Annotated in this window: 54 protein-coding genes, 1 tRNA gene and 1 riboswitch (2 of these 56 running past the window's edge); of the genes, 25 read left to right on the top strand and 30 right to left on the bottom strand. The window is 72.1% G+C overall.

Translation table 11 applies throughout. From position 1 onward, the window contains the following. The 3 genes in view from ACWH95_RS10860 to ACWH95_RS10850 are tightly spaced (each overlapping or abutting the next) and all read left to right on the top strand, a layout consistent with a single transcriptional unit that may run on beyond the window. On the top strand, positions 1-73 hold the 3' end of the coding sequence (locus tag ACWH95_RS10860) for a DUF4245 family protein (RefSeq protein ID WP_454120640.1). Its footprint begins 572 nt before the window's first position; 73 of the gene's 645 nt are visible here — the last part of the coding sequence; its start codon lies beyond the left edge, outside the window; its stop codon occupies positions 71-73. After that, positions 70-744, top strand: a complete 675-nt coding sequence (locus ACWH95_RS10855; RefSeq protein ID WP_136033470.1) for a carbonic anhydrase — start codon at positions 70-72, stop codon at positions 742-744. Before ACWH95_RS10860 ends, ACWH95_RS10855 begins: the two co-directional genes overlap by 4 nt. Continuing rightward, the gene (locus tag ACWH95_RS10850; RefSeq protein WP_136033468.1) at positions 741-2162 is read left to right on the top strand and encodes a class II fumarate hydratase; all 1422 of its coding nucleotides are present in this window, start codon (positions 741-743) and stop codon (positions 2160-2162) included. The genes ACWH95_RS10855 and ACWH95_RS10850 overlap by 4 nt, the downstream gene beginning before the upstream one ends. A 70-nt stretch (positions 2163-2232) precedes the next feature. On the opposite strand, the gene ACWH95_RS10845 is transcribed toward ACWH95_RS10850, so the two are convergent. The 3 genes from ACWH95_RS10845 to ACWH95_RS10835 all read right to left on the bottom strand — a co-directional run bounded on the left by ACWH95_RS10845 (position 2233) and on the right by ACWH95_RS10835 (position 5717). Further along, positions 2233-3615, bottom strand: a complete 1383-nt coding sequence (locus tag ACWH95_RS10845; protein WP_454120639.1) for a PhoH family protein — start codon at positions 3613-3615, stop codon at positions 2233-2235. Between the two features lie 158 nt (positions 3616-3773). After that, positions 3774-4904: an aminotransferase class V-fold PLP-dependent enzyme gene (locus tag ACWH95_RS10840; protein ID WP_454120638.1), complete on the bottom strand. Its 1131-nt coding sequence runs from the start codon at positions 4902-4904 to the stop codon at positions 3774-3776. Between the two features lie 33 nt (positions 4905-4937). Beyond that, positions 4938-5717 (bottom strand): isoprenyl transferase, encoded by a 780-nt coding sequence (locus ACWH95_RS10835; protein ID WP_136036906.1) that lies wholly within the window; start codon positions 5715-5717, stop codon positions 4938-4940. Between the two features lie 97 nt (positions 5718-5814). Between ACWH95_RS10835 and trhA the strand changes: the two genes are divergently transcribed. Continuing rightward, entirely contained in the window at positions 5815-6546 is a 732-nt protein-coding gene (trhA, locus tag ACWH95_RS10830) for a PAQR family membrane homeostasis protein TrhA (RefSeq protein WP_136033462.1), read from the top strand. 15 nt (positions 6547-6561) lie between these two features. Here the strand turns inward: trhA and ACWH95_RS10825 are convergent, their stop codons facing one another. Then, positions 6562-6831 (bottom strand): hypothetical protein, encoded by a 270-nt coding sequence (locus ACWH95_RS10825; RefSeq protein WP_308194352.1) that lies wholly within the window; start codon positions 6829-6831, stop codon positions 6562-6564. A gap of 92 nt (positions 6832-6923) precedes the next feature. Between ACWH95_RS10825 and ACWH95_RS10820 the strand changes: the two genes are divergently transcribed. Both ACWH95_RS10820 and greA read left to right on the top strand, forming a co-directional pair. Continuing rightward, entirely contained in the window at positions 6924-7310 is a 387-nt protein-coding gene (locus ACWH95_RS10820; RefSeq protein WP_136033458.1) for a DUF4307 domain-containing protein, read from the top strand. A gap of 96 nt (positions 7311-7406) precedes the next feature. Next, a complete protein-coding gene (gene greA, locus ACWH95_RS10815; RefSeq protein ID WP_136033456.1) occupies positions 7407-7895 on the top strand; it encodes a transcription elongation factor GreA in 489 nt (162 codons plus the stop codon). Positions 7896-7963: 68 nt separating this feature from the next. On the opposite strand, the gene ilvA is transcribed toward greA, so the two are convergent. Then, positions 7964-9193: a threonine ammonia-lyase gene (ilvA, locus tag ACWH95_RS10810; RefSeq protein WP_136036902.1), complete on the bottom strand. Its 1230-nt coding sequence runs from the start codon at positions 9191-9193 to the stop codon at positions 7964-7966. Beyond that, positions 9190-10386: an AI-2E family transporter gene (locus ACWH95_RS10805; RefSeq protein ID WP_136033452.1), complete on the bottom strand. Its 1197-nt coding sequence runs from the start codon at positions 10384-10386 to the stop codon at positions 9190-9192. Before ACWH95_RS10805 ends, ilvA begins: the two co-directional genes overlap by 4 nt. An 85-nt stretch (positions 10387-10471) precedes the next feature. On the opposite strand from ACWH95_RS10805, the gene ACWH95_RS10800 reads away from it, so the two are divergent. After that, a complete protein-coding gene (locus tag ACWH95_RS10800; protein WP_247638550.1) occupies positions 10472-11731 on the top strand; it encodes a winged helix-turn-helix domain-containing protein in 1260 nt (419 codons plus the stop codon). Next, the gene (locus ACWH95_RS10795) at positions 11728-12627 is read left to right on the top strand and encodes a hypothetical protein (RefSeq protein ID WP_247638549.1); all 900 of its coding nucleotides are present in this window, start codon (positions 11728-11730) and stop codon (positions 12625-12627) included. The genes ACWH95_RS10800 and ACWH95_RS10795 overlap by 4 nt, the downstream gene beginning before the upstream one ends. A gap of 9 nt (positions 12628-12636) precedes the next feature. Here ACWH95_RS10795 and ACWH95_RS10790 read toward each other — a convergent pair whose 3' ends face one another. From ACWH95_RS10790 to ACWH95_RS10780, 3 genes are all read right to left on the bottom strand, one after another. Continuing rightward, complete coding sequence (locus tag ACWH95_RS10790) at positions 12637-13203, bottom strand: LemA family protein (protein ID WP_136033446.1); 567 nt, start codon at positions 13201-13203, stop codon at positions 12637-12639. 82 nt (positions 13204-13285) lie between these two features. Further along, positions 13286-14599 carry a D-arabinono-1,4-lactone oxidase gene (locus tag ACWH95_RS10785; RefSeq protein ID WP_247638548.1) on the bottom strand — a complete coding sequence of 438 codons (1314 nt, stop codon included), beginning with the start codon at positions 14597-14599 and terminating at the stop codon, positions 13286-13288. Further along, positions 14596-15843, bottom strand: coding sequence for an alanine racemase (locus ACWH95_RS10780; protein WP_378803549.1), 1248 nt, complete (start codon positions 15841-15843; stop codon positions 14596-14598). The genes ACWH95_RS10785 and ACWH95_RS10780 overlap by 4 nt, the downstream gene beginning before the upstream one ends. Positions 15844-15945: 102 nt before the next feature. On the opposite strand from ACWH95_RS10780, the gene ACWH95_RS10775 reads away from it, so the two are divergent. Beyond that, positions 15946-16018: transfer RNA gene (locus ACWH95_RS10775), tRNA-Leu, on the top strand. 13 nt (positions 16019-16031) lie between these two features. Here ACWH95_RS10775 and ACWH95_RS10770 read toward each other — a convergent pair. The 11 genes from ACWH95_RS10770 to ACWH95_RS10720 form a co-directional block, all read right to left on the bottom strand. Next, positions 16032-16925 (bottom strand): cation-transporting ATPase, encoded by an 894-nt coding sequence (locus ACWH95_RS10770; protein WP_378803548.1) that lies wholly within the window; start codon positions 16923-16925, stop codon positions 16032-16034. Positions 16926-17149: 224 nt separating this feature from the next. Beyond that, positions 17150-18208, bottom strand: coding sequence for a hypothetical protein (locus ACWH95_RS10765; RefSeq protein ID WP_378803547.1), 1059 nt, complete (start codon positions 18206-18208; stop codon positions 17150-17152). Between the two features lie 207 nt (positions 18209-18415). Next, a complete protein-coding gene (locus ACWH95_RS10760; protein ID WP_136036077.1) occupies positions 18416-19909 on the bottom strand; it encodes an NAD(P)/FAD-dependent oxidoreductase in 1494 nt (497 codons plus the stop codon). A gap of 25 nt (positions 19910-19934) precedes the next feature. Further along, positions 19935-21251, bottom strand: a complete 1317-nt coding sequence (locus ACWH95_RS10755; RefSeq protein ID WP_136033435.1) for a S8 family serine peptidase — start codon at positions 21249-21251, stop codon at positions 19935-19937. Further along, entirely contained in the window at positions 21248-21787 is a 540-nt protein-coding gene (locus tag ACWH95_RS10750) for a DUF501 domain-containing protein (RefSeq protein ID WP_136033433.1), read from the bottom strand. The genes ACWH95_RS10755 and ACWH95_RS10750 overlap by 4 nt, the downstream gene beginning before the upstream one ends. A gap of 47 nt (positions 21788-21834) precedes the next feature. Continuing rightward, a complete protein-coding gene (locus ACWH95_RS10745; RefSeq protein WP_454120637.1) occupies positions 21835-22401 on the bottom strand; it encodes an FtsB family cell division protein in 567 nt (188 codons plus the stop codon). Positions 22402-22476: 75 nt separating this feature from the next. Beyond that, positions 22477-23757, bottom strand: coding sequence for a phosphopyruvate hydratase (eno, locus tag ACWH95_RS10740; protein ID WP_454120636.1), 1281 nt, complete (start codon positions 23755-23757; stop codon positions 22477-22479). Between the two features lie 126 nt (positions 23758-23883). Beyond that, complete coding sequence (locus tag ACWH95_RS10735; protein WP_378803545.1) at positions 23884-24543, bottom strand: O-methyltransferase; 660 nt, start codon at positions 24541-24543, stop codon at positions 23884-23886. Positions 24544-24547: 4 nt separating this feature from the next. Continuing rightward, positions 24548-25540 (bottom strand): CPBP family intramembrane glutamic endopeptidase, encoded by a 993-nt coding sequence (locus ACWH95_RS10730; RefSeq protein ID WP_454120635.1) that lies wholly within the window; start codon positions 25538-25540, stop codon positions 24548-24550. Then, complete coding sequence (locus ACWH95_RS10725; RefSeq protein ID WP_454120634.1) at positions 25537-26607, bottom strand: DUF1648 domain-containing protein; 1071 nt, start codon at positions 26605-26607, stop codon at positions 25537-25539. Before ACWH95_RS10725 ends, ACWH95_RS10730 begins: the two co-directional genes overlap by 4 nt. After that, entirely contained in the window at positions 26604-27035 is a 432-nt protein-coding gene (locus tag ACWH95_RS10720; RefSeq protein WP_136036075.1) for a GntR family transcriptional regulator, read from the bottom strand. The genes ACWH95_RS10725 and ACWH95_RS10720 overlap by 4 nt, the downstream gene beginning before the upstream one ends. A gap of 100 nt (positions 27036-27135) precedes the next feature. On the opposite strand from ACWH95_RS10720, the gene ACWH95_RS10715 reads away from it, so the two are divergent. Both ACWH95_RS10715 and ACWH95_RS10710 read left to right on the top strand, forming a co-directional pair. Then, positions 27136-27606, top strand: coding sequence for a PaaI family thioesterase (locus ACWH95_RS10715; RefSeq protein ID WP_136033419.1), 471 nt, complete (start codon positions 27136-27138; stop codon positions 27604-27606). Positions 27607-27647: 41 nt separating this feature from the next. Further along, positions 27648-28904 carry an APC family permease gene (locus ACWH95_RS10710; RefSeq protein WP_454120632.1) on the top strand — a complete coding sequence of 419 codons (1257 nt, stop codon included), beginning with the start codon at positions 27648-27650 and terminating at the stop codon, positions 28902-28904. On the opposite strand, the gene ACWH95_RS10705 is transcribed toward ACWH95_RS10710, so the two are convergent. Next, complete coding sequence (locus tag ACWH95_RS10705; RefSeq protein WP_447652843.1) at positions 28880-29659, bottom strand: helix-turn-helix domain-containing protein; 780 nt, start codon at positions 29657-29659, stop codon at positions 28880-28882. The two genes, ACWH95_RS10710 and ACWH95_RS10705, sit on opposite strands and share 25 nt — an antisense overlap. Before the next feature lie 95 nt (positions 29660-29754). Between ACWH95_RS10705 and ACWH95_RS10700 the strand changes: the two genes are divergently transcribed. Further along, positions 29755-30291 (top strand): VOC family protein, encoded by a 537-nt coding sequence (locus ACWH95_RS10700; protein ID WP_454120631.1) that lies wholly within the window; start codon positions 29755-29757, stop codon positions 30289-30291. On the opposite strand, the gene ACWH95_RS10695 is transcribed toward ACWH95_RS10700, so the two are convergent. The 4 genes from ACWH95_RS10695 to nhaA form a co-directional block, all read right to left on the bottom strand. Further along, positions 30263-31066 carry an SGNH/GDSL hydrolase family protein gene (locus ACWH95_RS10695; protein ID WP_454120630.1) on the bottom strand — a complete coding sequence of 268 codons (804 nt, stop codon included), beginning with the start codon at positions 31064-31066 and terminating at the stop codon, positions 30263-30265. The genes ACWH95_RS10700 and ACWH95_RS10695 overlap by 29 nt on opposite strands. Before the next feature lie 55 nt (positions 31067-31121). Beyond that, positions 31122-32384 (bottom strand): histidine--tRNA ligase, encoded by a 1263-nt coding sequence (gene hisS / locus ACWH95_RS10690; protein ID WP_240744635.1) that lies wholly within the window; start codon positions 32382-32384, stop codon positions 31122-31124. 69 nt (positions 32385-32453) lie between these two features. Next, complete coding sequence (locus tag ACWH95_RS10685; protein WP_136033408.1) at positions 32454-33119, bottom strand: MazG family protein; 666 nt, start codon at positions 33117-33119, stop codon at positions 32454-32456. Next, the gene (gene nhaA, locus ACWH95_RS10680; RefSeq protein WP_454120629.1) at positions 33116-34321 is read right to left on the bottom strand and encodes a Na+/H+ antiporter NhaA; all 1206 of its coding nucleotides are present in this window, start codon (positions 34319-34321) and stop codon (positions 33116-33118) included. The genes ACWH95_RS10685 and nhaA overlap by 4 nt, the downstream gene beginning before the upstream one ends. Before the next feature lie 174 nt (positions 34322-34495). Between nhaA and ACWH95_RS10675 the strand changes: the two genes are divergently transcribed. Further along, positions 34496-37096 (top strand): phosphoenolpyruvate carboxylase, encoded by a 2601-nt coding sequence (locus ACWH95_RS10675; protein WP_454120664.1) that lies wholly within the window; start codon positions 34496-34498, stop codon positions 37094-37096. A gap of 131 nt (positions 37097-37227) precedes the next feature. Beyond that, positions 37228-38598, top strand: coding sequence for an NADP-specific glutamate dehydrogenase (gene gdhA, locus ACWH95_RS10670; RefSeq protein WP_136036015.1), 1371 nt, complete (start codon positions 37228-37230; stop codon positions 38596-38598). Positions 38599-38661: 63 nt separating this feature from the next. Here the strand turns inward: gdhA and ACWH95_RS10665 are convergent, their stop codons facing one another. Beyond that, positions 38662-39264: a gamma carbonic anhydrase family protein gene (locus ACWH95_RS10665; RefSeq protein WP_136036014.1), complete on the bottom strand. Its 603-nt coding sequence runs from the start codon at positions 39262-39264 to the stop codon at positions 38662-38664. Positions 39265-39298: 34 nt separating this feature from the next. After that, positions 39299-42865, bottom strand: a complete 3567-nt coding sequence (gene mfd, locus ACWH95_RS10660) for a transcription-repair coupling factor (RefSeq protein WP_454120628.1) — start codon at positions 42863-42865, stop codon at positions 39299-39301. Between the two features lie 88 nt (positions 42866-42953). Between mfd and ACWH95_RS10655 the strand changes: the two genes are divergently transcribed. The 7 genes from ACWH95_RS10655 to ACWH95_RS10625 all read left to right on the top strand — a co-directional run bounded on the left by ACWH95_RS10655 (position 42954) and on the right by ACWH95_RS10625 (position 48531). Further along, positions 42954-43517 (top strand): GNAT family N-acetyltransferase, encoded by a 564-nt coding sequence (locus ACWH95_RS10655; RefSeq protein ID WP_136029102.1) that lies wholly within the window; start codon positions 42954-42956, stop codon positions 43515-43517. 51 nt (positions 43518-43568) lie between these two features. Next, positions 43569-44432: an Fpg/Nei family DNA glycosylase gene (locus ACWH95_RS10650; RefSeq protein WP_136036013.1), complete on the top strand. Its 864-nt coding sequence runs from the start codon at positions 43569-43571 to the stop codon at positions 44430-44432. Between the two features lie 74 nt (positions 44433-44506). Then, a riboswitch (FMN riboswitch) is annotated at positions 44507-44651 on the top strand. A 65-nt stretch (positions 44652-44716) separates the two neighbouring features. Continuing rightward, the gene (gene ribD / locus ACWH95_RS10645; protein ID WP_136036012.1) at positions 44717-45760 is read left to right on the top strand and encodes a bifunctional diaminohydroxyphosphoribosylaminopyrimidine deaminase/5-amino-6-(5-phosphoribosylamino)uracil reductase RibD; all 1044 of its coding nucleotides are present in this window, start codon (positions 44717-44719) and stop codon (positions 45758-45760) included. Then, complete coding sequence (locus ACWH95_RS10640; protein WP_454120627.1) at positions 45760-46389, top strand: riboflavin synthase; 630 nt, start codon at positions 45760-45762, stop codon at positions 46387-46389. Before ribD ends, ACWH95_RS10640 begins: the two co-directional genes overlap by 1 nt. Then, on the top strand, positions 46386-47654 hold the full coding sequence (gene ribA, locus ACWH95_RS10635; RefSeq protein ID WP_136029095.1) for a GTP cyclohydrolase II: 1269 nt from the start codon (positions 46386-46388) through the stop codon (positions 47652-47654). The genes ACWH95_RS10640 and ribA overlap by 4 nt, the downstream gene beginning before the upstream one ends. Beyond that, positions 47651-48124 (top strand): 6,7-dimethyl-8-ribityllumazine synthase, encoded by a 474-nt coding sequence (gene ribH / locus ACWH95_RS10630; protein ID WP_136044544.1) that lies wholly within the window; start codon positions 47651-47653, stop codon positions 48122-48124. The genes ribA and ribH overlap by 4 nt, the downstream gene beginning before the upstream one ends. Positions 48125-48177: 53 nt before the next feature. Beyond that, the gene (locus ACWH95_RS10625; RefSeq protein ID WP_136029091.1) at positions 48178-48531 is read left to right on the top strand and encodes a Fe-S protein; all 354 of its coding nucleotides are present in this window, start codon (positions 48178-48180) and stop codon (positions 48529-48531) included. Between the two features lie 51 nt (positions 48532-48582). Here ACWH95_RS10625 and ACWH95_RS10620 read toward each other — a convergent pair whose 3' ends face one another. Together ACWH95_RS10620 and ACWH95_RS10615 are read right to left on the bottom strand one after the other, a co-directional pair. After that, entirely contained in the window at positions 48583-49110 is a 528-nt protein-coding gene (locus tag ACWH95_RS10620; protein WP_366626941.1) for a GAF domain-containing protein, read from the bottom strand. Beyond that, complete coding sequence (locus tag ACWH95_RS10615; RefSeq protein ID WP_454120626.1) at positions 49107-49604, bottom strand: metallophosphoesterase family protein; 498 nt, start codon at positions 49602-49604, stop codon at positions 49107-49109. Before ACWH95_RS10615 ends, ACWH95_RS10620 begins: the two co-directional genes overlap by 4 nt. 164 nt (positions 49605-49768) lie before the next feature. Between ACWH95_RS10615 and ACWH95_RS10610 the strand changes: the two genes are divergently transcribed. From ACWH95_RS10610 to ACWH95_RS10600, 3 genes are all read left to right on the top strand, one after another. Beyond that, entirely contained in the window at positions 49769-51229 is a 1461-nt protein-coding gene (locus tag ACWH95_RS10610) for an MFS transporter (RefSeq protein ID WP_136029087.1), read from the top strand. Between the two features lie 388 nt (positions 51230-51617). Next, positions 51618-51821 carry an AsnC family protein gene (locus tag ACWH95_RS10605; RefSeq protein WP_136044963.1) on the top strand — a complete coding sequence of 68 codons (204 nt, stop codon included), beginning with the start codon at positions 51618-51620 and terminating at the stop codon, positions 51819-51821. Positions 51822-51900: 79 nt separating this feature from the next. Further along, a complete protein-coding gene (locus ACWH95_RS10600; RefSeq protein ID WP_454120625.1) occupies positions 51901-53793 on the top strand; it encodes an ABC transporter ATP-binding protein in 1893 nt (630 codons plus the stop codon). Positions 53794-53935: 142 nt separating this feature from the next. Here ACWH95_RS10600 and ACWH95_RS10595 read toward each other — a convergent pair whose 3' ends face one another. After that, positions 53936-55801 carry a phosphoenolpyruvate carboxykinase (GTP) gene (locus tag ACWH95_RS10595; RefSeq protein ID WP_205812660.1) on the bottom strand — a complete coding sequence of 622 codons (1866 nt, stop codon included), beginning with the start codon at positions 55799-55801 and terminating at the stop codon, positions 53936-53938. Between the two features lie 110 nt (positions 55802-55911). Between ACWH95_RS10595 and ACWH95_RS10590 the strand changes: the two genes are divergently transcribed. After that, positions 55912-56416, top strand: partial view of a helix-turn-helix domain-containing protein gene (locus ACWH95_RS10590; protein WP_454120624.1) — the 5' end (the start) only. 938 nt of this gene lie beyond the right edge of the window; 505 of the gene's 1443 nt are visible here — the first part of the coding sequence; the start codon lies at positions 55912-55914; its stop codon lies off the right edge, out of view.

Genomic DNA, 56416 nt, shown 5'->3' with positions numbered 1-56416 from the left:
CTCGCCGGACTCGACCGCCGAGCTCGCCGAGTCGCTCGTCCCTCAGATCCGCACCGTCACGGAGGCCCGATGACCCACCCGCTCACTCCTTCCGCCGCCTGGACGCAGATGCAGGAAGGCAACCGCCGCTTCGTCCGCGACGAGCCGCAGCACCCGAACCAGAACGTCGCCCGCCGCAAAGACCTGACCGCCGCCCAGCACCCGGTCGCCACGCTCTTCGGATGCGCCGACTCCCGCCTCGCGGCGGAGATCATCTTCGACCTGGGCCTCGGCGACCTGTTCGTGGTGCGCAACGCCGGTCAGGTGATGGGCGAGTCGATCGTCGCGAGCCTGGAGTACGCGGTCGCGGTGCTGGAGGTGCCGCTCATCGTGGTGCTCGCGCACGACTCGTGCGGCGCGGTGCGAGCCGCGATCGACGGCACCGCGATCGACGCGGCACCGCTCCCCCCGCACATCTGGAAGCTGATCGCGCCGATCGTGCCCGCCGCCCGCAAGGTGCTGGCGGAGAGCGGGGGTGCCACGGTCGCCGACATCGACGCCGAGCTGGTCGGCCGCGAGCACCTGCGCAACACGGTGCACGACCTGCTGCAGTCGTCGGAGATCATCAGCAACGCCGTCGCCGAGGGCCGCCTCGGGATCGTCGGCGCCAACTACCGTCTGGCCGAGGGCGAGGCTGTGCCCGTCATCACGGTCGGGATCGACACCGAGGGGACCGTCCCCGCAACCAAGGAGGGTTCGGAATGACCGACGCCAACCAGCTCAGCGGCGCGAACGAGCAGGGCTACCGCATCGAACACGACACGATGGGTGAGGTGCGTGTGCCCGTGAACGCGCTCTACGGTGCGCAGACGCAGCGCGCCGTGGAGAACTTCCCGATCTCCGGCAAGGGCCTGGAGTCGGCGCAGATCGCCGCGCTCGCGCGCATCAAGAAGGCGGCGGCGCTGGCGAACAAGGAACTCGGCACGCTCGACGGTGCCATCGCCGACGCGATCGCCCAGGCCGCCGACCAGGTGGCGTCCGGCGCCCACGACGGCGAGTTCCCGGTCGACACGTACCAGACCGGCTCCGGCACGTCCTCGAACATGAACATGAACGAGGTGCTGGCCACTCTCGCCACGCGCATCCTCGGCGCGACGGTGCACCCGAACGACCACGTCAACGCCTCGCAGTCGTCGAACGACGTGTTCCCCACCTCCGTGCACATCGCGGTCACGCAGGCCCTGATCGACACGCTGATCCCCGCGCTCGACCACCTCGCCGTCGCGCTGGAGGCCAAGGCCGAGCTGTGGAAGGACGCGGTCAAGTCCGGCCGCACGCACCTCATGGATGCGACGCCGGTCACCCTCGGACAGGAGTTCGGCGGCTACGCCCGTCAGATCCGCCTGGGCATCGAGCGCGTGCAGTCCGCCCTCCCCCGCGTGGCCGAGGTCCCGCTGGGCGGCACGGCGGTCGGCACCGGCATCAACACGCCGCTCGGGTTCCCGCAGAAGGTCATCGAGCTGCTCGCCGCCGAGACCGAGCTGCCCATCACCGAGGCCAAGGACCACTTCGAGGCGCAGGCCAACCGCGACGGCCTGGTCGAAGCCTCCGGCGCGCTCCGCACGATCGCGGTGTCGCTCACCAAGATCAACAACGACCTCCGGTGGATGGGCTCCGGCCCCAACACGGGTCTGGGCGAGCTGCACATCCCCGATCTGCAGCCGGGCTCCTCGATCATGCCGGGCAAGGTCAACCCGGTCGTTCCCGAGGCCGTGCTGATGGTGTGCGCCCGTGTCATCGGCAACGACGCGACCGTGGCGTGGGCCGGTGCGTCCGGCGCGTTCGAGCTGAACGTGGCGATCCCGGTCATGGGCACCGCCCTGCTCGAGTCGATCCGCCTCCTTGCGAACGCCTCGCGCGTGCTGGCCGACAAGACGATCGACGGCCTGCAGGCGAACCTCGACCGCGCCGCCGCGTTCGCGGGCATGAGCCCGTCGATCGTGACGCCGCTGAACAAGCTGATCGGCTACGAGGCCGCCGCGAAGATCGCGAAGCACTCTGTCGCGAAGGGCATCACGGTGCGCGACGCGGTGATCGACCTGGGCTACGTCGAGCGCGGCGACCTGACGCTGGAGCAGCTGGACGAGAAGCTCGACCTGCTGTCGATGACGCATCCCGGATGATCACCGGTCGCTGAGACGACGGATGCCGCGAGGACCTGGTCCCCGCGGCATCCGCTTTTTCCCGGCCTCGTCAGCTGAGCTCTCCGCCCTCCAGGAGTTCGGTGACGAGGGCCGCGATCGCGGAACGCTCCGAGCGGGTGAGGGTCACATGGCCGAAGAGGTCGTGTCCCTTGAGCGTCTCGATCACGCTGGCGATGCCGTCGTGACGTCCGACGCGCAGGTTGTCGCGCTGACCGACGTCGTGCGTGAGGATGACGCGGGAGTTCTGACCCATGCGGCTGAGCACCGTGAGCAGCACGTTGCGCTCGAGGGACTGCGCCTCGTCGACGATCACGAACGCGTCGTGCAGCGAGCGTCCGCGGATGTGGGTGAGCGGCAGCACCTCGAGCATCCCCCGCTCGACGACCTCGTCGATCACGTTGCCCGAGACGACCGATCCGAGGGTGTCGTACACCGCCTGACCCCAGGGGTTCATCTTCTCGCCCTGATCGCCGGGGAGGTACCCGAGCTCCTGGCCGCCCACGGCGAACAGCGGCCGGAAGACGATGATCTTCTTCTGCTGCTGCCGCTCCAGCACCGCTTCCAGTCCGGCGCACAGGGCGAGGGCCGACTTGCCCGTTCCGGCACGCCCGCCGAGCGACACGATGCCCACCTCGGGGTCGAGCAGCAGGTCGATGGCGATGCGCTGTTCGGCCGAGCGGCCGTGCATCCCGAAGATGTCGCGGTCGCCGCGCACCAGCCGGAACTCGCCGTCGCCGGTGACGCGTCCGAGCGCCGATCCGCGCTCCGAGTGGATGATGAGACCCGTGTTGACGGGGAGCCCGTTGACGTCTTCGCTGATCCCGACCTCGCTCTCATAGAGGTCGCTGATGTCGTCGCCGGACAGGTCGAGGCTCGCGATGCCGGTCCACCCGGAGTCCACGGCCTGCTCGGCGAGGTACTCCTCGGCGCGCAGGCCGAGCGACGCGGCCTTGACCCGCATCGGGAGGTCCTTCGAGACGATCGTGACGTCCTGTCCGTCCTGTGCGAGCTGCATGGCGACGGAGAGGATGCGGCTGTCGTTGTCGCTCAGGCGGATGCCGACGGGCAGCACGGAGAGGTCGGTGTTGCCGAGGTCGACGCGGAGCGTGCCGCCCTCGCCGACCTCGACCGGGAAGTCCAGACGCCCGTGCTCGACCCGGAGGTCGTCCAGGTGACGGAGCGCCTGGCGGGCGAAGTAGCCGATCTCGGGGTCGTGCCGCTTGCCCTCGAGCTCGCTGATGACCACGACGGGCAGCACGATCGAGTGCTCCGCGAATCGGAAGAATGCCTGCGGATCGCTCAGCAGCACCGACGTGTCGAGCACGTAGGTGCGCAGGTCCTGATCGGGCTGCGCGGCCGAGGTGCTTCTCGAGGACTGACGGGTGGACTGCTGCGCGGTGCTGGCGGTGTGCTGCGCTGAACGTGTGGTCACGACCCACTCCCGACCCGGGGATTCCCGGCTATGCGAACGAGTCGACCAGGGGGTCACGAGTCGCGAACCTGGAGGCCGACCCGACCGGGCGCCTTGCCCGATGCCTTGACCGTACGACCGCTCCCCGGATTAACACGGGCTCGACACGCCAGCGAATATTAAGAGCTGATGAACGTCGTCTGGCCGAACGCCTGCAGGGTCTCGTCCAGCAGGCGGAGCGTCTCGGCGTCGGTCCCGGCGTGGGGCGCGATCCGGATCGACGATCCGCGGGCGGTCACGACGATGCCGGCGTTCGCGAGGGCGGCGGCGAGTCGCGCGGGCTCCTCGGGCGCGAGGGCCACGATGCCGGCGCGGTGCTCGCGTTCGCGCGGCGACACGACCTCGATGCCGTGTCGGTCCGCGATCTCGATCACGGTGTCGACGTGCTCCGCGAGCCGCGACTCGATCGCCGCGACCCCGGCGTCGCGCACGTCGCGTGCTCCGATCGCGAGGCGCCCTGCAGCCAGGGTGTCGGGCACGCTGACGGTGTAGGCGCGCGCGGACTCGGCGGGACCGGGGAGCGCGTCGACCACCAGCCCGGTCGCCGTCGTGCCGGTGATGCCGGAGAGGACCGGGGTGATGCGCTCTCTGGCGCGCGGAGAGAACCAGGCGAAGCCGCTCCCCCTGGCCGCTCTGAGCCACTTGTAGCCGTGGCCGATCACCACGTCGGCTGCGGTGTAGTCCACGTCGACGACGCCGAACGACTGGACCGCATCCACGATCAGCAGCCGGTCGGGCCCGAGCACGTCGCGCAGCGCCGCGAGGTCGACGCGGTACCCCGTCCGGAAGTCGACGTGGCTGACGGCCAGCGCGGTGACCTCGTCGTCCAGCGCCGCGGCCACGGCCTCCGGTGAGACCCGGCCGTCGGCGGGTGTGATCCACCGCGGCGTCAGGGCCCGGTCCGACGCGGCCGATGCGCGCTCCAGCGTGAGGCTGACGCTCGGGAACTCCGCGGTGGACGCGACGACGGTGCCGGTGAGGCCGTACAGCGCGTGCTGAAGCCCGTGCGTGGAGGACGGCTGCAGGGTGACGTCCGCGGCGTCCGCTCCCAGCAGCTCCGCGACCGTCTCCTGCGCCTGGCCGATGCGCTCCGCGACGAGCGCGAGGGACGACGGTCGCCCGCTCGCGAGGAGATCCGCATCCGCGAACACCTCCTCGCGCACCGAGGGCGAGAGGGGTCCGAAGGCCGCCCAGTTCAGATAGCCGGGTTCGGTGTCGAACGTGCCGACGTAGTCCTCGAGTGCGCTCACGTCGTCATTGTGGCACGGTGCGGTGCCACGGCCTCAGCGACCGAAGCGGCGGTCGCGGTCGGCATAGTCGCGGATCGCGCGGAGGAAGTCGACCTGGCGCAGATCGGGGCCGAGCGCCTCCACGAAGTAGAACTCGCTGTGCGCGCTCTGCCACAGCAGGAAGTCGCTCAGACGCTGCTCTCCGCTGGTGCGGATCACGAGATCGGGATCGGGCTGCCCGCCCGTGTAGAGGTGCTCGCCGATCATCTCGGGCGTGAGGTGTGCGGCGAGGTCTTCCATCGTGCCGCCGGAGGCCTCGTGCTTCGTGATGATGCTGCGCACCGCGTCGACGATCTCGTTACGACCGCCGTATCCGACCGCGAGGTTCACATGGAGCCCGGTGTGGTCCTTCGTACGCTCTTCCGCAGCGGCGAGGACGGCCGCGAGCTCCGCGGGAAGGATGTCGGAGCGGCCCACGTGCTGCACCCGCCAGTTGCCCTCCTGCGACAGCGCCTCCGCGAGCTCGGCGATGATCTCGATGAGATCCGCGAGCTCCGCCGAGTCGCGCTTGCGCAGGTTGTCGCTGGAGAGCAGGTAGAGGGAGACGACCCGCACGCCGAGCTCGTCGCACCAGCCGAGGAACTCGTGCATCTTGGCGGCACCGGCGCGGTGTCCCTCCGCCGGGGTGGCGAAGCCGAGCTGGCGCGCCCAACGACGGTTGCCGTCGATCATCATGGCCACGTGGTGCGGAACGGAGGCCGGATCGAGGTGACGACGCAGCCGGCTGGTGTACAGCCGGTACAGCGGCCCGCGGCCCGGGCTCTCGCGTGACATCACCCACCTACGCTACCCTGCCGTGCGCCGGCGCGCGGCGTGCGGATCCCGCGGGCATGTGCCGTCGACGGCATGCGACGCGGCTTAGAGTGAGGGCGTGAGCACTTCCGACGAGCCCGGCACCGATGTCCCCAAACTGCCGCTCCTCGAGGCGGCTGCCGCCGATGCGGCGACCGAGATCAAGCCCACCTGGCGCGGGTGGATCCATGCGGGCACGTTCCCCGTGGCGATCGCGGCCGGCGTGGTGCTGATCGTCCTGTCGCACGGCGCGCCGGCCAAGTGGGCCGCGGCAGTCTTCATGGCCACGTCGCTGCTGCTGTTCGGCAACTCGGCGATGTACCACCGCTTCAACTGGCGGCCGCGGGTCAAGGTGATCCTCAAGCGCATCGATCACGCGAACATCCTGCTGCTCATCGCCGGCACGTACACGCCGATCGCGACGCTCGCCCTTCCCCCGGACAAGGGCGCGCTCCTGCTGATCCTCGTGTGGAGCGGGGCCCTCCTCGGGATCCTGTTCCGCGTCTTCTGGATCAACGCGCCCCGGTGGCTGTATGTCGCGCTCTACCTGCTGCTGGGGTGGGCGGCGGTGATGTACATCGTCGACCTGCTCAACGCGAACGTGGCGATGATGGTGCTGGTGATCGTCGGCGGCCTGCTCTACACGGGCGGGGCGATCGTCTACGCGCTGAAGAAGCCCAATCCGTGGCCCGGCCATTTCGGCTTCCACGAGATCTTCCACGTGTGCACGGTGCTGGCGTTCCTGTGCCACTGGACCGCGTGCCTGCTCATCGCGCTGGAGCCGCTCTCCCCCTCGCTCGGCGCCCCGTGACGCCGCAGTGAGGCGTCAGCGGCCGTCCGGTCGCCCGTCGTCACTCGCGTCCTCCGGCGCCGCGGTCGACGCGTCGTCCGCGTCGGGTCCGGCCTGCGCCGCCTGCGCGGCCTGCTCGGCATCCAGTTCCTCGCGCACCTCTTCGCGATACCGCACGCGGCGGATGCGGCGGTTCATGTCCCAGATGAGCAGGATGACCGCGAGGACCACCACGACGATCGCGGCGAAGCCGACGAACCCCGGGGTCACGGCCTCCGGCGCCACGGTCATGGAGGGCGTGGGCATCGGAGTCTCGGACAGAGCACGCATGAATCGGCCTTTCGTACGCAGGTCGCATAACCTGGTATCACCAGCCTAACGACCGGAAGACCCTCCCTGTGACGACCGCCACCGAGCTCGACGAACGCTACGGCCGCACCCGACGCCGCCGGCTCCCCTGGATCATCGCCGGAGCGATCGCCCTGGTCGTCGTCGGCGCCTTCGCCTGGATGACGGTCGCGCAGTCGATGAGCTCCGTCGACGCCGACGACCTGGGCTTCGAGCTCGTCGACGAGCACGCGGTCGACGTGCGCTTCCAGGTGACCGGCGTGCAGGGCAAGGACGTCGTCTGCGTGCTCGAGGCGCTCGACGAGGAGTTCGGGGTGGTCGGCTGGAAGGTCGTCGAACTCCCCGCCACGGATCGTCACTCGCAGACCCGTTCGGAGCGCATCCCCACGGTCGCGGAGGCCACGACAGGTTTGGTGAACACCTGCTGGGTCGCCTAGACTGGGGGCAGACAGACGACGCCCCGGCCCGTGCCGGGGCGTCTTGGCATATCCCCCGCGGTTGCTCGGCGGGATCCCGATAGAAGGAGCTTCGTCATGTCCACGGACGCTCAGGTTCCGTTCCTCACGCAGGAAGCGTACGACCGGCTCGTCGCCGAGCTGGAGCACCTCTCCACCGTCGGCCGCGACGAGATCGCCAAGCGCATCGAGGCCGCGCGCGAGGAGGGCGACCTCAAGGAGAACGGCGGCTACCATGCCGCGAAGGACGAGCAGGGCAAGCAGGAGGCGCGCATCCGCACCCTGGAGAGCCTGCTGAAGACCGCGAAGGTCGGCGAGGCGCCCGCCAGCCGCGGCATCGTCGAGCCCGGTACGGTCGTCACCGCGGTCGTGGCCGGCGGCGAAGAGGTCTTCCTGCTGGGCAGCCGCGAGATCGCGGCGGGCAGCGACCTCGACGTCTACAGCGAGGCGAGCCCGCTCGGACAGGCCATCCTGGGCCTCAAGGTCGGCGAGAAGTCGTCGTACGAGGCGCCGAACGGTCGCGCCATCAGCGTCGAGATCGTCAACGTCGAGACCTACACGGGCTGAGCCCCCCGCGAACGACACAGCGCCCCTCGTCCACACGGACGAGGGGCGCTGTCGTGTGCGCGGGTGGCTCAGTCGAGCACGACGAGGGGGGCGAAGCCCGCGCGCCGCAGCGTGTCGAGCGTGTGCTCGGAGTGCTCCGGTCCGCGCGTCTCCACGCTCAGCTCGAGGATGACGTCGCTGATCTGGAGACCGTGGCCGTGCCGGGTGTGCATGGCCTCGATGACGTTCGCTCCCGCCTCGGCGATCAGCTCCGACACGCGGGCGAGCTGGCCCGGCCGGTCCGGCAGAGGGATCCGGATCGTGAGGTAGCGCCCCGAGGCGGCGAGGCCGTGGGCCACGACGCGCTGCAGCAGGAGCGGGTCGATGTTGCCGCCGGACAGGACGGCCATGGTCGTGCCGTTCGGCGACACCTTGCCCGCGAGGATCGCCGCGACCCCCGCGGCCCCCGCCGGCTCCACGACCACCTTCGCCTGCTCCAGCAGCAGGACGATCGCGCGCGCCAGGTCGTCGTCGGACACCGTCACGACCTCGTCCACGAGATCGCGGATGATCCCGAAGGGCACGTCGCCCGGACGCGCGACCAGGATCCCGTCGGCGATGGTCGGCCGCGTGACGATGTCGACCGGCTCCCCCGCCTCCAGCGACGGCGGCACGGCAGCGGCGTTCTCGGCCTGCACCCCGATCACCCGGACGGTGCGGCCGAGCTCCGCCGCGCGCGCCTTGACCGCCGCCGCGACGCCCGCGATGAGGCCGCCGCCGCCGATGCCGAGCACGACCGTGTCGACCTCGGGCGCGTCGGCGAGCAGTTCGAGGCCGAGCGTGCCCTGACCGATCACGACGTCGCGGTGGTCGAACGGGTGGATGAGCACGGCCCCGGTGCGCTCGGAGAACTCCGCGGCCAGGCGCAGCGAGGTCGCCACCGTCTCGCCCTCCAGCACGACCTCGGCACCGTAGCCGCGCGTGGCGAGGAGCTTGGGCACCGGCACGCCCAGCGGCATGAAGATCGTGGCGGGGATGCCGAGCGCCTGGGCGGCCAGCGCGACCCCCTGCGCGTGGTTGCCCGCCGATGCCGCGACGACGCCGCGCGAGCGCTCCTCCGCGCTGAGCCGGGAGAGCCGGTACGCCGCACCGCGGATCTTGAACGACCCGGTGCGCTGCAGGTTCTCCATCTTCAGCAGCACGGGAGCGCCGAGGGCGTCGGAGAGGGCCCGGGAGGGCAGGGTCGGCGTGTGCGAAATCACCTCAGCCAGACTCTGAGCGGCGTGCTCGAACTCGGTCAGGCTGGGGACTTGGCTCATCGATTCCTCCGTGTCCGCTGTCGCGGGACTGTGCTCCAGATCAGGTCTCCGCTCGGACCGACGCCGGTGCGCCACGAGCCCGAGCTGATGGTGACCGCGGCGACGTTCACGAACGCCGCCAGCGGTACGGCGAACAGGGCGCCGGGGATACCCGCGATCATCGCTCCACCCGCGACCACGAGCACGACGGCGAGCGGGTGCACCTTGACGGCCGAGCCCATCATGATCGGCTGCAGGATGTGTCCCTCGATCTGCTGCACCGCCAGGACGACCACCAGCATCCACAGCGCGATCCACGGGCCGTTGTAGACGAGCGCGAGGAACACCGCGACGGCGCCGGTGACGACCGCACCCACGATCGGGATGAACGAGCCGAGGAAGACGAGCACGGCGACCGGAAGCGCGAGCGGCACCTGGAGCAGGAACGCGCCGAGTCCGATGCCGATCGCGTCGATCGTCGCCACGAACAGCTGCGTGCGGGCGTAGTTGACGATGGTCGCCCAGCCGTTGCGCGCGGCCCCGTCGACCGCGGGACGAGCGCGACGCGGGAAGACCTTGAGCGTCCAGCGCCAGATGCCGGCGCCATCCGCGAGCAGGCAGATGAGGATGAACAGCGCCAGCAACGCGCCCGTGGCCACGTGACCGACGGTCGTGCCGATCGCGAGGGCGCCGGTCCACAGCAGTTGCGCCTGTTCGGAGATGAGGTCGAGACCCTGCTGGAGATAGTCGGCGATCTGGGTGTCGGAGAGGTTCAGCGGCCCGTCGTGCAGCCAGACCTGGAACTGATCGAACGCCTCGGTGGTGCGCTGCTGGACGTCGGGCAGCTGCTCCCTGACCTGCCACACCACGAGCCACATGAGACCCGTGACGATCGCGACCGTGCCGATCAGCGAGATCGCGATCGCGAGCCAGCGCGGCACGCCGCGCCGCAGCATCCACGAGAAGGCCGGCCACAGCAGCGCCGTGATGAGGATCGCGACCATGAGCGGGATGACGAGGAGCTTCAGCAGCATCACGAGCCAGATGAAGACGCCGATGGCTGCCGCGATCAGCAACAGGCGCCAGGCGTAGCTCGCGGTGATGCGCAGCGGCAGAGGCACGGCCTCGTCGGCCTCGGTGGTCACGGTCCGGTCGGTGGACACGGGGCGCGGACGGAACAGATCGCGCAGCCGGGGTCGCTGGTCCTCGCTCATCGCCTCAGTCTACGGTCATGCGGTATGCCGCTCGGCGCATCTACCCCGCGAGAGAGATGTCCGACACCGGCGTTACGCTGGCGGCGTGACCGACTCCCTCAGCTCCGCGCAGGCACGCCGCATGGCACTCGCCGCGCAGGGGTTCACACGCGCGCGACCCGCTGCCGTCTCCAACCGCCACCTGCACCGCGTGATGGAGCGGCTCGGAGTGCTGCAGATCGACTCGGTCAACGTGTTCGCCCGGTCGCACTACCTGCCGCTGTTCTCCCGGCTCGGCGCGTACGATCCGGCCCTGCTCGACCGGCTCTTCCTGTCGCGCACCACGCACTACGTCGAGTACCTCGCTCACGAGGCCACGTTCATCCCGGTCGAGGACTGGCCGCTCTGGCGGTTCCGCATGGACGCGTTCCGCCATCGCTGGGCCGGCGAGGACTCGTGGCTCAGCACCAACGCCCGCACGGTCGCGTGGGTGCAGGCGGAACTGCGCGACCGTGGCCCGCTCCGCCCCGCCGACCTGCGCGCCGACGCTCCCCGCGAGCGCGGCACATGGTGGGACTGGGACGAGGTCAAGCTCGCCCTCGAGCACCTGTGGCGCACGGGAGACGTGGCCGTCAGCGGGCGGCGCGGCTTCGAGCGCACGTACGCCCTGGCGGAGCACGTCATCCCGGAGCACATCCGCGCGCGCGACGTCTCCCGCGACGACGCGATCCGCGAGCTCATCCGCCGCGCGGCCCGCTCGAGCGGCGTGGCGACCACGTCCGACCTCGCGGACTACTACCGCATCCGAGACCGCGCCACCATCGGCAGGGCGATCGCCGAGCTGGAGGACACGGGCGAGCTGCTGCCGGTGCGCGTGCGGGGATGGGAACGCGCCGGTCGCCCGCTCCCCGCGTGGCGCCACCGCGATGCCGTTCTCCCCCGCCGCGTCGAGGCGGCCGCGATCCTCACGCCGTTCGACCCCGTGGTGTGGTTCCGCGAGCGCGCGCTCCGCGCCTTCGAGCTCGACTACCGCATCGAGATCTACGTGCCGGCGGCCAAGCGCCGTTACGGCTACTACTCCCTCCCGGTCCTGGTGGGCGACCGCATCGTGGCGCGGGTCGACCTCAAGGCCGAGCGCGCCGGCTCCACGCTGCAGGTGCAGTCGGCGTGGTGGGAGCCGCAGGCACGGCCCGACGACGCGGAGGCGATCGCGCGGGAACTGCGGCTCGCCGCCGCGTGGCAGGGGCTCGAGCACGTGTCGGTGTCGGGCTGGGGAGATGCCACCTCCGCGCTGCACGACGCCCTGGCGACGAGCGACGGGGCACCGGTGCGGCGGCACGTGCACGAGCGGGAGGGCGCGGCGTGAGCAGGCGCCTCCGGTGGGCGGCGGCGATCGCCGCGGCGGTCGTGGTGGCCGCCGTCGGAGGCTGGATCGTGTTCGCGTCGCTGCGGTCGCCGTCACCGGATGAGGCGGCCCTCGCCTACCTGCACGCGGTGGAGTCGGGCGACCCGAAGGCGGTCGAGGCGACGGGCGCGGAGGTCAGCGCGACGGCGCTCGCGGCGCTCGATGGGGCGACCGAACGCATCGCCCGGCCCGCCGTGACCGGGACCCACGGGACCGGCGAGAACCGGCGCGTCGAGGTGTCCTTCCGACTCGGCGGTGAGGAGCACGACGCGACCCTGTCGATGAGCGCGGTGAACGGTCGCTGGGTCGTGGACGGCTCGTGGCTCGGTGCGGTCACACCGAGCACGACGGCCGGCACCGCGGTCGCGATCGGCGCAGCGACGCTCCCCGCCGGCGACGAGACCGTCCTGCTGCCGGGCACCTACGCGGTCGCGGCGGCCCCGGCCGCTCTGCTCGAGGGGACCAGCGAGGTCACGGTGCTTCCCGGCGAGACGACCGCGGTCGAGGTGGACGCCTCCCTTCGACCCGAGGCCACGGAGGCCGCGCAACAGCACCTCGACGACCACCTGACGGCGTGCACGACTCCGGCGCCCTCTCCGCCCCCGGGCTGCGGCATCCGGCTCCCGTGGGGGCTCGAGTTCCGCGACGTGAGCGAGGTCCGGTATCGGATCGAGCAGCAGCCCACCGTCACGCTCATGACGGACGGCTTCACCGCGGCAGGCGGCGTGCTCGTCGCCACCGTGACCGGGACGGGACAGGACGGAGCGCCCCGCACCACCACCTACCGCACCGACGACTGGAGTCTGCGGGGCGACGTCGATTTCACCGCGGAGGGGCTGCGGCTGACGGTGTGGTGAGCGCGTGCGTCAGAACTGCACGCGCGGGGGCTCGGAGATCGCGCCGCTGTCGGCGACCTCGAAGAACTCGCGCTCGGTGAAACCCAGGCCCTTCGCGAAGAGATTGTTGGGGAAGACCTTGATCTTGGTGTTCAGCTCGCGCACGCCGCCGTTGTAGAAGCGTCGAGCCGCCTGGATCTTGTCTTCCGTGTCGACCAGCGACTGCTGCAGCTGGAGGTAGTTCTGGCTCGCCTGCAACTGCGGATAGGCCTCCGCCACGGCGAACAGGCTGCGCAGCGCCTGCTGGAGGTGTCCCTCGGCGATGCCGGCCTCACCGGGGCCGCTCGCGGTGAGGGTCTCGGCACGCGCCCGCGTGACGTTCTCGAACACGGCCTTCTCGTGCGAGGCGTAGCCCTTGACGGTCTCGATCAGGTTGGGGATGAGGTCCGCTCGGCGCTTGAGCTGAACCGTGATGCCGCTCCACGCCTCGTCCACGCGCACGTTGAGCTGCACGAGCGAGTTGTATGTGGCCCAGAGATAGATGCCGACGAGCAGGATCACCCCGACGACGATCAGTACCGGCACGAGCCATTCCATCAGAGCCCCACCCTTCCTCGTGTTTCTCTCATCCTAGACGCGCAGGCTGCGCGTGGACTGGGCGCGTCAGCCGCCGGCCGCATCACGCGCCGAGCACCCGGTCCAGGTAGCGGTTGGTGAAGCGCCGTTCGGGGTCGAGCCGGTCCCGCAGCCCCACGAAGTCGTCGAACCGCGGGTACACCGCGCGCAGCGACTCCGCGTCCTGCGTGTGCAGCTTCCCCCAGTGCGGCCGGCCACCGTGCTCCCTCATGATCCGCTCCACGGCCTCGAAGTACGCCGTGGGATCGGCGCGCCAATAGCGATGCACGGCGATGTAGGCGCTGGCGCGCCCGTGTGCCGTGGAGAGCCAGCGGTCGTCCGCGGCGGCGAAACGCACCTCGATCGGGAACTCGATCCGCCAGCCGCGGTCCGCGATCAGCTGCTGCACCGCGCGGAAGGCGGGGACGACCGCGTCCGCGGGGATCGCGTACTCCATCTCGCGGAACCGCACCGTGCGGCTCTGGGTGAGCACCCGGTGCGACAGATCGGTGTACTCGCGATCGCCCGTGAGCCGGACGGCCAGGCGGCTGAACGGCGGCGTGACCGCCGGCACCAGCTGACCGGCCGCACACACCACGCGGTACACGCCGTTGGAGAGCAGACTCTCGTCCACCCACCGGCCCACGACGGGCAGCGGCTTGCGGACCGTCGACTCCGGAAGCCGCGTCTGCCGCTTGGTGAGGGCGACGTCGGTGTGCGGGAACCAGTAGAACTCGAAGTGGTCGGACGCGGCGACACGCTCGTGCACGGACGACAGCACGTCGTCGAGCGGCACGGGCTCGTCGATCGCGTGCAGGACGAACGACGGGACGCACTGCAGCGTCACTTCGACGATGATGCCCAGAGCCCCGAGACCCACGGCCACCGCGGGCAGAAGTTCGGGCTGGTGCTGCTCGTCGATCCGGAGGAACTCGCCCGCGGCCGTGATCAGCGTGACGCCGACGACCTGGGTCGCGAGCCCGCCGAACGTCGCACCGGTTCCGTGCGTGCCGGTCGAGATGGCCCCGGAGATCGACTGCCGGTCGATGTCGCCGAGGTTCTGCATCGCCAGGCCGTACGGCGCGAGCAGCCCGGGGATCCGGTGCAGGCGGGTACCGGCGAGGAGGCTCACACGTCCGGATGCGGCGTCTGCGGACACGAGCCCCTGCAGGTCGTCCAGTTCGAGCAGCACGCCGGGGGCGACGGCGATCCCGGTGAAGCTGTGGCCGGCGCCGACCGCCTTGATCGTCAGGCCCTGCTTCGCGGCGGCCCGCACGGCGCGCTGCACGCCCTCGGGGCTGCGCGGGCGCTCGACGCGGACGGGACGCACCGACGCCGAGCGGCCCCAGTTCTGCCAGGTGCCGCCGATGCGCGTCACAGGAACGCCTTCCCCTCGCCGCGGTACGTCGGCAGCTCGTCGATGACCTCGTCGCCCGACACCAGGTGATAGCGGTCGATCCGCTCGGCCGGCTCGCCGCTCTTCGCGTGGCGGAACCAGACCCGATCGCCCACGCCGAGCGTCGCGGCGTTCGGCCCGCGGAGGGGGGTCTGCACCTCGCCCGCGGCCTCCCGAGGCAGCGTGCGGAGATCCGCCGGCCACACCGGGAGCGGCTGCCGCGAGGCCACCGCGGGCCCGGAGGCGATCCAGCCACCGCCGAGCACGGTCGCGATGTCGGCCGCCGGGCGCCGCACGACGTCGAACGCGAACGCGGCGGCCGGCGCGGGCCGGAACGAGCGGTAGCCATCGAACAGATGCCCGCCGAGCAGCCCGCTTCCCGCGCTCGCCTCGGTCAGCGACTCGTCGCTGCCCGTGAACTCGAGCGACCCGGTGCCGCCCCCGTTGAGGAATTCCAGGGGTGCGACGGCGCTGACCGCCGCGGCGATCGCCGCCCGGCGCTCGCGCAGCTCCTCCCGCGAGCGCGACTGCACGAGACGGATGAGCGGGGCGTCCGGACCCGCGTCGTCCCCCTGACCGGCGATCTGCGCGTCGTACATCTGCAGGCCGACGAGCCGGAACCCCGGACGGGCCGCGACCTTCCTCGCGAACGCGGCCACCTCACCCGCGGAGAACAGGGCCGAACGCCGCACGCCGATGTGCCCCAGCAGCGGCGAGCGCCACGAGGCATCGACGTCGATCGCGACACGCAGCTCGGGACGAGAGCCCGGCCCGGCGATACTGTCGATGAGGTCGAGGTGCACCAGATCGTCCACCATGAGGGTGATCCGTCGGGCCGCGGCCTCATCGGCGACGAGCCGCTCCAGGGCGGCGCGGTCGACCGTCGGGTAGCCGAGGACGATGTCGTCGTGCGTCTCGGCGAGCCACAGCGCCTCCTCCAGCGTGAACGCGAGGATGCCCCGGAAGCCCGGCAGCCGCAGTACGGCATCCAGCACCTCCCGCACCCGCACCGACTTGGAGGCGACGCGGATGGGCAGACCGCCCGACCGCACGAGGAGATCCATCGCGTTGTAGCGGAGGGCCTCCCGGTCGATCACCGCGACCGGGGCGGGCAGATGGCCCGTGGCGGCCGAGAGTCGGGGCCAGTATCGGCCGGGATCCTCCCACTCGGGGGCGACCGCGGCGGTGCCCTGGACGGGGCTCAGTTCATCGGTGAGGTCGAGCACTCCCCCACCCTACGGCCTGAGCGCACTCGGGTTCACCCCTCCTGACACCGCGTCGCAGAGGGTGCGGGGGCCGCCGTTCGCCGGCGCTAGGCTGGCGACGCGGCCCCCGTAGCCCAATGGCAGAGGCAGGCGACTTAAAATCGCCTCAGTCTGGGTTCGAGTCCCAGCGGGGGCACCGGACCCGAGGGTCAGCGCCCGAACAGGTCACCGATCCCGGGGACGCCCAGGTCGCCCAGGCGGTCGCCCCAGCCCGTCGCGGTCTCTCCGAGGCCGGACACCGCGTCCCCCGCCGATCCCAGGAGATCTCCGGCGCCGCCCGTCAGCGCCTCGACATCGACGCCGGATACCAGCGCCTCGACGTCCAGGCCCTCTGCGAGGGCGCCGAAGTCCACGCCGAGCGATGCGGCCTGGTCGAGCAGCGGCGCGGCGACCGCGCTGACCACCGCACCGCCGGCCACGACGCCGAGCAGACCGACGGCGGCACCACCCGCCGCGACGGCAGCCCCGCCGGCCCCGACGCCGCGCGCGCGGGACAGCAGACCGCGCATCCGTCCCGGTCGCATCGCCTCCGCCCGCCCGGCCGCCCTGGCCAGATCGTCGGGGGCGGACGACCGCGGCCGCTCACCCGCGGGGAGCTCCCGCTGCATGCGCGCCGCCACGACCTCGCGCTGCTGCGGGGTGAGCCGCGCGAACGCCTCGCGGTGGAGCTGCTCGATGCGCTGAGGATCGGCCGTCTGCATCAGGTAGTCGTACCGGGCGATCGCGGCACGATCCTGCGGGGAGAGCGCGGATCCGCCGCGGTGCGGTGCGGGCGGCTGCGCGAAGGCCCCCGCGGGTCGTGTCCGGTCCTGGACGCGACGGGCGGTCGCGTCGTGCGCGGGCGGCGGCGCGTACGGGTCGCCCGGTCGTGCAGCGGACGGCGAGGCGTCGCGGGTGCCGCGCACCTGGTCGACCGCACCGCGGATCATTCCGCCCCAATCGGTGGACTCCCGCCCCGTGTCCCCGGGCCGCCGCGAGGATGTCGCGCCGCCCGTGTCGAGCGCGTCGGAGGCGAGGCGGATGAGTCGGGAGAGCTTTCCCATGGTGATCCCTTCGTGGGGCGGGCCACCGGGAGGGTCGACGTCCAGCATCGGCAGGGGTCTCCGGGCAGCCCGCGAACGGGTGCCAAGGTCTCCTCCGCCCGGAAGGGCCAGCGGGCCGGGACACGATGTCATGTCCGTAGTGACGACGACGCTGCAGACGGGAGTACTCCCCTTGCACTTCGAAACCCTAGCGGGCAGGGCTATGGATCCTCTCCACTGCCCGCTCAGCCGAGATCGTCGAGCACCTCGAGCACGTCGTCGCGGATGGCGAGGAACGCCGCATGCACCTCGGTGCGCCCGCCGTCCTCCGAGAGCGCCGCGACCGTGCGTCCCAGCGCCCCGAGGGGGAGCGTCCCGGCGGACTCCCGAGCGCTCAGCTCCCCGAAGCCCTCCGGAGGCGACCCCGCGCGCGCCGCGAGCAGGAGCTGATCGCACAGCACCGAGGCCGCGCCCAGGAGCGACGCCGCGGCACGCAGATCGCTGCGGGCGACCTCGGTGCACAGCAGGCGGTCGCGGATGATGCGGGTGAGCCGCCGCGAATGCGGAGCGGGGATCGCCCGCCTCGACCGGATGCGCCAGCGATCATCTCCGTCCAGGGGCGCCTCGTATGACACCGGCTCGCCGTCGCTCACATGGATCGCCGGGACCTGCATCGGTGTGGGAAGCGGATCCCCTGCCCACCACGCCGCCGGTGCCTCCGCCGTCGGAAGGAACGCTGTCGCGCGCTCTGCTCGCGCCGCCCCCGCGCCATCCGGGCGGAGGTCGGCGACCTGCACGAGGCTGGGGTTGCTGGCGAAGTGGGACAGGCCGCGGGATCGGATGACTCGGAACAGCGCTTCCCCATCGTCGACGGGAGCGCTGTCGTCGGCGGCGGCGAGCTCGGCGGCGACCGCGACCGGCAAAACGGTGGCGACGACGGACGCCGTCTTCCCCGGCGGGGCGACCCACGGCCGCCCGGCGAAGGCAGCGATCCGCACCGCGTGCGACGCGTAGGTGTCCCACCCCGAGAAGAAGCTCAGCACCGCGGCGGGCTGACGCCTCACCGCGTCGCGGACCTGAGCGAGAAGCGCCGGATGCGCGTCCACGTCACCCGAGAGCACGAGATGATGAGTCGCCCGGCGGCTCCACGGCTGCCAGACGGGACGCGGGGAACCGCGACGCGCCGACGGTTCGATCCCGTCGGAGACGATCTGGACGGGAGCGCTGCGGAGCTCGTGCGCCAGGGCGACCGCCCGGTTCTCGAGCCCCGGCAGGGCGCGGATCGAGACGCTGAGCGTCGGCATCGAACCCCCACTCCGCGTCGCCACCTGGTCTCCTCGCATCGCGCACGATCCACACGGCCGCCCACACGGCCTTGTCCACGCTCCCGGAAAGCGTACAATCTGACATGTTACGTGGCCAACTCTTGCGGCGTCTCCACCCTCATACGTCCGGCCCGGAACGAGAACGGCCCCGCACGCATTCGCGTACGGGGCCGTTCGGTGTCGTCGTCACTTGACGGGCGCGGTCTCCGCTGTCGCCGAAGCCTTCGCGGCGGGCTTCTTCGCCGCCGCCTTCTTCGGAGCGGGCTTCACATCGGCCGGGGTCTCCGCGGCGGGAGCCCCCTTCGCGGCCGGAGCCGACTTCGCCGGAGCAGCCGCCGGGGCCGCGTCGGCCGGTGCCGCCGGACGCGGACGCGCCGCGAACTCCTCGAACACGTAGCGCGGGTTCTGCACGGTCTCGAGGTTGACCAGGTCGCGGCCGAGCCACAGGTTGTTCCACCAGCCCCACAGCACGCGCCACTTGCGCTCCCACGTCGGCATCGCGAGTCCGTGGTACCCGCGGTGCGCGACCCAGGCGATGAAGCCCTTGAGGGCGATCTTGCCGGACTGGAAGACGCCGTTGTACAGGCCGAGACCGGCCACGGCCCCGAGGTTCTTGTGGAAGTACTCCTTGGGCGCCTCGCCACGGAGCACCGCCACCAGGTTCTTCGCGAGGAGCTTGGCCTGACGCACCGCGTGCTGCGCGTTCGGCACGCAGAATCCGCCGACGCCACCACCCGACAGGTCGGGCACGGCCGAGACGTCACCGGCAGCCCAGGCGCCCTCGACGAAGGCCTCCGGGGTGCCAACGCGCAGGTCGGCGCGGGTCTGGATGCGACCGCGCTCCTCGATCGGCAGGTCGCCGCCGCGCACGACGGTCGGGTTGGCCATGACGCCCGCGGTCCAGACGATCACGTCGGTCGGGATGACCTCGCCCGTCGAGAGCTCGACGTTGCCGTCGATCGCACCCGTGACCTGCGTGTCGAGGTGCACGTTGGCGCCGCGCTTCGCGAGGTCCTTGAGCACCCACTCGCTGGTCTTGAGCGACACCTCGGGCATGATCCGCCCCATCGCCTCGATCAGGTGGAAGTGCGTGTCCTCGAAGTGGATCTGCGGGTACTTGCTCACGAGCGACGAGGCCAGCGAGCGCAGCTCGGCGAACACCTCGATGCCGGCGAAGCCACCACCCACGACGACCACGGTCAGCAGACGGTCGCGCTCGGGACCGGCGGGAAGCGAGGCGGCCTTGTCGAAGTTCGACATGACCTTGTCGCGGATCGCCACGGCCTCTTCGATGGTCTTGAGACCGATCGCGTTGTCGGCGATGCCCGGGATCGGGAACGTGCGCGAGACGGCACCCGCGGTGACCACGATCTGGTCGTACGCGAACTCGTACGGCTCGCCGACGGGCGGCGTGATCGTCACGGTCTTCTGCGCGTGGTTGATGTTGGTCACCTTGGCGGTGAGCACGTGCGTGCGCTTGAGGTGGCGGCGGTGGGCGACCACCGAGTGACGTGCCTCGATCGAACCGGCGGCGACCTCGGGAAGGAACGGCTGGTACGTCATGTACGGCAGCGGGTCCACCATGGTCACGTCGGCCTCACCCTTGCGCAGGTGCTTCTCGAGCTTCCACGCGGTGTAGAAACCTGCGTAGCCCCCGCCGACGATCAGGATCTTGGGCACAGTGCTGTTCTGAGGCACAGAAGAACTACTCCTCGGAGTCGGGATTGTGGCGTACGGGAACGCGCGCCGATCGGATGCGCCGGGCAGCTGCGGTGACGCCAAGCGCTATCAGGATACCAGGCACCGTGAGTGCGACGAGCGGCAGGGTACCGTAGCGCAGTGATTCGGCGCTGGGAAGCAGCGGTGAGCCGGCCTCGCTCGGTTGATCCGCATCGGGAAGCGGAGGCACGGCGACCGGGGTCAGCTCGGGCTGCGGCGCCGGTTCGCTCTCGGCTCGGCGGAACAGCCGGATCCACTCCGCCAGGTCGCCCATCGGGTTCGTGTCGACCGAGGGAAGGGTGGCCGAGATCGCCGCGGCAGCATCGACCAGCCCGTAGCCGTAGAGCGGATCGCGGGGCTTCTGCGCATCGGGTACGGGTATCGCCGTCTTGATGATGCGGTTGATCACGTCGTTCGCGGAGATGTCGGGATGTGCCGACCGGATGAGCGCGGCGATCCCCGCCACGATCGGTGCCGCACCGCTCGTGCCGTTCCACTTGACGACTTCCCCGTCGGCCGAGACACCGAGCAGGCCCTCACTGGGCGCCGAGATCCCGATCGTGATGCCCTGCGTCGATGCCTCGATGCTCGCGGTCCCCGTCTGATCGACACCGCCCACCGTGAGCACACCGGGGATCGTGGCGGGAGCGCCGATGATGTTCGTGCCGCTCCCCCGGTTGCCCGCCGCGACCACCACGACCACGTCGTGCTCGAACGCGTAGAGGAACGCGTCGTCCCAGCTCTCGTCCCAGTCCAGGGTGTTGGTGGTGAACGAGAGGTTGATGATGTCGGCCCCGTTGTCCACCGCCCACCGCATCGCTTTCGCCACCTGCTCCGTGAAGGGCACGGCGGCCGCCGCGCCGAAGCCCACGGACACCGACAGCAGCTTGGCCTCCGGGGCGACGCCGATCATGCCGGTGCCGTCGGGGGCGCCGCGACCGGCGGCGAGGGACGCCACCCAGGACCCGTGGTTGCCGTCGATCGCGCCCAGCGGCGTCCGTCCATCCGGCGTCCCCGTGCCGGAGACGTCCGTGCCGCCGACCACCGCGTCGCCGAACGTCTGCGGGACCTTGCCGATGCCCGTGTCGATCACCGCGATGGTCGTACCCTCGCCACGCGTCGTCTGCCACGCCTCGCGGATCCGCGCGCCGTCGAGCCAGTACTCCGCCGCGCGCACCGGGTCGGCGGGGTCGTCCGGGATCGGCGGCGGCGTCGCCGCCGTCGCGCTCGACCCCAGCAGCAGCACCGTCGTCGCCACCGCGGCGGCGGCGACCACGCTGCGCAGCATCCGCCGTCCGGTCATGCCGAGCGCGCCGCCTCGCGCACAGCCGCACCGGGGTCCTCGCAGCGGCAGACCTCGGGCGACCAGGACGAGCGCTCGAGCGCCGCGTCGCCGATCGGGTTCACACCGGGGCCGGCCGCGAGGGCGTGCCCGGCGAGAGCGTGCAGGCACTTGACGCGGGTGGGCATGCCGCCCGCCGAGATGCCGTCGATCTCCGGAACCTCACCGAACTGCGCGCGATCGGCCAGGTACGCGTCGTGCGCCGCGCGATACGCCTCGGCGACCTCCGCATCGTCGTCCAGCAGAGCGGCGAGCTCCGGCATCACATGCGTGGCCTCGAGCGTCGACATGGCCGCGGTCGCCGCGGGATGGGTCAGGTAGTAGAACGTGGGGAACGGCGTCCCGTCCGGAAGCCGCGGCGTGGTGGCGACCACCGTCGGGTTGCCGCAGCGGCACCGCGCCGCGATCCCGACCACTCCCCGCGCGGGGCGGCCGAGCTGCGCGGACACGACGGCGAGTTCGGCGGGCGTGGGGGCGGGGAACGGGGGCGTCGTCACCACACCAGCGTAGGGGAGGCTCCAGGGAGGATGCTCGGAGCGGAAGCTCAGCGGGTGACGGCCACGGTGTCGCTGAGGCCGGCGGACACGAGCGTGCGCAGCAGCTGCGGCATCCAGTCCGCGGGGCGCTCCTCCAGGGTGTCGCTCACCGGTTCCTGCTCCCGCGGCAGCGCCGACGGATCGAGGTCGTTGTCGATCAGGTACACGACCTCGCCGGGCTTGACGTAATACAGGCGCTCGCGCGCCTGGGTCGTGATGTAGGCGGGATCGTCCCACCGATCGCGCTCGGCGGAGAGCGCGGCGATCTCGGCCTCGCTGACCTGCACCGAGGCCTCCAGCGCCGCGATCTTCTGCCGCTGGTCGATGAACGTCCCGAGCGTGGGGACCAGCACCCAGGCGCCGAGCACCACGAGCGACAGCATGATCGCAGAGAACGCGGACAGTCGGATCCCCGACGCCCACTCCCGCACGTCCACCCGCGGCGCGGCGCCCTCCGCGCTCCGTGGCGCTCGACGCCCCGGCTTCGCGGACGGTGCCGGCCGTGCGGTCTTGGCCGTCGCGGGGCGCGGAGACGCGTTCGACGACGACGGAGGAGGAGCCGGTCGTCGTGCCACGGCTCCTCCTCCGTCATGCCGCCTCGGCGGCGTCGTCCTGCCGCGGCTCACGCGGCTCTGTCACTGTGTGTGCGCTCAGGCCCGGTAGCGCGGGAACGCAGAGCGGCCGGCGAAGACCGCGGCGTCGCCGAGCTCCTCCTCGATGCGCAGCAGCTGGTTGTACTTCGCGACGCGCTCGCTGCGCGCCGGGGCACCCGCCTTGATCTGACCCGCGTTCGTGGCGACCACGAGGTCGGCGATCGTGGTGTCCTCCGTCTCGCCCGAGCGGTGCGACAGCATGGCCGTGTAGCCGGAGCGCTGCGCCAGGCTGACCGCGTCGAACGTCTCGGTGAGCGTGCCGATCTGGTTGACCTTCACCAGCAGCGAGTTGGCCACGCCGCGGGCGATGCCGTCGGCGAGACGCTGCGGGTTGGTGACGAACAGGTCGTCGCCGACCAGCTGCACCTTCGAGCCGAGCGCCTCGGTGAGGTGCTTCCAGTTGTCCCAGTCGTCTTCGGCGAGTGCGTCTTCGATGGTGACGATCGGGAAGTCGTTCACCAGGCCGACGTAGTACTCGGTCAGCGCCGCGGCGTCCCAGTCCTTGTTGTCGAGGCGGTACACGCCGTCGTTGAAGAACTCGGTGGCGGCGACGTCGAGGCCCAGCGCGATGTCGGTGCCCGGGGCGAACCCGGCCTTCTCGATGGCCTTGACCAGGAAGTCGAGGCCCTCGCGGTTGCTGGGCAGGTCGGGGGCGAAGCCGCCCTCGTCGCCGAGGCCCGTGGCGTAGCCGGCGGCCTTCAGCTCGGCACGCAGCACGTGGTAGGTCTCGACGCCCCAGCGCAGCGCTTCGGAGTAGGTCTCGGCGCCGATCGGAGCGAGGAAGAACTCCTGCATGTCGATGCCGTTGTCGGCGTGCTCGCCGCCGTTGATCACGTTGAACAGCGGCACGGGCAGCACGTGCGCGTTGGGGCCGCCCAGGTAGCGGAACAGCGGGAGGTCTGCGGAGTCGGCGGCGGCCTTCGCGACCGCAAGGCTGACGCCGAGGATGGCGTTCGCGCCGACGCGCTTCTTGTTCTCGGTGCCGTCGACCTCGATCAGGATCTCGTCGACGATGCGCTGCTCGCTCGCCTCCACGCCCTCGAGCGCCGGGCCGAGCTCGTCGATCACGGCCTCGACGGCCTTGCGCACGCCCTTGCCCCCGTAGCGGCTCTTGTCGCCGTCGCGCAGCTCGTACGCCTCGAAGGCGCCGGTCGACGCACCGGACGGCACGGCCGCACGCTGCACGATGCCGTCGTCGAGGAGCACCTCCACCTCGACGGTCGGGTTTCCGCGCGAGTCGAGAATCTCGCGTGCGCCTACAGCCTCGATCAGTGCCACTGATGTGCTCCTTGCTCAGGGAAAAGGTTGTGTGGAGCGTCGTCGATCCGCGCCCCAGTCTAGCCCCGGGCTCGGACGGCGCCGGGGTGACAGGCGGCGCCGGGTGGATGCCGCGCGCGGGCCGGGTCAGACCACGAGGGCCAGTGCGACGCCGTCCCAGCCCTTCAGCCCCACGGTCTGCAGCGCGGTCGCATCGAACCGCGGGTCCTCCCCCAGCATCCGCAGGCCCTCCCTGGTGCCGACGACCTTCGAATCGGTCGAGTCGTCGCGCACGATCTCACCGTCGCGGCCGATGTTGTCGAGCACGACCACGGTGCCGGGATGCCCGAGCCGCGCGGCCCAGTCCAGGTACACGGTGTTGGACTCCTTGTCGGCGTCGATGAACACCAGGTCGAACCCGCCCACCAGCGTCGGGAGCACGTCGGCGCCGCGGCCGATGCGGATGTCCACCCGTTCGCCGACACCGGCCGCATCGAGGCTCGCCCTGGCCACCGCGGCGTTGTCCGCCTCGGCCTCGACCGTCACGACCCGTCCCTCCTCCCCCACGGCGCGTGCGAGCCAGATCGTGGAGTAGCCGCCGAGCGTGCCGATCTCCAGCACCCGCCGCGCCCCGCTCAACCGCACCAGCAGGTTCAGCAGCTTGCCCGCCAGGGGCGCGACCTCGATCTCGGGCAGCCCCGCGGCCCGTTGGGCGGCGAGCGCCGCGTCGAGCGCGGGATCGGGCTCCAGGAGCTGCTCGGCGAGGAAGGTGTCGGCGTCGGCCCAGGCGGCGGGGGTGGAGTCCATGCGCTCAGCCAACCCCCGGCGCACGCGGCGCGTCAAGCGTCGCCGCCGCTGCTCCGGCTCGCCGCGGCGCGAGCGGCGGCTGCACCCGGAACTGCCCGGTCAGCAGCAGCACGAGGATCACCACCGCCGCGACCAGCCAGGCCGCGACACCCAGCGGTCCCGCCAGCGCGAGGTCGGGCTGTGTCGCGGCGAACAGCACCACCATCCCGGCCGCGGCGTTCAGCGAACCGTGCGCGACGACCGCCGGCCACACCGACCCGGAGCGCAGGCGCAGCCAGCCGAACAGCACACCCCACGCGACGCACCCGCCGACCATGAACAGCACGCCGGTGACGTCGGTGCGACCGAAGTTGTAGCCGAGCAGGATCACCGGACTGTGCCAGAGACCCCAGATGACACCGCTGAGCAGCAGTGCCGGCCAGGTGCCCAGCGGACGCAGGGCGGGCAGCAGCCACCCGCGCCACCCCAGTTCCTCACCGAACGCGAACCCCGCGTTGACCAGCGCGCCGAGCGGGATCATCGCGAGCTGCGCGAACACCACGACCTCGACCGGCGGCATCGGCGTGCCGGCGGGGAGCGCCCGTGCCAGCTCGGCCGCGAACGCCCCGGACGTCGGGTCGAGCCGCACCCAGCCGAGGGCGGCGGAGACCAGGATGCCGAGCGCCACCAGCAGCGGGGGGATCAGCCACGCCGCGACCAGGAGCCACACGACGCGCTTCGCCGGGCGCAGCGGCCAGAGCCCCAGGAAGCGCAGGCGCGCACCCGGCCTGGGCACCCGCATCACGAACACCACGAGCACCGTCGCGAGGGCGGGCGTCAGCATCATGGCCGGCAGCAGGAGCGTCGAGATCGGCTCAGCGAGCCCCGCACCCAGCCAGAGCGGCAGGGCGACCAGCCAGGCGAGCCCGCAGGCTGCCGCGATGAACACGAGCACCGCGGCCCACGGCACGCGCGTCACGGCTCCCTCCGCGTCGCGCTTCGTGTCGTCGACGGTCATCGTCCGCTCCTCTCGGTCGCCCCGTCGGGCCCTCCCCCGTGGCCCGTCCGCGCGGCGGCCCGATCGACGTAGGCCTGCAGCAGTGCCGCGGCCTCCTCCGCCCCGTCGATCGTCACGATGAACGGTCCGTGGTCGCGGCGCGCCACCTCGATCGCGGAGCCCTGTCGCATCACGATGCCGCTGCGGCCGTCCGGCGAGAAGCGCCACCCCCATCCGCCGAACTCCCCGAACGGCGAGACGGTCACGGCTCGCGCGGAAACGATGCGGTCGACCGGGATGCGCTGACGCGGCCAGCCGAGCGGAGCCTGCGCCGTGAGGCCCTCGGGTGTCACACGGACCCGGAACGACGCCGTCGCGGCCACGGCGAACGCCACCACCACGGTCACCAGGACCGCGATCCACGCCCCGGTGATGCCGCCCGCGAGCATCCACACCGCCAGCGCGATCAGCCCGAGGAGGACGACCAGAAGGAAGGCCAGGGCCCCGCGGGGCATGGTCGTGGTGCCCACCCAGACCACCCGTTCCCCGTCGGCCACCCGCACGACGTGCCGCGGCTCGAGCGTGCGCCCGGGCTCGGGCCTCACCCTGGGCTGAACGAGCCAGGCGACACCTCCGGTGACGAGGAGAGCGGCGAACGCGAGCGCCGTCACGACGCCGATGCCCGGGACCTCGGCGGTCGACGCGAGGTCGCGCTGGATCCACAGCGACCCGAGGCTCAGCACCGCCGCGAACCCGGACATGCCGGCCGCGAGCGCACCCATCAGCCGGGCGGCTCCGCCCCAGTGCGCAGCCACCGCGGCGAGCGTGGTCGCGGCCATCAGGAGCGGGAGGCCGAGCCCGACGCCGAGGAGCAGCCAGAGGTAGACGATCGGGGCACCGAAGCGGTCGGCGCCGTCGAGACCCCAGTGCACCGCGACGGTGCCGGGGAGCGAGGGCAGCCAGGACAGCAGCACCGCGGCGGCGACGGCCGTGATGACCACGGGTACGGCGACCGCGACCAGGACGAAGAGGAGGCGCGCCCGCCGCAGCAGCGCGGGCGGCGTGCGGGTGAGGTCGTGGGTCGTCATGGCGAATCCTCCTCTGTGGTGCGCGGTGTGGTGCGCGGTGTGGTCCGCTGTGCGGCGCGGGCGCTCCGGTCGTCGACGGGAGCGCGGTGGGTGCGGACGATGCCGGCGAGCGTCTCGGCGGAGACCCCCACCGCGGCGGCACGACGGACGAGTCCGTCGATCTCGTGCGCGAGCTCGACCAGCGGGGCCGCGGAGGCCGCGATCACCGCGCCCCTGCCGCGCCGGAGGTCGACGAGACCCTCGTCGCGCAGCCGCTGGTAGGCGTGCAGCACCGTGTGCTGGTTGATGTCGAGCGCGCTCGCGACGTCGCGCGCCGCGGGCAGCCGGTCGCCCGGGGTGAGCGCGCCCGCCAGGATGTCGGCCCGGATGGACGCGGCGACCTGGTCGTACAGCGCGTGCGGACTGTCGACGTCGACGCGGATCAGCATGGCGACCTCCTATCGCTACTTATTCTATGTCAACTAGAACAACTGTGCCAACCCTCCAGACGTCTTCGCCGGTCGCCGCCGCATCCTCCACACTGACCTCATGCGCATCACCCCCCGCCGCCTCGCGGTCGGCATGAGCCTGTGGATCCCGAACCTGTTCAGCGGCATCCGCGTGCGCCGGTTCAGCGAGGACTGGACCCACGCGACCGTCGAGCTGCACGTCAACGTCTTCACCCGCAACTACGTCAAGACGGCGTTCGGCGGCTCGATGTCGGCCATGACCGACCCGTACTTCTTCATGCTCGTGATGCACCAGCTCGGGCGCGACTACGTGGTGTGGGACACCCGCGGCGAGATCGAGTTCCTCAAGCCGGGACGCGGCGTGCTCACGGCCGAGTTCTCGGTGCCGCGGGAGAAGGCGGAGGAGCTGCGGCAGCGCGCCCACGGCGGCGGCAAGGTGCTCGAGTGGTTCGAGACCGTGATCACCGACCGCGACGGCGACACCGTGGCGAGCGTGCGGCGCCAGGTGTACATCCGCGAGAAGAAGCGCGTCACCGCCGCCCGCCGCTGACGCGACACCGGCCGTTCACCGGCACGTGGGACGATGGCCGCGTGCCCCTCGCCCGACGCCTGACCCTCGCCGACGCCGTCGCGATCGGCCTCGGCTCGATGATCGGCGCCGGCGTGTTCGCCGTGTGGGCCCCGGCCATCGGCGTGGCGGGCAGCGGCATCCTGATCGCCCTCGCGATCGCCGCCCTCGTGGCCTACTGCAACGCCACCGCGTCGGCACAGCTCGCCGCCGTCCACCCGGTCGCGGGCGGCACGTACGCCTACGCGCGCGCCGAGATCGGCCCGTGGTGGGGCTTCGTCGCCGGCTGGAGCTTCGTGATCGGCAAGATCGCGAGCTGCGCGGCCATGGCGATGACGTTCGCTGCCTACGCCGTCCCGCCCGCCTGGCAGACGCCGGTCGCGGTGCTCGCCGTCGCGGCGCTCGCGGTCGTCAACTGCTTCGGCGTCACCCGCACCGCGCTGCTGACCCGGATCCTCGTCGCCTGCTCCCTGCTCGGGCTCGCGGTCGTGGTGATCCTCGGGCTCGGCGCCGCTCCCACCTCGACCCCCGCCCCGCTGCCCGACGCGACCGCGTACGGCGTGCTCCAGGGAGCCGGGCTGCTGTTCTTCGCATTCGCCGGCTACGCCCGGATCGCGACGATGGGCGAGGAGGTCACCGACCCCGCGCGCACGATCCCCCGCGCGATCGCCCTGGCCCTCGGCGGCGCCGTGGTCGTCTATGCGCTGGTCGGCCTCACCGTGGTGCTGGTGCTCGGCGCCGAGGTGCAGGGCGCGACCGCGCCGCTGGCAGACGTGCTCGTCGCCGCCGGCTGGTCGTGGGCGACGCCCCTGGTGCGGATCGCCGCGGCGGCCGCGTCCCTCGGGGCACTCCTGGCGCTGCTCACCGGCATCGGACGCACCGTGCTCGCGATGGCCAGGGAGGGCGACCTGCCGCGGTTCCTGTCCCGCATCGACGCCCGGCATCAGGTGCCCCAGCGCGCGGAACTCGTGCTCGCGGCGCTCGTGATCGCGCTGGTGCTGACGGCCGACCTGCGCACCGCGATCGGCTTCTCCTCGTTCGGGGTGCTGCTCTACTACCTGATCGCCAATGCCGCGGCCTTCCGTCAGCGCGGTGCCGCCCGACGGTCGCCGCGCGCGCTCCAGGTGGTCGGCGCGCTCGGCTGCCTGGTGCTCGTGAACACGCTGCCCGTGGCGGCGTCCCTCATCGGAACGGCCGTGGTCGTCGCCGGGGTGGCCTATCGACTCGTGCGGCTGCGGCTCGAACGGCGCGCCGATCACTCCCGCAGCGCGGAACGGTAGCCCCGCGGAGCGATGCCCAGCACGGCCCGGAAGTCCCGGGTCAGGTGCGCGTGGTCGGCGTACCCGAGCTCGGCCGCGAGCGACGCCAGGTCGACCGCGGGCTCATCGCGCACGCGCTGCGCGGCCTCCTGCAACCGTCGGCGACGGATCATGGCCGCGGGCGACAGCCCCACGTGCCGTCGGGTGAGGCGCTGCAGGGTGCGCACCGACACCGCCAGGCGCGTCGCGGCCTCCTCGGGGGTCAGCGCCGCCCCGTCGCCGAACAGGGCGTCGAACACGGCGTTCGCACCTCGGGCATCGCCGTCGTCCGCCGGCGCGTTCGCCACGAGCCAGCGGGAGAACGCCGCGACCGCGCGCTCCCGGTGCCCCTCCCCCGTCGACATCGCCGCCGACACCCCGTCGTGCAGCTCCGGTGCCGCGACCGCGCGGGCGGTGTCGACGAGGGCTGCCGGATCGGGCTCGAGCGCGGGCACCGCGGCCGGACGCAGGAGGGCGCCGACGGCCCAGCCGCGCCCGCTCAGGTCGCGGTGGAACAGGCGGGTGGTCGCGCCGGACAGCGTCACGGCGTCGGGCTCGACCACGAGGTTGAGCGCCGGATACGACACCACCTCCTGCCGGGAGGAGCGTCCGGGCTCGATGTCCCACTCCGGGATCCAGAACCACGCCACGAGGTGCCGGACCTCGGGCGGAGCGGGCAGGCGGTGGAACTGCGGCAACCGCGCGGGATACAGCACACCCCTGGTCGGATTCACCATGCGCTCAGCGTAGGGGGCACCGCCGACGCGACGCCGTGGCGCCCGTGTCGCGCATCTTCAAGCGCCCGGCGCGCCGCGCGATCTACCGTGGCGACATGACCGATCAGACACCCGCAGGCCTGCCCGTCACCGGCGTGACCGGTGCGCACACGACCGACGGCCGCCCGCACGGCGTGACCTCGCTCACCCCGTTCCTCGCGATCCCCGACGCCGCCGGTGCGCTCGCGTTCTACCGCGACGTGTTCGGAGCCCGCGTGATCGACGTGACCGAGTTCGGCGACGTCGTGGCCCACGCCGACCTCGACTTCGGCACCGGTCGACTGCAACTGGGCGAGCCCAGTCCCGACTACCACCTCGTGCCGCCGCCCGCCGGCGACGACGCCTGCTATTCCCTCGGCCTCTACGTGCCCGACGTCGACGCCGTGGTCGAGCGCGCCGTGGCCGCCGGTGCCACCGTGCGCGAGCCCGCGATGCACTTCGTGTCGGGCGACCGCTTCGCCAGCATCCGCGACCCCTTCGGCGTGCGATGGTCGATCATGACCAGGGTCGAAGACCTCTCGGACGAGGAGAGCGCGCGCCGCGTCGCCGAATGGGCGGCGTCGTTCAGCGCGGGGCAGGCCGACGCGAGCTGAGCGCGACGACGGTCGCCCGCTGCACGGCGGGGAGCAGCGCCTCCGCGGTGCGCCGGTAGCCGAGCGGGCTCGGGTGGAACCGGTCGAGGCTGAACATCGCCTCCGGCTCGTCGAAGAACAGCGGCCCCACGGCGCGGCGCAGATCGACCGGCTCGGCCCCCGCGCGGCGGGCCGCCTCCGCCTGCACGGCGGCGAGCCGACGCGACAGGCTCGAGGCGATGCGGCGCAGCGGCTGCGGCACCGCGCGGAGCGCCCCCAGATCCGGGGAGGTGCCCACCACGACCCCGGCGCCGAGGTCGCGCAGCCGCCGCACCGCGTCATCCAGGTGCCGCGCGGACTCGGCGACCGGCAGGCGATGCGTCACGTCGTTCCCGCCCACCACGACCACCGCGACGTGCGGACGGTACCCGGGCGGCAACGCGTCCAGCTGCGTCGCGAGGTCGCGCGACTCCGCGCCGACCCTCGCCACCGTACGCAGGCGCACCGGACGCCCCAGACCACGCGCGAGCGCCTTGGCGAGTCGTCCGCCCAGGGTCTGCTTGGGGCGCTGCGCCCCCAGCCCCGCCGCGAGCGAGTCGCCCACCAGCAGCAGGTCGAGCGGGGCGCCGTCGAGCCCCGGCCGCCAGAGCCGGTCGGCATCGAGCGACACCTCGCCGAGCGGCTTGCCGATGCGCCGTCGCGCGAGCGCGGCCTGACGGACCAGCACGAGGCGCAGCACCGCGGTCAGCAGGGCGACGGCGGACACGGCGGCGAACACGGGACGGAGGCGACGCACGACCCGATTCGAGTCGACCGCCGTGAACGCCCGGTGAACACCACCGAGCCCCGGATCAGCCGAGCGTCTTGACCTCGAGCTCGTCGGAGCCCGCCCGCACGCTCGCGAAGTGGGTGTAGCCGTCGGCGGCCGCACGCTCCAGCAGCGCCTTGAGGTTCTTGGTGCGCTGCTCGAGCCGCACGCGCGCCCCCCTCGCCACGAGCTCGGCCTTGCGGGCGACCAGCTCGCCCACCGGCACGTCGGCATCGTGGACCAGGACGATCGCCTGCGCCTCGGTGTCGGGGTCGGCGGAGACCAGGTCGACCAGCCGCTCGAACCCGAGCGAGAAGCCCACCGCGGGAACGTCCTGCTTCAGGAACCGGCCGATCATGCCGTCGTAGCGCCCGCCGCCGCCGAGCGAGTACCCGACGGAGGGGTGCGCGAGCTCGAAGATCGTGCCCGTGTAGTACCCCATGCCGCGCACGAGGAACGGGTCGAACACGAGCGGGATCTCGACGTGCTCCGCGACCACGGGGCGTGCGGCCGCCACGGCCTCGCCGATGCCGGTGAGGTGCGCGATGAGCTCATCAGGGACGCCCTCGGGCAGCGCCTTGCGGATCTGCCGCTCCCCGTACGGGTGGTACTCCAGCGTCTGCGGGCGGCGGAGGAACTCCTCGAACGCGGCGACGGCGGTCGCGGTGACCCCGCGCTCGCGCAGCTCGGCCGCGACCCCCTCCGGCCCGATCTTGTCGAGCTTGTCGATCGTGATCAGCACCTGCGGGCGCTCCTCGGTCGTGAAGCCCAGGTGGCCCAGCATCCAGTCGAGCAGGCGGCGGTCGTTGATGCGCACGGTGGCACCCTCGAGCCCCAGCGCGTCGACGGCGTCGAGCGATGCGACGAGCAGCTCGGCCTCGGCCCGCCCCGACGCATCCCCGATGATGTCGATGTCACACTGCACGAACTGGCGGTAGCGGCCCTTCTGCGGCCGCTCGGCCCGCCACACCGGCGCGATCTGCACGGAGCGGAACACACCGGGGAGCTGCCCGCGGTTGCTGGCGTAGAAGCGCGCCAGCGGCACCGTCAGGTCGTAGCGCAACCCCAGGTCGGACAGCGCGGCGGGGTCGTCGGCCGCGGCGCGGATCGCGTCGGCGTCGAGACCGCGGCGCAGGATCGCGAACGACAGCTTCTCGTTGTCGCCGCCGATGCCCGCGTGCAGCCGCTCGTACTCCTCCACCACGGGCGTCTCGATCTCGTCGAACCCGTGCGCGCGGTAGCGCTCGCGGATCACGGAGAGCACGCGCTCACGGCGGGCCTTGTCGGCGGGGAGGAAGTCGCGCATGCCGCGCGGCGGGTTCACAGTAGCCACCCGTCCATCTTCCCAGGTCGTCGGCGGCACCCGCGCGTCGGGTCAGCCGGCCTCCGCCCCGCGCACCTCGTCCTCCAGCAGCCGCAGCCGCTCGCGCAGCGCCCGCTCGGCATCCCACCCCTCGGCGCGCGCGGTCGCGACCAGCGCCAGGAGCGCGTCGCCGAGCTCCGCCTCGGACGCCGGAGTGGCCGCGACGGGGCTCTGCGGCACCGTGACACCGGCCCCCGCGGCCCGGCCGACCAGCTTCTGCGCCAGGGCGAGCGCCGGCATCCCCCGGGGCACGCCGTCGAGCACGCTGCGCCGCGTGCGCTTCTCCGCGGCCTTCGCCGCGTTCCAGTGGATCAGCACCTCCTCCGGCGTGGTGGCGACCTCGTCGCCGAACACGTGCGGATGACGGCGCACCATCTTCTCGGTGAGCGTGGCGGCCACGTCGTCGATGTCGAACGGATCGTCGGGGTCCTGCGCGGCGATCGCGGCGTGGAACAGCACCTGCCACAGCAGGTCGCCCAGCTCCTCACGCAGATCGTCGCGGGTGCCGGACTCCACGGCGTCGATCACCTCGTGCGACTCCTCGATCAGGTACGGCACCAGGTCGCGGTGGGTGATGCGCTGCGACCACACGCAGCGCTCGCGCACGGCCCGCATGGTGTCGGCCGCGGCCCGCAGCGCATCCACGTCAGGCCGCGACTCGTCGGCAGACCCGCTCATGCGTCCTCCGCTCCTCGGTCCGATGCGACCCGCTCTCCGGACGGGGCACCGGCGAGGCGACGGTACCAGCGGGCCCGCAGCGACACGATCACCGCCGAGAGCAGCAGTGCCAGGAGCGAGCCGACCAGCACCCCGAGGATCGCCTGGTCGCGCAGGCCCGCGTCGGCGGCGAAGGCGAGGTTCGCGAGCAGCAGCGACACCGTGAAGCCGATGCCGCCGAGCGCTCCCGCCGCGACGATGTCGGCGAAGGGCAGCGCCGGATCGGCTCCCCGCGGGCGGATGCGCATCGCGAACCAGCCGAACACCGTGATGCCGACGATCTTGCCGACCGGGAGGGCCACCACGATGGCCCAGAACGCGGGCGACAGCTCCGTCGGCGCCACCGCGGGGATCACCACGAACGCCGCGACGAATGCGAACACCGGCAGGATCACCCCGTTGACCGTGGGCTCGAGCGCGTGCCGCGTACGGCCAGCGGGCACCGGCGCCATCACCAGCCCCAGCATGACCCCCGCGATCGTGGCGTGCACGCCGGACGACGCCACGAGCGCCCACGTCACCACACCGGCCACGGTCATCGCGACCGCGATCAGCGGATGCCCCTTCGCGTGCAGGAGCCGGCTGAGCACCCAGAACACGGCCACACCGACCAGGGCCAGCACGAACAGCAGCCACTGCACGTCGTGCGCGAACAGCACCGCGATGAACACGATGCCGATGATGTCGTCGAGGATCGCGAGCGCCAGCAGGAACACCCGCACGCGCGACGGCAGGCCGCGGCCGAACATCGCCAGCACACCGAGCGCGAAGGCGATGTCGGTCGCGGTGGGGATCGGCCAGCCGGACGCCGTCTCCGGGCCGCCCGCGATCAACAGGTACACCAGGATGGGGACCAGCACCCCGCCGGTCGCGGCGATCGCCGGCTGCACGGCCTTGCGCGGGGAGTCGAGCTCGCCGTGGGTCAGCTCGTGGCGCAGCTCGATCGCGACCACCAGGAAGAACACCGCCAGCAGACCGTCCGAGACCCAGTGCGCGATCGACAGGTCGAGCGCCGTGCCCGGCACCGCGAGGTGCGCGTCCAGCAGCCCCGCGATCGCGTCGTGGGTGGGCAGGTTCGCGAGGAGGAGCCCCAGTCCGGCCGCGACGAGCAGGAGGACGGCGGGGAACTGCTGACCGCGGAGGGGGTTCGCTGTGATGCGCATCGTCTCCATCGTAGGCGGCGGTGTCCTCCGGCCGTCATGCGTGCAAGAGGCGTTCTCACCCCGGGATACTCTCGGAGGGTGACCCCCGATTCCCCCGCTTTCTCCGAGCCGACGCCCACCGAGGCCATCCGCGTGATCGGTCGCTTCGAAGCCGGTCGCGGCATTCCCGATGCCATGCGCTCCGACGTGCGGATGCTGGGCCAGCTGCTCGGCCAGGTGCTCCGCGAGGCCGGCGGCGACGACCTGTTCGACGACGTCGAGCGTCTGCGCCTCGCGACCATCCAGGCCTACGAGGACGAGACCTCCGACGCGTTCGAGCGGGCCGCGGCGATCGCCGAGTCGTTCACGATCGCCCGCGCCGACGAGGTCGCGCGGGCGTTCACCTGCTATTTCCACCTGGTGAATCTCGCCGAGGAGCACCAGCGCGTGCGCGTGCTGCGCGAGCGGGCCGGCCAGCCGGGGCGGGAGGACGCGAGCGACACGGTCGCCACGGCCTACGCGCGCCTGCGCGACGAGGTCGGTGAGGACGAGGCGCGCCGCCGTCTCGCCGGTCTGCGCTTCCACCCGGTGTTCACGGCGCACCCGACCGAGGCCCGCCGCCGTGCGGTGTCGTCGAGCATCCGCCGCCTGTCGGAACTGCTCACGCAGCACGACGCCGCGAGCGCGGGCGGCGCCGAGGAGCACCGCGCCCGCCGTCGCATGCTGGAGGAGATCGACACGCTGTGGCGCACCGCCCCGCTGCGCGCGCAGAAGCCCTCCCCGACCGACGAGGTCCGCACCGTCATGGGCGTGTTCGACGAGACGCTCTTCACGACGGTGCCGCACGTGTACCGCCGCATCGACGACGCGCTGCGCGGCGAGGAGTCCGGAGCCAGCGCGCCCGTGGTGCCCTCCTTCGTGCGCATCGGCTCGTGGGTGGGCGGCGACCGCGACGGGAACCCGTTCGTCACCGCGGCCGTCACGCGCGAGGCCTCGCAGATCGCCTCCGACCACGTGCTGCGCGGACTCGAGCGCGCGCTGGACCGCATCGGCCGCACGCTCACGCTCTCGGCCGACGACACGCCCCCGAGCGCGGAGGTCGTCGCACTGTGGGAGGCCTTCGCGGCCGCCGAGCCCGAGGTCGCCGCCGAGCTCGCCGCCCGGTCGCCGGAGGAGCCGCACCGCCGCGTGCTGCTCGTGCTCGCGCGGCGGGTGGCCGCGACCCGGCTCGGGGACAGTGAGCACGCGTACACCCGGCCGGACGAGCTGCTGGCCGACCTGCGTGCCGTGCAGTCCTCGCTGGCCGCGGCCGGCGCCCGTCGGCACGCGTTCGGCGGGGTGCAGCACCTGATCTGGCAGGTGGAGACCTACGGCTTCCACCTGACCGAGCTCGAGGTGCGCCAGCACTCCCAGGTGCACGCCACGGCCCTCGCCGAGCTCGACGCGGGCGGCCCGATCAGCGCCCAGACCGAGGAGGTGCTGGAGGTGTTCCGTGCGATCGCGGACATCCAGCGCGACCGCGGGCTGCGGGCGGCAGGGCGCTACGTCGTCTCGTTCACCCAGGCCGCGTCCGACCTCGCGAACGTGCACCGCCTCGCCCGGTACGCCCTCGGCGACGACGCCCCGGTGCTCGATGTCGTGCCGCTGTTCGAGACCTTCGCCGACCTGCAGGCCGCGCCGGCGATCCTCGCCGAGGTCGTCACGTTCCCCGAGTTCCGCGAGCGGATGGCCGCCACAGGCAACCGCCTCGAGGTGATGCTCGGCTACTCCGACTCGTCGAAGGACGTGGGCCCGGTCGCCGCGAACCTCGCGCTGTACGCGGCGCAGGCCACCATCGCCCGCTGGGCGCAGGAGTCGGGCATCGAGCTCACGCTGTTCCACGGTCGCGGCGGCGCCCTCGGGCGCGGCGGCGGCCCCGCCAACTCCGCCATCCTCGCCCAGCCGCCGCACTCCGTCGACGGCCGGTTCAAGCTCACCGAGCAGGGCGAGGTGATCTTCGCGCGCTACGGCGAGCCCGCGATCGCCATGCGGCACATCGACCAGGTCGCCGCCGCCACGCTGCTCGCCTCCTCCCCCACGGTGGAGGAGCGCACCAGCCGCGCGGCCGAGCGCTACGCCGAGGTGGCCGCCACGATGGACGCGGCCTCCCGCGAGCGCTTCTTCTCGCTCGTCAAGGCCGAGGGCTTCGCGCCGTGGTTCGCCACGGTGACCCCGATGGAGGAGATCGGGCTGCTGGCACTCGGCTCCCGCCCCGCCCGACGCGGACTGTCGGTCGAGTCGCTGGAAGACCTGCGGGCGATCCCGTGGGTGTTCGCGTGGACCCAGGCGCGCATCAACCTCGCCGGCTGGTTCGGTCTCGGCACCGCCCTGGAGGCCGTCGGCGACCAGGACCTGCTGCGTGAGGCGTACCGCGAGTGGCCGCTGCTGCACACCATGGTCGACAACGTCGCGATGAGCCTCGCCAAGACCGACGAGCGCATCGCCCGCCAGTACCTGGCCCTCGGCGACCGCGACGACCTGGCGGCGCTCGTGCTCGACGAGCTCGCGCTCACGCGCCAGTGGGTCGTGCGGCTGACCGGCGGCGACGGCCTGCTCGAGAACAAGCCCGTGCTGCAGCGCGCCGTGCAGCTGCGCAGCCCCTACGTCGACGCGCTGTCGCTGCTGCAGCTGCGCGCGCTCCGGGCCCTGCGCTCGGCCGCGCCGCAGCCGGAGGGCTCGGGCGCCGACGCGGAACAGCAGCGCCTCCTGCTGCTCTCGGTGAGCGGCGTCGCGGCCGGACTGCAGAACACCGGCTGAGCCGCGGCCGCCCGTCGCGTGGCGCGGGGCCCACGGGCGCCGACGCTAGAGTGAGAGCTCGGCCCAACCGGCACCGCCCTGACGCGACACGATCGCCAGCACCCCATCCCCCACCAGAAAGTCCTTCCCGCGTGACCGTCACGACCACTGCCGACTTCCATCCGCTCGCCGACTCCGTGCAGCCCGTGTTCGACACGGTGCTCTCCCGCAGCCCGCACGAGCCGGAGTTCCACCAGGCCGTGCACGAGGTGCTGCACTCGATCGCCCCCGTGCTGGAGCGCCACCCGGAATACGTCGACGGCGGCATCCTCGAGCGCCTGGTCGAGCCCGAGAGGCAGATCCTGTTCCGCGTGCCGTGGGTCGACGACGCGGGGAAGCTGCAGGTCAACCGCGGCTACCGCATCCAGTTCTCCTCCGTGCTCGGCCCGTACAAGGGCGGCCTGCGCTTCCACCCCTCGGTGAACCTGTCGATCATCAAGTTCCTCGGCTTCGAGCAGATCTTCAAGAACGCGCTCACCGGTCAGGGCATCGGCGGCGGCAAGGGCGGCTCCGACTTCGACCCGCACGGCAAGTCCGACGCGGAGGTCATGCGCTTCTGCCAGTCGTTCATGAACGAGCTGTACCGCCACCTCGGCGAGCACACCGACGTCCCCGCGGGCGACATCGGCGTGGGCGGCCGCGAGATCGGCTTCCTGTTCGGCCAGTACCGCAAGGTCACCAACCGCCACGAGTCGGGCATGTTCACCGGCAAGGGCACCGGCTGGGGTGGGGCCGAGGTGCGCACGGAGGCCACCGGCTACGGCGCCGTGTTCTTCGCGCAGGAGATGCTCGCCGTCCGCGGCGACTCGCTGGCGGGCAAGCGCGTCGGCATCTCCGGCTCCGGCAACGTCGCCCTCTACGCGATCCAGAAGGCCGCGCAGCTCGGCGCGACCGCGGTCACCGCCTCCGACTCCTCCGGCTACGTCGTCGACGACGCCGGCATCGACCTCGACCTGCTGCGTCAGCTGAAGGAGGTCGAGCGCGCCCGCATCGTCGAGTACGCCCGCCGCCGCCCCAGCGCACGGTTCGTCGAGGGCGGCAGCGTGTGGGAGGTGCCGGTCGACATCGCCGTGCCGTCCGCCACGCAGAACGAGGTGAGCCTGGCCGACGCCGAGGCGCTGATCGCCGGCGGTGTGCAGGCGGTCTCCGAGGGCGCCAACATGCCGTGCGTGCCCGAGGCCGTCGAGGCGTTCCAGCGGGCGGGTGTGCTGTTCGCCCCCGGCAAGGCGGCCAACGCGGGCGGTGTGGCCACCTCCGCGCTGGAGATGAGCCAGAACGCCTCGCGCCAGCGGTGGACCTTCGCCGACAGCGAGAGCAAGCTCCGTGAGATCATGGCGGATATCCACGGCGCCGCGTTCGACGCCGCGGAACGGTACGGGGTTCCCGGCGACTACGTCGCGGGGGCCAACATCGCAGGATTCGAGAGGGTCGCCGCTGCCATGCTCGCGCAGGGCGTCATCTGACATCGAGCCGGCGAAGCCGGGCATCGGCGGGGTGCTCGGCTTCGTCTCTGCGCGCCCGCGCGGCTACGGACCGACGGGTCGGTCGTCGGCGTGCCGCGCGAGGGAGCTCCCGTAGCGCTCGGTGAGCTGCACCATGAGGTCGGGGGTGTCCCGGTCGACCCCGAACACGTGCCCGGGGAAGTCGAGCTCGGGCTGCGCCGCCGCGATCTCCTCCGCCCGGTCCGGCGAGAGCAGCTGCACCGGATCGCCGACCGCGACCCATCCGATCGGCACGACCGTCCCCTCGGGCAGCACCGCGCGCCGGTGCACGATCGCGTTGACGCGCACCTCGCAGCGGCTGCCCACCAGAGCACCGTTGAAGATGCGGGCGCCCGAGGCGAAGAACACCTCCTCGCCCACGGTCGCGCCGGCGATGCTCGCGAGCGTGCCGACGAGGGTGTGGTCGCCGATGTGCACCGCGTTCGCCGCGGTCGCCCTGATCAGCGCGTTCTCCATCACGATCACGTGTGCGCCGAGCGTGATCGGGCCGCCCTCGGCGGTGATCACGGCGCCGTGCAGCACCTGGCAGCCCGGACCGACCTCCACATCGCCGGAGATCACGGCGGTGGGGGCGACGACGGCGGTGTCATGGATGCGGGGGCGAGCCCCGAGGTGCTCGTACAACATGCGGCCAGACTAGCCCCGGGGCCCCGGCCGTCCGCTACGGGGTCGTGGCGGGTTCCGGGAAGATCGCGGTGAACAGCTGGCCGACCCACTCCAGCAGCTGCGCGTCGGGCAGCGGCTCCACACCGACGCCGACGGCCGCGGCGACGGTGGGCATCGGCACCACCAGCGCCTCTCCCCCGGCCACGAGCTTCGCCTTCGGGTAGAGCCGCTGCAGCCGCACCTTGATGGAGTCCTCCAGCCGCGCCGGGGCGATGCGGAGGTTCGACCCCATCGCCACCACGTCGGTGAGCCCGGCGCGGGCGGCCCTGCGGCGCAGTCGCGCGATCGCGAAGAGCCCGGCGACCTCTTCCGGCGGGGTGCCGTAGCGGTCGATGAGCTCCTCCTGCACGAGGTCGATCGCATCGTCCTTGGCGGTCGCGGCCGAGGCGGCGGACAGCTTCTGGTACGCCTCCAGACGCAGGCGCTCACTGTCGATGTAGTCCTCGGGGATGCGCGCGTCCAACGGCAGCTCCAGTCGCAGCTCCTGCCCCGTCTCGACCTCTTCGCCGCGGAACGTCGCGACGGCCTCACCGATCATGCGCAGGTACAGGTCGAAGCCGACGCCGGCGATGTGCCCCGCCTGCTCCGCGCCGAGCAGGTTGCCCGCCCCGCGCAGCTCCAGGTCCTTCAGCGCCACCTGCATGCCCGAGCCGAGGTCGTTGTTGACCGCGATGGTCTGCAAGCGGTCGGCCGCGGTCTCGCTCAGCGGCTTCAGGTCGTCGTAGAGGAAGTACGCGTAGGCGCGCTCGCGTCCGCGGCCCACGCGGCCGCGGAGCTGGTGCAGCTGGCTCAGGCCGTACTTGTCGGCGCGGTCGATGATGATCGTGTTGGCGTTGGAGATGTCGAGGCCGGTCTCGATGATGGTGGTCGAGACGAGCACGTCGAACTTGCGCTCCCAGAAGTCGTCGACCACCTGCTCCAGCGCATGCTCCCCCATCTGCCCGTGCGCGACCGCGATGCGCGCCTCCGGCACGAGCTCGGCGAGCTGGGCCGCGATCCGCTGGATGGACTGCACGCGGTTGTGCACGAAGAACACCTGGCCCTCGCGCAGGATCTCGCGCCGGATGGCGGCGGCGATCTGCTTGTCGCTGCGCGGCCCGACGAACGAGAGGATCGGGTGCCGGTCCTCCGGCGGCGTCGCGAGCGTGGACATCTCCCGGATGCCGGTGACCGCCATCTCCAGGGTGCGCGGGATCGGGGTCGCGCTCATGGCGAGGATGTCGACGTTGGTCTTCATCTTCTTCAGCGCGTCCTTGTGCTCCACGCCGAAGCGCTGCTCCTCGTCGATGATCATCAGGCCGAGGTCCTTGAACATCACCTGATCGGTGAGGATGCGGTGCGTGCCGATGACCATGTCGACCGTGCCGTCGAGCAGGCCCTGCAGCGTGAGCTTCGCCTCCTTGTCGGTCTGGAAGCGCGACAGCGGCCGCACCTTCACCGGGAAGCCGGCGAAGCGCTCCGTGAACGTCTCCAGGTGCTGCTTCACCAGCAGCGTCGTCGGCACGAGCATCGCGACCTGCTTGCCGTCCTGGATGGCCTTGAACGCCGCGCGCACCGCGACCTCGGTCTTGCCGAAGCCGACGTCGCCCGACAGCAGCCGGTCCATCGGGATGGGCCGCTCCATGTCGGCCTTGATCTCGTCGATGGTCTGCAGCTGGTCATGGGTCTCGGCGAACGGGAACGCCTCCTCCAGCTCGCGCTGCCACGGGGTGTCCGGACCGAACGCGTGCCCCTTGGCACTCATGCGCGCGGAGTAGAGCTTCACGAGCTCGACCGCGATGTCGCGCACGGCCTTGCGGGCCTTGCCCTTGGCCTGCGCCCAGTCGCTGCCGCCCATCTTCGACAGCGTCGGGGCCTCACCGCCGACGTACTTGGAGAGCAGGTCGAGCTGGTCGGTGGGTACGAAGAGCTTGTCGCCCGGGTAGCCGCGCTTGGACGGGGCGTACTCCAGCACGAGGTAGTCGCGCACGGACTTCGCGGCGTGGCGGCCGCCCGTCGACACCTCGCGCTGCGTCATCTCCACGAAGCGGCCGATGCCGTGCGTGGCGTGCACCACGAAGTCGCCCTGCTTGAGCTGGAGGGGGTCGACCACGTTCTTGCGGCGCGAGGCGAGCTTCTTCACCACGCGCTGGTCGCCGCCGATCGTGCGGCCGTAGAACTCGTTGTCGGTGAGGACGGCGAGCTTCGCCTCCGGCACCTGGAACCCCGCCTCGACCGCACCGGTCACGAGCGTCGCGACCCCGGGGTCGGGGGCCTCGGTCAGCGACTCCACCGCGCGGGCCGCGATGCCCCGGTCGGACAGCACGTCGCGCGCGCGGTCGACGAGCCCGTGTCCCGTCGCGATCACCACGACGCGCCACCCGTCGGCGACCTTCGCGTCGACGAAGGCGATCGCCCCGTCGACGTTGCCGTGGAACGACGGGATGACCGCCGACGCCTCGACGCTCTCCGGGTCGGCGTCGCCGATGCCGAACGGGCTGAGCCGCCACCACACGCCGCCGCGGTCGCGCACCACGTCGCGCAGGTCGGCGACCGTGAGGAAGTCGCCCGCGCCGAGGTCGATGGGAGCCGAGGCCCCGGAGGTCGCCGCGCTCCACGCGGCGTCGAGGAACTCGCGGTTCGTGTCGCCGAGGGTGATCGCCCGCGCGGTCGCCCGCTCGGGGTCGACCACCGCGGTCGCGCTGCCGGGCGGCAGGTACTCCACGAGCGACTTCAGCGGACCGGCCACGGCGGGCAGCAGCGACTCCATGCCCTCGACCGGGATGCCCTCGGCCATCTTCTCGAGCATGCCCGCGATGGCCGGGAACCCGCCGATCAGCGCGCGCGCCCTGTCGCGCACGTCGGCGGTGAGCAGCAGCTCGCGGCTGGGCGGCAGGTCGACCGCGGGGACGTCGCCGGGGAGCGAGCGCTGATCGGCCACGGAGAACGCCCGGATCTGGTCGATCTCGTCGCCGAAGAACTCCACGCGGTAGGGGTGCTCCGACGTGGGAGGGAACACGTCGAGGATGCCGCCGCGCGCGGCGAACTCACCGCGCCGCGACACCATGTCCACGCGGGAGTATGCGCGTTCGACCAGCTGCTCCGCGACGTGGTCGAGCTCGTGCCCCCGGCTGCCGACGGCGAGGTCGAGCGGGGCGATCTCGCCCAGGTTGCCGGCGATCGGCTGCAGCGCGGCGCGCACGGAGGCGACGACCACGAGGGGGTGGTCGCCCGACCACTCGGCGATGCGGCGCAGGGTCTGCAGGCGCTGCCCGACGGTGTCGGGGCTCGGGCTCAGCCGCTCGTGCGGCAGGGTCTCCCATGCCGGGAACGTGAGCACCTCGGCATCGGGCACGTAGGCCGACATCGCCGCGGCGAGCGTCTCGGCCCGGCGCCCGGTCGGCACCACGGCGAGCAACGCGGCGGGGTGCCCGGCCGCGGCGCGCTTGGCGAGGAGCCCGGCGAGCGTGGGCGCATCGAGGCCGTCGACCAGTCCGAGGTCGGCGTCGGTATGCGCCCAGGCGAGAGCGTCACGAAACAGAGACGCCTCTTCCAAGGCGCGCAGAATCCCCGGAACAGTCACCGGACAAGCCTAATCGCGCCCACCGACACCGCGGTCGACGTCCCCCTCGCCGACCGGGCGACCGGCTCGGCCGTCCTAGGCTGGAGGGATGCCTCCGGTCACCCTCACCACCGCCCGCCTCGTCCTGCATGCCCCGACGGAGGCGGACGTCGACGCGATCACCGCGGCCTGCCAGGACCCGGAGATCCCCCGCTGGACGACCGTCCCGAACCCGTACTTCCGGCAGGACGCGGAGGACTTCGTCGCGCTCGTCGCCGACTGGTGGGCGGACGGCTCCCAGACCGTGTGGGGCATCTTCGCGGACGGCGTGCTCGTGGGCGTCATCGGCCTGCACCACATCGCGGGCCACGCCGCGGGTGGCAGTGCCGAACTGGGCTACTGGATGGTCGCGGACGCCCGCGGGCAGGGCTACCTGACCGAGGCGGCCCGCGCGGTGCTGGACTGGGGGTTCGCCGAGCTCGGGCTCGCGCGCATCCGCTGGCAGGCCGTGGTGGGCAACGTGCCGTCGGCACGGGCCGCCCGCGCCCTCGGCTTCCGGTTCGAGGGCACGCAGCGCCAGGCCCTCACGAGTCAGCGCGGCCGCGACGACGGCTGGGTCGCCGGGCTGCTCGCCACCGACGACCGCACCCCGGTCGAGTGGCCGGTGCTGTGACGGCTGCCGGCGAGGCGTGACAGCGTCGGAGGCCGGTGACAGGATGGCTGCATGCCCGAGATGCCGGAGGTCGAAGGACTCGTCGCGTTCCTCGGCGAGCGCGCGGTCGGACGCACGATCACCCGCGCGTCGGTCTCGGCCATCGCGGCGCTGAAGACGTACGACCCGCCCATCACGGCGCTCCACGGCGCGGAGATCACCGCGTCCGCGCGGCTGGGCAAGTTCGTCGTGCTGTCGTGCGGTGCGGAGCTGCACCTCGTGTTCCACCTGGCGAAGGCGGGCTGGCTGCGCTGGTACGAGACCCTGCCGACCACGCTCATCAAGCCGGGGAAGACGCCCATCGCCCTGCGTGTCGCGCTCGACGACGGCAGCGGGTTCGACCTGACGGAGGCCGGTACGAAGAAGTCGCTCGCGGTGTACGTCGTGCGCGATCCGCAGGAGGTGCCCGGCATCGCCCGCCTCGGTCCCGACCCGCTCGACCCGGCCTTCACGCGGGCGGACTTCGCCGGCCTGCTGGAGGGGCGGCGCATGCAGATCAAGGGGCTGCTGCGCGACCAGGGCGTGATCGCGGGCATCGGCAACGCCTACTCCGACGAGATCCTGCACGCCGCACGCATGTCGCCCTATGCGATCGCCGCGACGCTCGACGACGCCGAGGTCGACCGGCTGTTCGCGGCGATGCAGGAGACGCTGCGCGAGGCGGTGGCCGCGGCCTCCGGGAAGCCGCCCGCCGACCTGAAAGACGCCAAGCGCCGCGGCATGCAGGTGCACGCGCGCCGCGGTGAGGCGTGCCCCGTGTGCGGAGACACCGTGCGCAGCGTGTTCTTCGCCGACCGGTCGCTCGAGTACTGCCCCACGTGCCAGACGGGCGGCAAGGTGCTCGCCGACCGCCGCCTCTCGCGCCTGCTGAAGTGAGATCGGCGCAGTGCGCGCCGATTCATGCCGCGGAATGAAATCGCGCCGACCGCGTTGAGTACACTCAGAGCAGCAACGTGCTCCGGGGTCGGTGGGAATCCGAACCGGCGGTGACAGTCCGCGAGCGTCTCGAGTGATCGGGATGCCGATCCGGTGGAACTCCGGGACCGACGGTGATGCGAGGGTGACCTCGCTAGTCCGGAAGGGAGGCAGCACGAGGCGCACGCGTGTGCGTCCGTTCCGCCACCCCTGCGAGAGCCCCGAGGCCGCAGAGAGGACGACGGATGGCAGTGACCGCGATCGAGCAGCGTGCGATGGACCGCGCGCTCGAGCTCGCCGCCCGCGGCCCCCGCGGGGTCAACCCGCAGGTGGGCGCCGTGCTCCTCTCCCCCGCCGGTGAGGTGCTGGCCGAGGGGTGGCACCGCGGCTCCGGCACCGCGCACGCCGAGGTCGATGCGCTGTCGAAGCTCTCGCCGGGTGCCGCGCGCGGGGCGACCGCGGTCGTGACGCTCGAGCCGTGCAACCACACCGGCCGTACGGGTCCCTGCGCCGTGGCTCTCATCGAGGCCGGGGTCGCCCGCGTGGTCTACGCCCTCGACGATCCGGGCGAGGTGTCCGGCGGCGGGGCCGAGCGGCTCCGCGCCGCCGGGGTCGACGTGGAGTCGGGCGTGCGCGCCGCGGAGGCCGAGGCGCTGATCGCCTCCTGGCTCACCGCGAAGCGCCTGGGCCGCCCGCACGTCACGGTCAAGTGGGCGCAGAGCCTCGACGGCCGTGCCGCCGCGGACGACGGCTCCAGTCGATGGATCACCGGCCCCGAGGCGCGCGCCGACGTGCACCGCCGTCGTGCCGAGGCCGACGCGATCGTCGTAGGCACCGGCACCGTGCTGGCCGACGACCCGGCTCTGACCGCGCGCGACGGTGACGCCCTCCACCCGCGGCAGCCCGTGCCGGTCGTGATCGGCGCCCGCGCGACGCCCGCACACGCGGCGGTGCACCGGCACCCGCACGCTCCCCTCTTCTACGACACCCGCGAGCTGCCCGCGGTGCTCGCCGACCTGCACGATCGCGGCCACCACAGCGTGTTCGTGGAGGGCGGGCCGACCCTGGCCAGCGCGTTCGTCGCGGCGGGACTCGCGGATCGCGTGCTCGCGTACGTCGCACCGGTGCTGCTGGGCGGGGGCCGCCTCGCGCTCACCGACATCGGCGTCTCCCGCATCGACGAGGCGCGCCGGCTGACCGTCGAGGAGTGGGTGCCGCTCGGCGCCGACCTCCTGGCCGTCGCCCGCTTCACAGACCCCCACGCCCCCGAGCAGGAAGGTGCCTGGTGATGTTCACCGGAATCATCGAGGAGATCGGCGAGATCACGGCGATCGCGGAGTCCGGCGACGGCTGGCGGCTCACCGTGCGCGCGCCGAGGGCCGCGGCCGACGCCGTGCACGGCGAGTCGATCGCGGTGTCGGGCGTGTGCCTGACCGTGGTCGATTCGACCGCCGACACGTTCGACGCCGACGTGATGAAGCAGACGCTCGACGTCGCCGCGATCGGATCGGCCGTGGTCGGCACGCGCGTGAACATCGAGAAGGCGATGCCGGTGGGCGCGCGGCTCGGCGGGCACATCGTCCAGGGCCACGTCGACGGCACCGGCGAGGTGCGGGAGGTGCGGCCGGGTGCGCAGTGGAGCGTGCTGCGGATCGGCCTGCCCCACGATCTCGCGCCGCTCGTGGTCGACAAGGGCTCCATCTCGGTGGACGGCACCTCGCTGACCGTGAGCGCCGTGAGCGCCCCCGACGAGGCGGCGCCGTGGTTCGAGGTGTCGCTCATCCCGGAGACGCTCGCCGCCACCACGCTCGGCACCTGCGCGGTCGGCGACCGCGTGAACCTCGAGACCGACATCCTCGCGCGGCACGTCGAGCGTCTGCTCGCGTTCCGCGCCGCACCGGAAGGGGGCTCGCGATGAGCCTGTCATCCATCCCCGAGGCCCTGGAGGCACTGCGCGCCGGACGGCCGGTCCTCGTGGCCGACGACGAGAACCGCGAGAACGAGGGCGACGTGGTGCTCTCGGCGGAGCTGGCGACGCCCGAGTGGGTCGCGTGGACCGTGCGCTGGTCGTCGGGCTTCCTGTGCGCGCCCATGCCCGCCGACCTGGCCGATCAGCTGAACCTGCCGCCCATGGTCGCGGCGAGCGAGGACGCCCGCTCCACCGCGTACACGGTGAGCGTGGACGCCGCCGACGGCGTGACCACCGGCATCAGCGCGAGCGACCGGGCCCGCACCCTCAACGTGCTCGCGAACCCCGACTCGACCGCGACGAGCATCATCCGCCCCGGGCACGTGCTGCCGCTGCGCGCGGTGGACGGCGGCGTGCGCGAGCGCAGCGGCCACACCGAGGCCGCCGTCGAGCTGATGAAGCTCGCGGGTCTGCGACCGGTCGGCGCGATCGCCGAGGTCGTGGCGGAGGACGGCAGCATGATGCGGCTGCCGGGACTGATCGAGCTGGGCGCGCGTGACGGTGTGCCCGTGATCACGATCGAGCAGCTCATCGCGCACCTCAACGAGATCGACCCCGCGGGGGCGACGCCGGCCGCGCACCGCGGTCGCCGGGTGAGCCTGCGCGCCGACGCGACCGTGCCCACCGAGCACGGCTCGTTCCGGTTCCTCGCCTACAAGGATCGCGTGACCGGCACCGACCACATCGCGGTCGTGTCGGGCGAGCTGAGCGAGACCGCCCTCGTGCGCGTGCACTCCGAGTGCCTGACGGGCGAGGCGTTCGGGTCGCTGAAGTGCGAGTGCGGACCGCAGCTCGACGCCGCGCTCGACGCGATCGAGCAGGACGGCGGGGTCGTCGTCTACATGCGCGGGCACGAGGGGCGCGGCATCGGGCTGATCAACAAGCTCCGCGCCTACAGCCTGCAGGAGGACGGCCTCGACACGGTCGATGCGAACCTCGCGCTCGGGCTGCCCGCCGATGCGCGCGACTACGCCGCCGCGGCCGGCATCCTCGCCGACCTCGGCGTGTCGAAGGTGCGACTGCTGACCAACAACACCGACAAGGTGAACCAGCTGCGCGAGCTGGGGCTCGACGTGGTGGAGCAGGTGCCGCTGATCGTGGGCGTCGGCCCGAACAACCACCAGTACCTGGAGACCAAGCGTGACCGGATGGGTCACATCATCGGCGAGGCAGAGCTCGCCCAGGCCCTCGCGGCCGGGAAGGACGAGGAATGAGCGGCGCAGGAGCACCGAAGGCCGGGAGCATCGACGGGCGGGGACTGCACGTCGTCGTGATCGCCGGCACGTGGCACGAGACCATCTCGAACGGACTGATCGCGGGCGCGCAGCGGGTGCTCGACGAGGCGCAGGCGTCGCACACGCTCGTGCGGGTGCCTGGCTCGTTCGAGCTCGCGGTGGCCGCGCAGGCCGCGTTCGCCGGAGGTGCCGACGCGGTGGTCGCACTCGGCGTGATCATCCGCGGCGGCACCCCCCACTTCGAGTACGTGTCCGCCGCGGCCACCGACGGTCTCACCCGGGTGTCGCTCGACGCAGGGCGGCCGGTCGGCTTCGGCCTGCTGACCCTCGACGACGAGAAGCAGGGCCTGGATCGCGCGGGTCTCGAGGGCTCGAAGGAGGACAAGGGCGCGGAGGCGGCGGACGCTGCGCTGCGCACGGCCCTCGTGATCCGGGAGCTGCGCGGCTGAGGTCAGGGCGGCCTTGCTAGCGGCGCAGTACCCCCCTCACGTACGGTGAGGGCATGGAGATCCTGCGCCACATCGTCGTGTTCGTCCACCTCATCGGCTTCGCGGTGCTGTTCGGCGCCTGGGCGGCCCAGGCGTTCGGCGGCAAGCGGCAGATCACCCGGCTGATGGACTACGGCCTGCTGATCGCCGGTGTCGCCGGACTGGCGCTGGCCGCTCCGTGGGGCATCGAGTACGACCTGAACTACGTCAAGATCGGCGTGAAGCTCGTGGTGCTCCTCGTGATCGGCGCGCTCCTGGGCATCGGCTCCGCGCGGCAGAAGCGCGGCGAGGCGGTGCCCTCCGCCGTGTTCTGGCTCATCGGCATCCTCGCGCTGGCCAACGCCGGCATGGCCGTCATCTGGCGCTGACCCATCCGGCGCTGACCCCCGACACCTCCGCGGTCTGAGCGACCGCGGGGATCATCCGCCGACGATGCGCTCCCACACCGCTGCGGTCGCCGCACCCGCTCCCGGCGTCCCGATGCGCTGACCGTTGCGACCGCCGCGCGCGAACGTCGCGGTGACGGCGGCGGGAGCCACGGCCGGGTCCACGGGGTCCGGAAGCCACACGCACGACCGCACGTGCACGAGGTCGACCGCCGCGGCCTCCGCCGAACCGTCGTACCACCACGGGCCGTCGAGCCGCCCGAGCCAGAGCAGGCCGTCTCCGTCACGGGTCCAGACGAAGGTGCCCTCCGGCAGCGCCACGAAGCGCTCGAGGCGTCGGGCGGCGCGCTCGCCCCAGCGGGCGTCCACCGCCGACAGCGCCTCTGCCGGCGACGAGGGCACCCGCTCCAGCCGTCCTCCCATCCCCACCAGGCCGCGCGTGAGACCGCGCTCGGCTCCGGCACCGTCGGGCACCGCGTCGTCGCGCGAGCGCATCGGTGCGCGGTAGGCCAGCGGCTCCGCGACGACCTCGGGGCCGGAGGCGGCGGGAGGCTCTTTCACGAGAGCGGCACGAGGGTCGCGTCGATGTCGGCGCCGTCGATCACGACCGTCATCAGGGTGCACACGGGCTGACGGCGGCGGTCGATCGGCGACCCCGGGTTCAGCAGACGCAGCCCGCGCGGGGTCACCGTGTCCCACGGGATGTGCGAGTGCCCGAACACCAGGAGGTCGTCGTCGGGGAACGCCGCGTCCATGCGTCGCTCCCGCCCTGCCGCGCCCCCGGTCTCGTGGATCACCGCGACGGACGTGTCCTCCACCCGGAACCGGGCGACCTCGGGCAGCCGGCCGCGCAGACCGGGGCCGTCGTTGTTGCCGAACACGGCGTGCAGCACCGCGGCGCGCTCGGCGAGGAGATCGAGCGTGGCCTCGTCGACCCAGTCGCCCGCGTGCACCACCACGTCGGCCTCGTCGACGGCGCGCAGCACGGCGTCGGGCAGTCGCTTGGCGCGCTTCGGCACGTGCGTGTCGGCCAGCAGCAGCATCCGCGTCGTCATATCGGCTCCCCCGAGTCGTGCGTTCCACGTCGTGTGCTCCGACTCTACGGGGGTGGCGCGCCGCCGGGACCGGGCGGCGTCATCCGCGTTCAGGCAACTCCCAGGAAGGCGTAGACTCGCCCGGGTCCTGGTATACCAGCGGCGACATCCGAGAAAGAGACCCCATGAGCAGCGCCCCCGCCCCCGCGAATCCCCGCTCGCGCGTCATCACCGCGAGCCTCGTCGGCACCACCATCGAGTTCTACGACTTCTACGTCTACGCGACGGCAGCGGTCCTGGTGTTCCCGACGCTCTTCTTCCCCAGCACCAACGACACCGCCTCGCTGCTGTCGTCGTTCGCCGTGTTCGGCGCCGCGATGGTCGCCCGCCCGATCGGCGCAGTCGTGTTCGGCCACTTCGGCGACAAGTTCGGCCGCAAGGCGACGCTCGTCGCGTCCCTGCTCACGATGGGCATCGCGACCTTCGTGATCGGCCTGCTGCCCACGTTCCAGCAGATCAGCTGGGTCGCGCCGCTGCTGCTGCTCGTGCTGCGCCTCGCCCAGGGCTTCGCGCTCGGCGGCGAGTGGTCGGGCGCGGCGCTGGTCGCGACCGAGAACGCCCCGAAGGGCAAGCGCGCCTGGTACGGGTCGTTCCCGCAGCTGGGTGCGCCCCTCGGGTTCATCATCGCGAACGGCATCTTCCTCGCCATCAACTTCGCCCTGCCCCACCCCGAGGACCCGGCGCTGAAGTCGGAGGCGTTCCTGTCGTGGGGCTGGAGGGTGCCGTTCCTGTTCTCGGCCGTCATGGTCATCATCGGCCTGTGGGTGCGCCTGCGCCTGGTCGAGTCGGACACGTTCAAGAAGGCGGAGAAGACCGGCGCCATCCGCAAGCTGCCGCTGGCCACCGTCTTCCGCCACCACTGGAAGCAGCTGATCCTCGGCACGTTCATCATGCTGGCGACCTACGTGCTGTTCTACCTGATGACGAACTTCACCCTGACGTACGGCACCAAGGCCGCCGACGTGGAGACCGCGTCGGCCGCCGCCCGCGCCGCCGCGGAGGCGACCGGCAAGGACTTCGACCCCACGGCGTTCGCGGCCCAGTTCTACCCGGGGCTCGGCTTCGGCTACACCGACTTCGTGCTGATGCAGATCATCGGCGTGGTGTTCTTCGGCATCTTCACGCTGCTGTCGGGTCCGATCGCCGACGCCATCGGCCGCCGCAAGCTGCTGCTGTGGGTCACGGGCCTCATCGTGGTGTTCGGCCTGTCGTTCAACCTCTTCCTGCTGCCCCAGGCCGACCCGAAGTTCACGGGCGCGCTCACGCAGGCGTTCCTGGTGTTCGGGTTCATGCTCATGGGCACGACGTTCGGCCCGATGGGCGCGCTGCTGCCCGAGCTGTTCCCGACGAACGTGCGCTACTCGGGCTCCGCGATCGCCTACAACGTGTCGTCGATCCTCGGCGCGGCCGTGGCCCCGTTCATCGCCGTGGCACTGTGGGCGGCGGTCGGCGGCGAGCCGTGGCTGGTCGGCGTGTACCTCTCCTCGATGGCCGTGCTCACCTTCGTGGCGCTGATCTTCACGCCGGAGACGAAGGACCACGACTACGAGGACGACCTGGGGCTGGCGGCCTCCGCCGAGCTCTGAGCGCCCGACGACGAACCCCGGAACGGCCGCCCTCCCCGCGAGGTGCGGCCGTTTCCGCGTCTCCGGGCCGCCGTCCGCGCACGGGACGGCTCAGAGGACGACGACGTCGCAGTACCGCGCCGCGGTCTTCGCCAGCCGCGGTCGAGCGTGAGCAGCGGGACGCCGAGCGCCTCCGCCAGCGCGACGGAGCCGGCGTCGTATGCGGAGATCTCCTCGCGCAGCGTCCAGATGCGCGGGATCAGGCGGCGCAGCGGGTGGCGGGTGATCTGCCCATGCCCCGATCGCATGTGGTGCGCATGCGCAGCGTTCGCGATCTGTGGACACCGTGCGTCAACAGAGATTGACAACGGTGGCGCGCGTCAATGATCATTGACGCAGGAGGTGTCCGATGAACACGACCACGATCGCCCAGGCCGAGGGCGGCGAGCCGCTCGCCGAGCTGCACCGCCTGGCCGGGCTTCGCATCGAGATCGCTCGCGCCGAGGAGGCGCAGGTGCGCCGCGCGCGCAACGACGGCTACTCGTGGCAGGCGATCGCCAGCGCCCTGGGCGTGACCAAGCAGGCCGCGCATCGCCGCTTCGGGCGCCACTGAGTGCATACAGCAGCCGCATAGGAAGCGACCGGCCCCCGAGTACGGTCGAAGTACCCCCCTCTCCAGATCGAGGTCCCGCATGTCCACCACGGCGACAGCACGCCGACGCCGCCGGGGCGCACAGCCCGACGGCCCGCGCGCCACCTTCCGTCAGCTCCTCCCCTTCCTGTTCGAGCACAAGCGCACCCTCATCGTCGTCGCGATCCTCAGCGTCATCGGCGCGGCGACCTCGCTCGTGCAGCCGGTGCTGGTCGGCCAGGTCATCGAGGCCGTGCAGACCGACGGCACGATCGGGGTCCTGGTGTGGCTGCTGGTCGGCTTCGTGATCGTGTCGTCGATCATCTCCGGCTTCCAGCACTACCTGCTGCAGCGCACCGGAACGGCCGTGGTGTACTCCAGCCGGCGCAAGCTCATCGCGCGCATCCTGCACCTGCCCACCTCGGAGTTCGACGCCCGCCGCACCGGCGACCTCGTCTCGCGCGTCGGCACCGACACCACCCTGCTGTACGCCGTGCTCACGCAGGGTCTCGCCGATGCGGTCGGCAGCGCGGTCCTGTTCGTGGGCGCCCTGGTCGCGATGCTGCTGATCGATCCGGTGCTGCTGCTGCTCATCGTGGTCGTGATCGGCGTCTCGGTCGTGGTCGTGGTGTCGCTCAGCGGCCGCATCCGCACCGCGTCGACCGCCCAGCAGGAGAAGGTGGGCGAACTCGCCTCCGGCGTCGAGCGTGCCGTGGGCTCGATCCGCACCATCCGCGCCTCGGGGGCGACCGAGCGCGAGACCGCAGCCGTCTCCGACCGGGCCGCCGAGGCCTACGGCATCGGTGTGCGCATCGCCAAGATCTCGTCTCTCGTGGTGCCGGTCTCGGGCATCGCCCTGCAGCTGTCGCTCCTGGTGGTGCTGGGCGTGGGCGGGTTCCGTGTGGCCGCCGGCGCCATCACGATCGCCTCGCTGATCGCGTTCATCATGTTCCTGTTCCTGCTCGTGATGCCGCTCGCCACCACGTTCGGGGCGATCACCTCGGTGAACCAGGCCCTCGGCGCGCTCGGCCGCATCCAGGAGGTGCTCGACCTGCCCACCGAGTCGCAGGACGACGCCGCCACCGCCGCCTCGATCCCCCGCGAGGCCGACGACCCCACGGCGCCCGCGATCGAGTTCCGCGATGTGCGCTTCCGCTACCCCGCGAACGTCGTGGCCGCACGACAGGCCGCGGCGAAGGCGGCCAAGGATCTGCTCGCCGACGCTCACCTCGACTCCGCCGAGCCGGTGCCCGCCGACGCCGAGGCCGCCGATCACGAGGTGCTGCGCGGCGTGTCGTTCGCGGTGCCGCGCGGCGCCCGGGTGGCGCTGGTCGGTCCGAGCGGCGCGGGCAAGAGCACGATCCTGTCGCTCATCGAGCGCTTCTACGACCCCACGAGCGGCGCCATCCGCGTACACGGCCACGACGCCCGCACGTACCCGCGGGAGGAGCTGCGCGCGCAGTTCGGCTACGTCGAGCAGGACGCCCCGACCCTCGCCGGCACCCTCGCCGAGAATCTGCGCCTCGCGTCGCCCGACGCCAGCGACGCCGACTGCGAGCGGGTGCTGCGCGCCGTGAACCTCGGCGACGTGCTCGAACGCAGCCCCCTCGGCGTGGACGCCCCGGTCGGCGAGGACGGCGTGATGCTGTCGGGCGGCGAGCGTCAGCGCCTCGCCATCGCGCGCGCACTGCTCACGGACGCCCCGATCCTGCTGCTGGACGAGTCCACGTCGTCGCTCGACGGCGTGAACGAGCAGCGCATGCGCGAGGCCATCGAGGCGGCGTCCACCGACCGCACCCTCGTCGTGATCGCCCACCGGCTGTCGACGGTCGTCGACAGCGACCTCATCGTCGTGTTGCAGGACGGCACGGTCGTCGGCCAGGGCACCCACGCGGAGCTGGTCGAGTCGACGCCGCTGTACCGCGACCTCGCGCGTCACCAGCTCCTCGCCTGACCGCACTCGAACGGGCAACGCGAAGGCGGGGTGCCGGAGACCACTCAGCCATGGGTTCGTCTCCGACGCCCCGCCTTCGCGGGTCTGGGGGCCACGGGGGCCCGAAGGTGCCGGCTCCCCCGAACCGGCACCGGTCTGGGGGCTACGACGCCTTCGCGAGCCGGTAGCGCAGCGAGGCCAGCTCGGTGCGCAGCGCCGCGGGCACGCGGTCGCCGAAGGTGTCGTAGAACTCCTCGGTCAGGTCGGCCTCGACCTTCCATGCCTCCGGGTCGACCGAGAAGAGCTCCTCCAGGTCTTCCGCCGGCAGGTCGAGCCCGTCGAGGTTGAGGTCCTCCGCACGCGGCAGCCGTCCGATGGGGCTGTCGACGGCGGGCACGGCGCCCGAGATGCGGCGGATGATCCAGTCGACCACGCGGGAGTTGTCGCCGAAGCCGGGCCACAGGAAGCGCCCGTCGGCCCCGCGGCGGAACCAGTTGACCTGGAAGATGCGCGGTGCCCGGTCGAAGCGCAGGCCGCGGCCCACCTTCAGCCAGTGCCCGAAGTAGTCGGCCATGTTGTAGCCGCAGAACGGCAGCATCGCGAACGGGTCGCGGCGCAGCTCGCCCACGGTGCCCTCGGCCGCCGCGGTGCGCTCGGACGAGATGTTCGAGCCGAGGAACACGCCGTGCGTCCAGTCGGTGGCCTCCACCACGAGCGGGACGTTGCTCGCGCGACGCCCGCCGAACAGGATCACGTCGAGCGGCACGGCCTCCTCCCAGTCCTCCGAGATCTGCGGGCACTGCGCCGCCGACACCGTGAAGCGCGAGTTGGGGTGCGCCGCCGGACGACCCGAGTCGGGCGTCCAGTCGTTGCCCTCCCAGTCGATCAGGTGCGCGGGCGCCTCGTCGGTCAGCCCCTCCCACCACACGTCGCCGTCGGGCCGGAGCGCGACGTTCGTGAAGATCGTGTTGCCCCACAGCGTCTCGACGGCCGTGACGTTGGTGGACTCGCCCGTGCCCGGAGCGACACCGAAGAAGCCGGCCTCGGGGTTGATGGCCCACAGACGCCCGTCCTCGCCCGGACGGATCCAGGCGATGTCGTCGCCGAGCGTCTCGACCCGCCATCCCGGGATCGTCGGACGCAGCATCGCGAGGTTCGTCTTGCCGCACGCCGAGGGGAACGCGGCAGCGACGTGGTAGGCCGTGCCCTGCGGATCGATCACGCGGATGAGCAGCATGTGCTCGGCGAGCCAGCCCTCGTCGCGGGCGATCACCGAGGCGATGCGCAGCGCGAAGCACTTCTTCGCGAGGATCGCGTTGCCGCCGTAGCCCGAGCCGTACGAGTAGACCTCGAGCGTCTCGGGGAAGTGCACGATGTACTTCTCGTCGTTGCACGGCCACTCGACGTCGGGCTCGCCCGCGGCCAGCGGAGCGCCCACCGAGTGGACTGTCTTGACCCACGGCGCCCCGTCCGCGATCTGACGCGTGACGGCGTCGCCCACCCGGGTCATGATGCCGATCGAGGCGACCGCGTAGGCGCTGTCGGTGATCTGCACGCCGATGTGCGAGAGCGGTCCGCCGACGCGACCCATCGAGAACGGGACGACGTACATCGTGCGACCGCGCATCGAGCCCGCGAAGATCTCGGTCATGGTGGCGCGCATCTCGGCGGGGTCCGCCCAGTTGTTGGTGGGACCGGCGTCCTCCTCGCGCTCCGAGGCGATGAAGGTGCGCCCCTCGGTACGGGCGACGTCGCTCGGGTGCGAGCGGGCGAGGTACGAGCCGGGACGCCACTCCGGGTTGAGCTTGATGAGCTTGCCCTCGTCGACCAGCCCGCGCAGCAGCCAGTCGTTCTCGGCGCGGGAGCCGTCGACCCAGTGCACGGCGTCGGGCTGGGTGAGCGCCCGGATCTCCTCGACCCACGCGAGCAGCTCGGCCATCGCGGGGGTGTCGGAGGAGGGGGCCGTGCCGAACGTGCGCATCGTCGCGACGGGAGACGTGCGGGGGGTGATGACTTCGGCCATGGCCATGACTGCTCCTTAGAAGTGTGGGGCGTTGCACCTATCTTCTTCCGCCTCCACCCCGACTTTCGGACAAATCGGGCCGAAAGAATCGATGTTCTTTCGCTATACTCAAAACCATGCCGCCCTCCGGACTCCACCTCACGACGCTCGGTCACCGCATCCGCCACCACCGCCTGCAGAAGGGGTACACGCTCGACGAGCTCGGCACCGTCGTCGGGGTCGCCGGCTCGCAGCTCAGCCTCATCGAGAACGGCAAGCGCGAGCCCAAGCTCTCCCTGCTCCAGGCGATCGCGCACGCCACGGGCACCGAGGTCACCGACCTCATCTCCGGCGAGCCGCCCAACCGCCGTGCGGCGCTCGAGATCGAGCTGGAGCGCGCGCAGGAGAGCCCGGTGTTCCGCCAGCTCGGCGTCGCTCCCGTGCGCGTCACGAAGGGCATGAGCGACGAGACCATCGAGTCGATCCTCGGGCTGCACAACGAGCTGCAGCGGAGGGAGCGCGAGGCGATCGCGACCCCCGAGGAGGCCAGGCGTGCGAACACCGAGCTGCGGCTGCGGATGCGCGCACAGAACAACTACCTGCCCGAGATCGAGAAGCTCGCCGAGAAACAGCTCAAGGCGG

It is taken from the genome of Microbacterium sp. NPDC055502 (assembly GCF_053643635.1).
Note: the sequence above shows the minus strand (reverse complement) of the source record. Positions and strands in the feature narration are given on the sequence as shown.

Excerpts from the sequence above, each read along its gene's own strand:
- ACWH95_RS10625 (WP_136029091.1), top strand. The coding sequence starts at position 48,178 with ATGGAGATCCTGCGCCACATCGTCGTGTTCGTCCACCTCATCGGCTTC.
- ACWH95_RS10825 (WP_308194352.1), bottom strand. The coding sequence starts at position 6,831 with ATGCCCACGCCCTCCATGACCGTGGCGCCGGAGGCCGTGACCCCGGGG.
- ACWH95_RS10650 (WP_136036013.1), top strand. The coding sequence starts at position 43,569 with ATGCCCGAGATGCCGGAGGTCGAAGGACTCGTCGCGTTCCTCGGCGAG.
- ACWH95_RS10685 (WP_136033408.1), bottom strand. The coding sequence starts at position 33,119 with ATGAGCGGGTCTGCCGACGAGTCGCGGCCTGACGTGGATGCGCTGCGG.
- ACWH95_RS10665 (WP_136036014.1), bottom strand. The coding sequence starts at position 39,264 with ATGTTGTACGAGCACCTCGGGGCTCGCCCCCGCATCCATGACACCGCC.
- ribH (WP_136044544.1), top strand. The coding sequence starts at position 47,651 with ATGAGCGGCGCAGGAGCACCGAAGGCCGGGAGCATCGACGGGCGGGGA.
- ACWH95_RS10790 (WP_136033446.1), bottom strand. The coding sequence starts at position 13,203 with ATGGAATGGCTCGTGCCGGTACTGATCGTCGTCGGGGTGATCCTGCTC.
- ACWH95_RS10610 (WP_136029087.1), top strand. The coding sequence starts at position 49,769 with ATGAGCAGCGCCCCCGCCCCCGCGAATCCCCGCTCGCGCGTCATCACC.
- ilvA (WP_136036902.1), bottom strand. The coding sequence starts at position 9,193 with ATGAGCCAAGTCCCCAGCCTGACCGAGTTCGAGCACGCCGCTCAGAGT.
- ACWH95_RS10755 (WP_136033435.1), bottom strand. The coding sequence starts at position 21,251 with ATGACCGGACGGCGGATGCTGCGCAGCGTGGTCGCCGCCGCCGCGGTG.
- ACWH95_RS10605 (WP_136044963.1), top strand. The coding sequence starts at position 51,618 with ATGAACACGACCACGATCGCCCAGGCCGAGGGCGGCGAGCCGCTCGCC.
- ACWH95_RS10805 (WP_136033452.1), bottom strand. The coding sequence starts at position 10,386 with ATGAGCGAGGACCAGCGACCCCGGCTGCGCGATCTGTTCCGTCCGCGC.
- ACWH95_RS10720 (WP_136036075.1), bottom strand. The coding sequence starts at position 27,035 with ATGCTGATCCGCGTCGACGTCGACAGTCCGCACGCGCTGTACGACCAG.
- ribD (WP_136036012.1), top strand. The coding sequence starts at position 44,717 with ATGGCAGTGACCGCGATCGAGCAGCGTGCGATGGACCGCGCGCTCGAG.
- ACWH95_RS10850 (WP_136033468.1), top strand. The coding sequence starts at position 741 with ATGACCGACGCCAACCAGCTCAGCGGCGCGAACGAGCAGGGCTACCGC.
- ACWH95_RS10640 (WP_454120627.1), top strand. The coding sequence starts at position 45,760 with ATGTTCACCGGAATCATCGAGGAGATCGGCGAGATCACGGCGATCGCG.
- ribA (WP_136029095.1), top strand. The coding sequence starts at position 46,386 with ATGAGCCTGTCATCCATCCCCGAGGCCCTGGAGGCACTGCGCGCCGGA.
- greA (WP_136033456.1), top strand. The coding sequence starts at position 7,407 with ATGTCCACGGACGCTCAGGTTCCGTTCCTCACGCAGGAAGCGTACGAC.
- nhaA (WP_454120629.1), bottom strand. The coding sequence starts at position 34,321 with ATGCGCATCACAGCGAACCCCCTCCGCGGTCAGCAGTTCCCCGCCGTC.
- ACWH95_RS10735 (WP_378803545.1), bottom strand. The coding sequence starts at position 24,543 with ATGGACTCCACCCCCGCCGCCTGGGCCGACGCCGACACCTTCCTCGCC.
- ACWH95_RS10770 (WP_378803548.1), bottom strand. The coding sequence starts at position 16,925 with ATGGGAAAGCTCTCCCGACTCATCCGCCTCGCCTCCGACGCGCTCGAC.
- ACWH95_RS10730 (WP_454120635.1), bottom strand. The coding sequence starts at position 25,540 with ATGACCGTCGACGACACGAAGCGCGACGCGGAGGGAGCCGTGACGCGC.
- ACWH95_RS10675 (WP_454120664.1), top strand. The coding sequence starts at position 34,496 with ATGCGCTCCGACGTGCGGATGCTGGGCCAGCTGCTCGGCCAGGTGCTC.
- hisS (WP_240744635.1), bottom strand. The coding sequence starts at position 32,384 with ATGCGCGACTTCCTCCCCGCCGACAAGGCCCGCCGTGAGCGCGTGCTC.
- ACWH95_RS10765 (WP_378803547.1), bottom strand. The coding sequence starts at position 18,208 with ATGCCGACGCTCAGCGTCTCGATCCGCGCCCTGCCGGGGCTCGAGAAC.
- ACWH95_RS10615 (WP_454120626.1), bottom strand. The coding sequence starts at position 49,604 with ATGACGACGCGGATGCTGCTGCTGGCCGACACGCACGTGCCGAAGCGC.
- ACWH95_RS10725 (WP_454120634.1), bottom strand. The coding sequence starts at position 26,607 with ATGACGACCCACGACCTCACCCGCACGCCGCCCGCGCTGCTGCGGCGG.
- ACWH95_RS10600 (WP_454120625.1), top strand. The coding sequence starts at position 51,901 with ATGTCCACCACGGCGACAGCACGCCGACGCCGCCGGGGCGCACAGCCC.
- ACWH95_RS10705 (WP_447652843.1), bottom strand. The coding sequence starts at position 29,659 with ATGGTGAATCCGACCAGGGGTGTGCTGTATCCCGCGCGGTTGCCGCAG.
- ACWH95_RS10835 (WP_136036906.1), bottom strand. The coding sequence starts at position 5,717 with ATGTCACGCGAGAGCCCGGGCCGCGGGCCGCTGTACCGGCTGTACACC.
- ACWH95_RS10655 (WP_136029102.1), top strand. The coding sequence starts at position 42,954 with ATGCCTCCGGTCACCCTCACCACCGCCCGCCTCGTCCTGCATGCCCCG.
- ACWH95_RS10855 (WP_136033470.1), top strand. The coding sequence starts at position 70 with ATGACCCACCCGCTCACTCCTTCCGCCGCCTGGACGCAGATGCAGGAA.
- ACWH95_RS10715 (WP_136033419.1), top strand. The coding sequence starts at position 27,136 with ATGCGCATCACCCCCCGCCGCCTCGCGGTCGGCATGAGCCTGTGGATC.
- ACWH95_RS10595 (WP_205812660.1), bottom strand. The coding sequence starts at position 55,801 with ATGGCCATGGCCGAAGTCATCACCCCCCGCACGTCTCCCGTCGCGACG.
- ACWH95_RS10700 (WP_454120631.1), top strand. The coding sequence starts at position 29,755 with ATGACCGATCAGACACCCGCAGGCCTGCCCGTCACCGGCGTGACCGGT.